The sequence below is a fragment of the Pseudomonas lundensis genome (assembly GCF_001042985.1).
Classification (GTDB): Bacteria; Pseudomonadota; Gammaproteobacteria; order Pseudomonadales; family Pseudomonadaceae; genus Aquipseudomonas; species Aquipseudomonas lundensis.
The window spans coordinates 1-57671 of record NZ_JYKY01000004.1 but is presented as its reverse complement, the minus strand read 5'-3'; the positions used below and the strand labels follow the sequence as shown (position 1 = coordinate 57671).

At 60.0% G+C, this 57671-nt stretch carries 50 protein-coding genes and 2 pseudogenes (1 of these 52 running past the window's edge); 29 read left to right on the top strand and 23 right to left on the bottom strand.

Annotated elements, in window-relative coordinates; genetic code table 11:
• Nucleotides 1-508, top strand: partial view of an acyltransferase family protein gene (locus TU74_RS04565; RefSeq protein ID WP_048375325.1) — the 3' portion only. 464 nt of this gene lie to the left of the window's left edge; 508 of the gene's 972 nt are visible here — the last part of the coding sequence; its start codon lies beyond the left edge, outside the window; the stop codon is at nucleotides 506-508.
• Nucleotides 509-574: 66 nt separating this feature from the next.
• Here TU74_RS04565 and trmB read toward each other — a convergent pair whose 3' ends face one another.
• From trmB to TU74_RS04545, 4 genes are all read right to left on the bottom strand, one after another.
• Entirely contained in the window at nucleotides 575-1297 is a 723-nt protein-coding gene (gene trmB, locus TU74_RS04560) for a tRNA (guanosine(46)-N7)-methyltransferase TrmB (protein ID WP_047279463.1), read from the bottom strand.
• Between the two features lie 9 nt (nucleotides 1298-1306).
• Nucleotides 1307-2101: a thiazole synthase gene (locus TU74_RS04555; RefSeq protein ID WP_047278387.1), complete on the bottom strand. Its 795-nt coding sequence runs from the start codon at nucleotides 2099-2101 to the stop codon at nucleotides 1307-1309.
• Between the two features lie 62 nt (nucleotides 2102-2163).
• On the bottom strand, nucleotides 2164-2364 hold the full coding sequence (gene thiS / locus TU74_RS04550) for a sulfur carrier protein ThiS (RefSeq protein ID WP_047278389.1): 201 nt from the start codon (nucleotides 2362-2364) through the stop codon (nucleotides 2164-2166).
• 81 nt (nucleotides 2365-2445) lie between these two features.
• A complete protein-coding gene (locus TU74_RS04545) occupies nucleotides 2446-2817 on the bottom strand; it encodes a DUF423 domain-containing protein (RefSeq protein WP_047296123.1) in 372 nt (123 codons plus the stop codon).
• Nucleotides 2818-2861: 44 nt separating this feature from the next.
• Here TU74_RS04545 and mtgA point away from each other — a divergent pair, with 44 nt between their 5' ends.
• A complete protein-coding gene (gene mtgA / locus TU74_RS04540; RefSeq protein ID WP_048375323.1) occupies nucleotides 2862-3617 on the top strand; it encodes a monofunctional biosynthetic peptidoglycan transglycosylase in 756 nt (251 codons plus the stop codon).
• 78 nt (nucleotides 3618-3695) lie between these two features.
• Here mtgA and rpoH read toward each other — a convergent pair whose 3' ends face one another.
• The 4 genes from rpoH to ftsY all read right to left on the bottom strand — a co-directional run bounded on the left by rpoH (nucleotide 3696) and on the right by ftsY (nucleotide 7819).
• Complete coding sequence (gene rpoH, locus TU74_RS04535; protein WP_048375494.1) at nucleotides 3696-4550, bottom strand: RNA polymerase sigma factor RpoH; 855 nt, start codon at nucleotides 4548-4550, stop codon at nucleotides 3696-3698.
• Between the two features lie 112 nt (nucleotides 4551-4662).
• Nucleotides 4663-5685 carry a permease-like cell division protein FtsX gene (gene ftsX, locus TU74_RS04530; RefSeq protein ID WP_047278399.1) on the bottom strand — a complete coding sequence of 341 codons (1023 nt, stop codon included), beginning with the start codon at nucleotides 5683-5685 and terminating at the stop codon, nucleotides 4663-4665.
• On the bottom strand, nucleotides 5682-6353 hold the full coding sequence (gene ftsE / locus TU74_RS04525) for a cell division ATP-binding protein FtsE (RefSeq protein WP_047278401.1): 672 nt from the start codon (nucleotides 6351-6353) through the stop codon (nucleotides 5682-5684). Before ftsE ends, ftsX begins: the two co-directional genes overlap by 4 nt.
• On the bottom strand, nucleotides 6350-7819 hold the full coding sequence (gene ftsY, locus TU74_RS04520; RefSeq protein ID WP_048375321.1) for a signal recognition particle-docking protein FtsY: 1470 nt from the start codon (nucleotides 7817-7819) through the stop codon (nucleotides 6350-6352). The genes ftsE and ftsY overlap by 4 nt, the downstream gene beginning before the upstream one ends.
• 355 nt (nucleotides 7820-8174) lie before the next feature.
• Here ftsY and TU74_RS04515 point away from each other — a divergent pair, with 355 nt between their 5' ends.
• The 10 genes from TU74_RS04515 to TU74_RS04470 all read left to right on the top strand — a co-directional run bounded on the left by TU74_RS04515 (nucleotide 8175) and on the right by TU74_RS04470 (nucleotide 20779).
• Nucleotides 8175-9530 carry a M16 family metallopeptidase gene (locus tag TU74_RS04515; protein ID WP_048375320.1) on the top strand — a complete coding sequence of 452 codons (1356 nt, stop codon included), beginning with the start codon at nucleotides 8175-8177 and terminating at the stop codon, nucleotides 9528-9530.
• Entirely contained in the window at nucleotides 9523-11013 is a 1491-nt protein-coding gene (locus TU74_RS04510) for a M16 family metallopeptidase (RefSeq protein WP_047279468.1), read from the top strand. Before TU74_RS04515 ends, TU74_RS04510 begins: the two co-directional genes overlap by 8 nt.
• On the top strand, nucleotides 11013-11621 hold the full coding sequence (gene rsmD / locus TU74_RS04505; RefSeq protein ID WP_047278409.1) for a 16S rRNA (guanine(966)-N(2))-methyltransferase RsmD: 609 nt from the start codon (nucleotides 11013-11015) through the stop codon (nucleotides 11619-11621). The genes TU74_RS04510 and rsmD overlap by 1 nt, the downstream gene beginning before the upstream one ends.
• A gap of 186 nt (nucleotides 11622-11807) precedes the next feature.
• Nucleotides 11808-13061: a M16 family metallopeptidase gene (locus TU74_RS04500; RefSeq protein WP_048375317.1), complete on the top strand. Its 1254-nt coding sequence runs from the start codon at nucleotides 11808-11810 to the stop codon at nucleotides 13059-13061.
• Nucleotides 13062-13162: 101 nt separating this feature from the next.
• Nucleotides 13163-14509, top strand: a complete 1347-nt coding sequence (locus TU74_RS04495) for a M16 family metallopeptidase (RefSeq protein ID WP_048375315.1) — start codon at nucleotides 13163-13165, stop codon at nucleotides 14507-14509.
• A complete protein-coding gene (locus TU74_RS04490; protein WP_048375314.1) occupies nucleotides 14502-15935 on the top strand; it encodes a M16 family metallopeptidase in 1434 nt (477 codons plus the stop codon). The genes TU74_RS04495 and TU74_RS04490 overlap by 8 nt, the downstream gene beginning before the upstream one ends.
• 93 nt (nucleotides 15936-16028) lie before the next feature.
• On the top strand, nucleotides 16029-17375 hold the full coding sequence (locus TU74_RS04485) for a M16 family metallopeptidase (protein WP_048375312.1): 1347 nt from the start codon (nucleotides 16029-16031) through the stop codon (nucleotides 17373-17375).
• Nucleotides 17368-18912 (top strand): M16 family metallopeptidase, encoded by a 1545-nt coding sequence (locus TU74_RS04480; RefSeq protein WP_048375310.1) that lies wholly within the window; start codon nucleotides 17368-17370, stop codon nucleotides 18910-18912. Before TU74_RS04485 ends, TU74_RS04480 begins: the two co-directional genes overlap by 8 nt.
• An 8-nt stretch (nucleotides 18913-18920) precedes the next feature.
• Entirely contained in the window at nucleotides 18921-19952 is a 1032-nt protein-coding gene (locus TU74_RS04475) for a hydrolase (protein ID WP_047278423.1), read from the top strand.
• Nucleotides 19952-20779: an AraC family transcriptional regulator gene (locus TU74_RS04470; RefSeq protein ID WP_047296137.1), complete on the top strand. Its 828-nt coding sequence runs from the start codon at nucleotides 19952-19954 to the stop codon at nucleotides 20777-20779. Before TU74_RS04475 ends, TU74_RS04470 begins: the two co-directional genes overlap by 1 nt.
• A gap of 48 nt (nucleotides 20780-20827) precedes the next feature.
• Here the strand turns inward: TU74_RS04470 and TU74_RS04465 are convergent, their stop codons facing one another.
• Nucleotides 20828-21682 carry a sulfurtransferase gene (locus TU74_RS04465; protein ID WP_048375309.1) on the bottom strand — a complete coding sequence of 285 codons (855 nt, stop codon included), beginning with the start codon at nucleotides 21680-21682 and terminating at the stop codon, nucleotides 20828-20830.
• A 29-nt stretch (nucleotides 21683-21711) separates the two neighbouring features.
• Nucleotides 21712-22380 carry a TetR/AcrR family transcriptional regulator gene (locus TU74_RS04460; RefSeq protein ID WP_047279477.1) on the bottom strand — a complete coding sequence of 223 codons (669 nt, stop codon included), beginning with the start codon at nucleotides 22378-22380 and terminating at the stop codon, nucleotides 21712-21714.
• A 162-nt stretch (nucleotides 22381-22542) separates the two neighbouring features.
• On the opposite strand from TU74_RS04460, the gene TU74_RS04455 reads away from it, so the two are divergent.
• The 5 genes from TU74_RS04455 (at nucleotide 22543) to TU74_RS04435 (ending at nucleotide 27135) form a co-directional block, all read left to right on the top strand.
• Nucleotides 22543-23973 (top strand): coniferyl aldehyde dehydrogenase, encoded by a 1431-nt coding sequence (locus TU74_RS04455; RefSeq protein ID WP_047296140.1) that lies wholly within the window; start codon nucleotides 22543-22545, stop codon nucleotides 23971-23973.
• A gap of 16 nt (nucleotides 23974-23989) precedes the next feature.
• Nucleotides 23990-24535 (top strand): hypothetical protein, encoded by a 546-nt coding sequence (locus tag TU74_RS04450; RefSeq protein WP_048375308.1) that lies wholly within the window; start codon nucleotides 23990-23992, stop codon nucleotides 24533-24535.
• Between the two features lie 42 nt (nucleotides 24536-24577).
• The gene (locus tag TU74_RS04445; protein ID WP_048375306.1) at nucleotides 24578-26176 is read left to right on the top strand and encodes a GMC family oxidoreductase; all 1599 of its coding nucleotides are present in this window, start codon (nucleotides 24578-24580) and stop codon (nucleotides 26174-26176) included.
• A gap of 124 nt (nucleotides 26177-26300) precedes the next feature.
• Nucleotides 26301-26783: a pantetheine-phosphate adenylyltransferase gene (gene coaD, locus TU74_RS04440; protein WP_047278434.1), complete on the top strand. Its 483-nt coding sequence runs from the start codon at nucleotides 26301-26303 to the stop codon at nucleotides 26781-26783.
• A 100-nt stretch (nucleotides 26784-26883) separates the two neighbouring features.
• Nucleotides 26884-27135: a YfhL family 4Fe-4S dicluster ferredoxin gene (locus TU74_RS04435; protein WP_047278436.1), complete on the top strand. Its 252-nt coding sequence runs from the start codon at nucleotides 26884-26886 to the stop codon at nucleotides 27133-27135.
• Between the two features lie 33 nt (nucleotides 27136-27168).
• On the opposite strand, the gene mutM is transcribed toward TU74_RS04435, so the two are convergent.
• On the bottom strand, nucleotides 27169-27981 hold the full coding sequence (mutM, locus tag TU74_RS04430) for a bifunctional DNA-formamidopyrimidine glycosylase/DNA-(apurinic or apyrimidinic site) lyase (RefSeq protein WP_047278438.1): 813 nt from the start codon (nucleotides 27979-27981) through the stop codon (nucleotides 27169-27171).
• 23 nt (nucleotides 27982-28004) lie between these two features.
• Nucleotides 28005-28817: an HDOD domain-containing protein gene (locus TU74_RS04425; protein ID WP_169836151.1), complete on the bottom strand. Its 813-nt coding sequence runs from the start codon at nucleotides 28815-28817 to the stop codon at nucleotides 28005-28007.
• 201 nt (nucleotides 28818-29018) lie between these two features.
• Between TU74_RS04425 and TU74_RS04420 the strand changes: the two genes are divergently transcribed.
• On the top strand, nucleotides 29019-30215 hold the full coding sequence (locus TU74_RS04420; protein ID WP_047278442.1) for a class I SAM-dependent rRNA methyltransferase: 1197 nt from the start codon (nucleotides 29019-29021) through the stop codon (nucleotides 30213-30215).
• Nucleotides 30216-30265: 50 nt separating this feature from the next.
• On the opposite strand, the gene TU74_RS04415 is transcribed toward TU74_RS04420, so the two are convergent.
• The gene (locus TU74_RS04415) at nucleotides 30266-31957 is read right to left on the bottom strand and encodes a DUF4153 domain-containing protein (protein ID WP_048375304.1); all 1692 of its coding nucleotides are present in this window, start codon (nucleotides 31955-31957) and stop codon (nucleotides 30266-30268) included.
• 427 nt (nucleotides 31958-32384) lie between these two features.
• Here TU74_RS04415 and TU74_RS04410 point away from each other — a divergent pair.
• The 5 genes and pseudogenes from TU74_RS04410 (at nucleotide 32385) to TU74_RS04390 (ending at nucleotide 39385) form a co-directional block, all read left to right on the top strand.
• Nucleotides 32385-33469: pseudogene (locus TU74_RS04410) on the top strand (SagB/ThcOx family dehydrogenase).
• Nucleotides 33466-34434, top strand: a complete 969-nt coding sequence (locus tag TU74_RS04405; protein WP_241485540.1) for a diiron oxygenase — start codon at nucleotides 33466-33468, stop codon at nucleotides 34432-34434. Before TU74_RS04410 ends, TU74_RS04405 begins: the two are co-directional and overlap by 4 nt.
• The gene (locus TU74_RS04400) at nucleotides 34427-35620 is read left to right on the top strand and encodes an MFS transporter (RefSeq protein WP_048375300.1); all 1194 of its coding nucleotides are present in this window, start codon (nucleotides 34427-34429) and stop codon (nucleotides 35618-35620) included. The genes TU74_RS04405 and TU74_RS04400 overlap by 8 nt, the downstream gene beginning before the upstream one ends.
• A gap of 234 nt (nucleotides 35621-35854) precedes the next feature.
• Nucleotides 35855-37702, top strand: coding sequence for a dihydroxy-acid dehydratase (gene ilvD, locus TU74_RS04395; protein ID WP_047279486.1), 1848 nt, complete (start codon nucleotides 35855-35857; stop codon nucleotides 37700-37702).
• Nucleotides 37703-37993: 291 nt separating this feature from the next.
• The gene (locus TU74_RS04390; protein ID WP_047278457.1) at nucleotides 37994-39385 is read left to right on the top strand and encodes an L-cystine transporter; all 1392 of its coding nucleotides are present in this window, start codon (nucleotides 37994-37996) and stop codon (nucleotides 39383-39385) included.
• A 53-nt stretch (nucleotides 39386-39438) separates the two neighbouring features.
• On the opposite strand, the gene TU74_RS04385 is transcribed toward TU74_RS04390, so the two are convergent.
• Complete coding sequence (locus TU74_RS04385; protein WP_047279489.1) at nucleotides 39439-39951, bottom strand: dihydrofolate reductase; 513 nt, start codon at nucleotides 39949-39951, stop codon at nucleotides 39439-39441.
• Between the two features lie 91 nt (nucleotides 39952-40042).
• Here TU74_RS04385 and TU74_RS04380 point away from each other — a divergent pair, with 91 nt between their 5' ends.
• The gene (locus TU74_RS04380; protein WP_048375298.1) at nucleotides 40043-41425 is read left to right on the top strand and encodes a DUF2868 domain-containing protein; all 1383 of its coding nucleotides are present in this window, start codon (nucleotides 40043-40045) and stop codon (nucleotides 41423-41425) included.
• Entirely contained in the window at nucleotides 41418-42782 is a 1365-nt protein-coding gene (locus TU74_RS04375) for a DUF3482 domain-containing protein (protein WP_048375297.1), read from the top strand. The genes TU74_RS04380 and TU74_RS04375 overlap by 8 nt, the downstream gene beginning before the upstream one ends.
• Nucleotides 42783-42808: 26 nt before the next feature.
• Here TU74_RS04375 and TU74_RS04370 read toward each other — a convergent pair whose 3' ends face one another.
• The 6 genes from TU74_RS04370 to TU74_RS04345 form a co-directional block, all read right to left on the bottom strand.
• Nucleotides 42809-43942: a TIGR03364 family FAD-dependent oxidoreductase gene (locus TU74_RS04370; RefSeq protein WP_048375296.1), complete on the bottom strand. Its 1134-nt coding sequence runs from the start codon at nucleotides 43940-43942 to the stop codon at nucleotides 42809-42811.
• A gap of 22 nt (nucleotides 43943-43964) precedes the next feature.
• Nucleotides 43965-44987 (bottom strand): putative 2-aminoethylphosphonate ABC transporter substrate-binding protein, encoded by a 1023-nt coding sequence (locus TU74_RS04365; protein WP_047279493.1) that lies wholly within the window; start codon nucleotides 44985-44987, stop codon nucleotides 43965-43967.
• Nucleotides 44988-45019: 32 nt separating this feature from the next.
• Nucleotides 45020-46744, bottom strand: coding sequence for a putative 2-aminoethylphosphonate ABC transporter permease subunit (locus tag TU74_RS04360; RefSeq protein WP_048375294.1), 1725 nt, complete (start codon nucleotides 46742-46744; stop codon nucleotides 45020-45022).
• 1 nt (nucleotide 46745) lies between these two features.
• Nucleotides 46746-47822, bottom strand: a complete 1077-nt coding sequence (locus tag TU74_RS04355; protein ID WP_048375291.1) for a putative 2-aminoethylphosphonate ABC transporter ATP-binding protein — start codon at nucleotides 47820-47822, stop codon at nucleotides 46746-46748.
• 114 nt (nucleotides 47823-47936) lie between these two features.
• Nucleotides 47937-48800, bottom strand: a complete 864-nt coding sequence (locus TU74_RS04350) for a LysR family transcriptional regulator (RefSeq protein WP_048375289.1) — start codon at nucleotides 48798-48800, stop codon at nucleotides 47937-47939.
• 16 nt (nucleotides 48801-48816) lie between these two features.
• Nucleotides 48817-51084, bottom strand: a complete 2268-nt coding sequence (locus tag TU74_RS04345; RefSeq protein ID WP_048375287.1) for a heavy metal translocating P-type ATPase — start codon at nucleotides 51082-51084, stop codon at nucleotides 48817-48819.
• Between the two features lie 86 nt (nucleotides 51085-51170).
• Between TU74_RS04345 and cadR the strand changes: the two genes are divergently transcribed.
• Nucleotides 51171-51620 (top strand): Cd(II)/Pb(II)-responsive transcriptional regulator, encoded by a 450-nt coding sequence (gene cadR / locus TU74_RS04340; RefSeq protein ID WP_048375285.1) that lies wholly within the window; start codon nucleotides 51171-51173, stop codon nucleotides 51618-51620.
• A 54-nt stretch (nucleotides 51621-51674) separates the two neighbouring features.
• Here cadR and TU74_RS04335 read toward each other — a convergent pair.
• Nucleotides 51675-51989, bottom strand: a pseudogene (locus TU74_RS04335) (thymidylate synthase); the annotation flags it as partial.
• A 303-nt stretch (nucleotides 51990-52292) separates the two neighbouring features.
• Here TU74_RS04335 and TU74_RS04330 point away from each other — a divergent pair.
• Both TU74_RS04330 and TU74_RS04325 read left to right on the top strand, forming a co-directional pair.
• Nucleotides 52293-53351, top strand: coding sequence for a hypothetical protein (locus TU74_RS04330; RefSeq protein WP_020189854.1), 1059 nt, complete (start codon nucleotides 52293-52295; stop codon nucleotides 53349-53351).
• Between the two features lie 250 nt (nucleotides 53352-53601).
• Nucleotides 53602-54666, top strand: a complete 1065-nt coding sequence (locus TU74_RS04325; protein ID WP_020189853.1) for a beta family protein — start codon at nucleotides 53602-53604, stop codon at nucleotides 54664-54666.
• Here TU74_RS04325 and TU74_RS04320 read toward each other — a convergent pair.
• Nucleotides 54663-55208 (bottom strand): sce7726 family protein, encoded by a 546-nt coding sequence (locus tag TU74_RS04320; protein ID WP_020189852.1) that lies wholly within the window; start codon nucleotides 55206-55208, stop codon nucleotides 54663-54665. The two genes, TU74_RS04325 and TU74_RS04320, sit on opposite strands and share 4 nt — an antisense overlap.
• 458 nt (nucleotides 55209-55666) lie before the next feature.
• Between TU74_RS04320 and TU74_RS04315 the strand changes: the two genes are divergently transcribed.
• Nucleotides 55667-56647: an Abi family protein gene (locus TU74_RS04315; protein ID WP_020189851.1), complete on the top strand. Its 981-nt coding sequence runs from the start codon at nucleotides 55667-55669 to the stop codon at nucleotides 56645-56647.
• Between the two features lie 636 nt (nucleotides 56648-57283).
• On the opposite strand, the gene TU74_RS04310 is transcribed toward TU74_RS04315, so the two are convergent.
• On the bottom strand, nucleotides 57284-57520 hold the full coding sequence (locus TU74_RS04310; protein ID WP_048375280.1) for a hypothetical protein: 237 nt from the start codon (nucleotides 57518-57520) through the stop codon (nucleotides 57284-57286).
• Nucleotides 57521-57671: the final 151 nt, after the last annotated feature.

The window sequence follows — 57671 nt, the reverse complement described above, 5'->3', positions numbered from 1 at the left end:
GCAATATGCGCGTGTTTATTACGTTCTGCCCGACCCCTTGCTGCAGCACTTCAATCAAAACGACTACGCCGCCCGTAACTTCCTGTTCATGGGTTTCCCGTTCATGTGCATGGGGTTTGTGTTGGCCAGGCATCAGGTCCCGCAAAAGGTGACGCGCCCATGGGTGTGGGGCTGGCTGGTGGCGGGCACAGCCCTGATGCTGACCGAGTCGTACATCAATTACTCGCTGCGGGCCAAGCCGCAGGTGTATTTCGACTTTATGTTTTCGTTGCCCGTTCTCACGCCTGCACTGTTTTTGCTGGCGTGCGTGTATGTTCGGGCGTCCAGCCGCAACACGGCGGCCAAGGTGTCTTCGGCGGTGTATTACATCCATCCGATGTTTATTTTGGGGGCACTGGCGGCGGGGATGGCGTACGGCAACCTGCTGGCGCTGGTGGTCATCGCCCTGGCGCTGGCGGCCGCGCCGGTGCTGATCCTGCTGAGCAAACGCGTCAGGTTCGTGCTGTGATGCACCGCGACGGACGTCGCCTAAAGAAACCGGCCCCCGAGCGGAGGCCAGTCATTGAAAAATGGCTCAGGCCAGTTTTTCGAACTTCAAGTCCCACACGCCATGCCCAAGACGTTCGCCGCGGCGTTCGAACTTGGTGACCGGGCGCTCAGCAGGGCGCGGCACGCAACGGCCGTCTTCGGCCAGGTTGCGGTAACCCGGTGCCACGTTCATGACTTCAAGCATGTACTCGGCATAGGGTTCCCAGTCGGTGGCCATGTGCAAGACACCGCCGACCTTGAGCTTGGAGCGCACCAGTTCCGCGAAAGACGCCTGCACGATGCGGCGCTTGTGGTGGCGGCTCTTGTGCCACGGGTCCGGGAAGAACAGCAGCAGACGGTCCAGGCTGTTGTCCGCGACGCAGCGGGTCAGGACTTCGATGGCGTCGCAATCGTAGACACGCAGATTGGTCAGGCCCTGGGTCAGCACGCCATTGAGCAATGCGCCCACGCCCGGACGGTGAACTTCGACCCCGATGAAATCCTGCTCCGGCGACGCTGCTGCCATCTCCAGCAGGGAATGCCCCATGCCAAAGCCGATTTCCAGCGTGCGCGGTGCAGAGCGGCCAAAGACCTGATCGAAATCGACCGGCGCATCGGCCAGCGGCAAAACGTACAGCGGCGCACCTTGATCGAGGCCGCGTTGCTGGCCTTCGGTCATACGCCCGGCGCGCATGACAAAGCTCTTGATGCGACGGTGCTGGCGATCTTCGCCTTCTTCCGGGGTTGGGGTATCGAGTGGTTCAGTCATCAGGGGCTCTTACTTGATCAGACCATCCAGCGGCGAGGAGGCGCTGGCATAGAGTTTTTTCGGCATACGCCCGGCCAGATAGGCCAGACGACCTGCCTCAATGGCGTATTTCATGGCTTGGGCCATGAGGATCGGGTGCTGGGCATTGGCGATGGCCGAGTTCATCAGCACCGCTTCGCAGCCCATTTCCATGGCGATTGTCGCGTCGGAGGCCGTGCCCACGCCCGCGTCCACCAGCACCGGAATGTTGGCTTCTTCAAGGATGACCCGCAGGTTGTACGGGTTGCAGATGCCCAGACCGCTGCCGATCAGGCCGGCCAACGGCATCACGGCCACGCAGCCCATGGCTTCGAGCTCACGGGCGATGATCGGGTCATCACTGGTGTAAACCATCACGTCGAAACCTTCCTTGACCAGCACTTCGGCGGCCTTGAGGGTTTCGATCACGTTGGGGAACAGGGTTTTCTGGTCGGCCAGCACTTCAAGCTTGACCAGGTTATGGCCATCGAGCAGCTCACGGGCCAGACGGCAAGTGCGCACCGCTTCAATGGCGTCAAAGCAACCGGCCGTGTTCGGCAGGATGGTGTAACGGTCTGGCGGCAATACATCGAGCAGGTTCGGCTCGCCGGGGTTCTGACCGATGTTGGTGCGACGCACGGCGACTGTGACGATTTCAGCACCCGAGGCCTCAATGGCCAGACGGGTTTCTTCAAGGTCGCGGTATTTGCCCGTGCCCACCAGCAAACGGGATTGGTAGGTACGGCCGGCCAGGATAAACGGCTTGTCGCTACGAACATTGCTCATCGGTAAACCTCTTGAATATGAATTCTCAGTGGCGCTGCGGGGGTAAACGTTCGGTCCGAAACCTAGCCGCCACCGATGGCGTGAACCACTTCGACCTGATCGCCCTCTTTGAGCACCGTGTCTGCGTGTTGGCTGCGCGGGACGATGTCCAGATTCAGCTCAACCGCCACCCGACGGCCCGCCAACTCCCGAAGCGCCAAAAGGCCTGCGACGGTCTCGCCGTCCGGCAGTTCACAAGGTTCACCGTTCAACTGAATGCGCATGCTCGACGCTGCCTTCATTTTTAGGGGGCCAGCATTCTAGCCCGATCCGTCAGGTCGACCCAAGCCATTCATCTTGCGCCCTCAGCTCAGGCGCCAGGCGGCCAGTCCCAGGCACAACCAGCCCGCCAAAAAAGCCACGCCGCCAATCGGGGTGATCATCCCCAGCTTGGCGATACCGCTCATCGTCAGCAGGTACAAGCTGCCGGAGAACAGCACGATCCCCACGGCGAAACACAAGCCTGCCCACGTCACCAGGCGGCTTTGCAGCTGGGTGGCAAGCAACGCCACGCCCAGCAGAGCCAGGGTGTGAACCAGTTGATAGGTGACGCCTGTATGAAAAACAGCCAGATACTGTTCGCTCAAACGGCTTTTCAAGCCGTGGGCTGCAAAGGCGCCAAGCGCCACACCGGTAAAGCCAAAAAACGCAGCCAGCATCAGAAAAACGCGCAGCATGGGGGCACTCCCGTAAGGTCATCGAATGGCGCAGGGTCTGTATAATGGCCCGCTCAACGGGTTCGGCCAAGCCATCTATGCTGCGTTTACTGGTTCATCGATTGTTCAAAGCCCTGCTGTGGTTCGCTGCCGGCAGTGCAGTGCTGGTGCTGATTATCCGCTGGGTGCCACCGCCAGGCACCGCGCTGATGGTGGAGCGCAAGGTTGAATCGTGGTTCGACGGCCAGCCCATCGACCTGCAACGCAGCTGGCGGCCATGGGACGAGATCTCCAATGATTTGAAAGTCGCCGTCATTGCCGGCGAGGATCAGAAATTTGCCGAGCATTGGGGCTTTGACCTGAGTGCCATTCGCGCCGCGTTCGTGCACAACGAGCGGGGCGGCACATTGCGCGGGGCCAGCACCCTCAGTCAGCAAGTCGCTAAAAACCTGTTTTTGTGGTCGGGCCGCAGCTGGCTGCGCAAAGGGCTGGAAGCCTGGTTCACGGGGCTGATTGAAGTGTTGTGGCCCAAGCAACGCATTCTGGAGGTCTACCTCAACAGCGCCGAGTGGGATGACGGCGTGTTTGGCGCCGAAGCGGCCGCGCAACATCATTTTGGCGTGAGTGCTGCCCGGTTGAGCCGTCAGCAGGCCAGCCAATTGGCCACGGTATTGCCGAACCCGCGCAACTGGAGCGCCGGTCGCCCGTCTGCGTATGTGAGCACGCGTGCGGCCTGGATACGCCAGCAAATGCGTCAATTGGGCGGGGACAGTTATCTGGACACCCTGAACAACTCACGCCAGGCGCCGTGGCCCTTGTAGCCCCTGACTCTCGGCACTTCAGCGTGATGCACATACAAAAACGCCCCGACTCAGCGGGGCGTTTTTTTGTCGGCCGATTTAGGCGGCAATCGACAGTTTGAGCTTGTTCATCGCGCTTTTTTCCAGCTGACGAATACGCTCGGCAGACACGTTGTACTTCTGTGCCAGGTCATGCAGCGTGGCTTTCTCTTCAGCCAACCAGCGCTGATAGAGAATGTCGCGGCTGCGTTCATCCAGCACTTCCAGCGCTTCGTGCAGGTTGCTGGTGGAGTTATCGGTCCAGTCAGCATCTTCCAGTTGACGCGCAGGGTCGTAGCGGTGGTCTTCCAGATAGTTGGCTGGCGACTGGAACGCACTGTCATCGTCCGCTTCAGCAGCCGGGTCGAACGCCATGTCATGGCCGGTCAACCGGCTTTCCATCTCACGTACTTCGCGCGGTTCAACGCCAAGGCTCTCAGCCACGCGATGTACTTCGTCGTTGTTCAGCCAGGCCAGCCGTTTTTTCTGGCTGCGCAGGTTGAAGAACAGTTTGCGCTGCGCCTTGGTGGTCGCCACTTTCACGATCCGCCAGTTGCGCAGGATGAACTCGTGAATTTCAGCCTTGATCCAGTGCACAGCGAACGACACCAGACGCACACCCATTTCAGGGTTGAAGCGTTTGACCGCTTTCATCAGGCCAACATTGCCTTCCTGGATCAGGTCGGCCTGTGCCAGGCCATAGCCCGAATAACTACGAGCGATGTGTACGACAAAACGCAGGTGGGCGAGCACCATCTGCCGAGCCGCCTCAAGATCCTGCTCATAATAGAGACTCTCGGCCAGTTCACGCTCCTGCTCCGGCGTCAGCAGTGGAATGTTGTTCACGGTGTTTACGTAGGCCTCAAGGTTCGCACCAGGGACCAACGCATACGCAGGTTGCAAAGAAGTGGTCATACGAAAAACCTCCGACTCACATAACTCGTGCAGTTCAGCACTGCGAAAATTGACCGGGAACCACAAAAAAAGTTCCCACATAAGCTGAAAAGGTCAACAGGTAAAAATGAAACTACTTGGGTGAAAGCTCACGTAAATGCCGTGCTACCGCAATCCATGCACCGATATACCCTAACAGTACCGCGCCAAGCAAGAGCGACAGACCGTCGGCAACAGGCACGCCCGCGAGGGCAAAATCGCTGCCATAAAGACCGGCCAGCCCGACAACCGCGTCATTGAGCCAGTTCAGACCGAACGCCAGAACGCCCCACGAAAGTACACCGGCACCAAAGCCATAAAGCGCGCCCATGTATAGAAACGGCCTACGCACATAGCTGTCAGTACCGCCGACCAGCTTGGTGACCTCAATCTCGACTCTGCGGTTCTCGATATGCAGCCGAATCGTATTACCGATCACCAGCAACAGGGCCGAGACCAGCAGCACCGTCAAACCGAACACAAAACGATCACCCAATTTGAGGATGGCCGCCAGACGCTCAACCCAGACTAGATCAAGTTGCGCCTGTTGCACTTTCGGCAACTCGGAAAGTCGCTCGCGAAGGGCCTCAAGGGTGGCTTTATCTACCTCATTCGGCGTCACCAGGACCACGCCCGGCAACGGGTTATCCGGCAGCTCCTTGAGCGCTTCGCCCAGCCCTGACTGCTGTTGGAACTCTTCAAGGGCTTGTTCGCGGCTGATGAACTCAGCCTGCGCGACACCGGCCATACCTTTTATCTGATTGCTCAGTTGCTCGCCCTGATCGCCCGTGGCGTCCATCTGCAAGTACACCGAAATCTGTGCTGCGCGCTGCCACGAGCCTCCCAGGCGTTCCACATTGTTAAGCAACAACGACAGGCCCATGGGCAAGCTCAGCGCCACGGCCATCACCAGGCAGGTAAAAAAGCTGCCAATCGGCTGCTTGCCCAAACGCCGCAGGCTGTCGAGCAAACTGGCGCGGTGCGCGTCGATCCAGGCGTGAAACAACATGCCAAACGTCGGGCCGTCGTCTTCATCGTGCTTTTTCTTCGGTGGCTGCGGTTCAGCGGCCTTGGGCGCAACGCGCTCCGATACCTTGGGGCTGCGTGTTGCACTCATTGCCCGGCCTCCCCGTCGCCGATCAATCGCCCGCGCTGCAAGGTCAACATGCGATGACGCATGCGGGCGATCAGTGCCAGGTCGTGGCTGGCAATCAGTACGCTGGTGCCCAACCGGTTGATGTCTTCAAATACGCCCATGATTTCCGCCGCCAGACGCGGGTCGAGGTTGCCGGTGGGTTCATCGGCCAGGAGCAATGCTGGGCGATGCACGATGGCGCGGGCAATACCCACGCGTTGTTGCTGGCCCGTGGACAGGTCGCCGGGGTACAGGTCGGTTTTATCCGAGAGCGATACCCGCTCCAGCGCCGAATCAACGCGCTTGACGATTTCGGCCTTGGACAGCCCTTGAATCTGCAACGGCAAGGCGACGTTATTGAACACGGTGCGATCAAACAGCAACTGGTGGTTCTGGAACACCACGCCGATCTGACGCCGCAAAAACGGGATTTGCGCGTTGCTGATCTGGCTCAGGTCTTGCCCGGCCAGCAGCAACTTGCCGCTGGTGGGGCGTTCCATGGCCAACAACAGGCGCAACAACGTACTTTTGCCCGCGCCAGAATGGCCCGTGACAAAAAGAAATTCGCCACGGCGGACCCGAAAGCTCAGCTCGTGCAGGCCCACATGTCCATTTGGATAGCGTTTACCGACCTGCTCGAAACGAATCATGGACGCTCCCGCTCCGCAAACAGAGCCTGAACAAAGGGTTCGGATTCAAACGTGCGCAAATCATCGATGCCTTCACCGACACCAATAAAGCGGATCGGGATGCCGAATTGCTTGGCCAGGGCGAAGATCACGCCACCTTTGGCCGTACCGTCCAGCTTAGTCAGCGCCAAGCCGGTCAGCGCGACCGTCTGATTGAATTGTTTGGCCTGACTGATGGCGTTTTGGCCAGTACCGGCGTCGAGCACCAGCAGCACTTCGTGCGGCGCGTCTTCGTCGAGCTTGCCAATCACGCGGCGAACCTTTTTCAGTTCTTCCATCAAGTTGTCTTTGGTGTGCAGGCGCCCGGCCGTGTCCGCGATCAGCACGTCAATCCCGCGGGCCTTGGCCGCTTGTACGGCGTCGAAGATCACCGAGGCGGAGTCGGCACCGGTGTGCTGTGCAATCACGGGGATGTGGTTGCGCTCGCCCCACACTTGCAATTGCTCCACCGCCGCAGCGCGGAAAGTATCGCCCGCAGCGAGCATGACTTTCTTGCCTTCGAGTTGCAGTTTTTTCGCCAGTTTGCCGATGGTGGTGGTTTTGCCCGCCCCATTCACGCCGACCACCAGAATCACGAACGGCTTGTTTTGCGATTCGATTTTCAGCGGCTGTTCAACCGGCTTGAGCATCGCTGCCAGCTCGTCCTGCAAGGATTTGTACAACGCGTCGGCATCCGTCAATTGCTTGCGCGCCACTTTTTGCGTCAGGTTCTTGATGATCACCGACGTGGCCTCGACACCCACATCTGCCGTCAACAAGCGGGTTTCGATTTCTTCGAGCAGGTCGTCATCGATGGCCTTTTTGCCCAGGAACAGACTGGCCATGCCCTCGCCAATGCTGGCGCTGGTTTTCGACAGACCTTGCTTGAGACGGGCAAAGAAACCGGTTTTGGCTTCGGGAGCAGGTTCGGCCTTAGGAGCCGGAGCCTCAATCACCGCAGGCGGCGTTTCAACGACCGGGGCAGGCACCGGTCGAGGTGCAACCACCACGGGCTCGGCCACCGGTTCAATGACAGGAGCAGGGGCTGGTTCAATCACGGGCTCGATGTGCTCAAGCACTTCGACCGCAGGTGGCGTGGCGAACACAGGTTCTGCGACCACCTCGATTTCCGGCGCCGGAATCGGCGGCACGATATGCGGCGCTTGCACGTCCTCGACCAACGCCACCGGCTCTTCCGGGACGGGCAAAGGCGGCCATGGCTCAGCGGCGGTCTGCGGCTCGACAGCAGGCTCGATCACCACCACTTCTTCAGGGGTGGGCGCCACGATCACGGGCGCGGCGTCGATCAAGGTCTCGGGCGCTGTCTCGGGGGCCGCAGCCGGCTGTTCAACGACGGCTTCCTGCGGCTTTCTGCGCAGCCATCCGAACAGGCCTTTTTTCTCGCCAGCCTTGGCTGGGTTCTTCTTGTCGTCGTTGGAACCAAACATGGAGGACGGCTATCTCATCGTAGCGAAGCGCCACTGTGGCGCCCCGGCAAATAATATTCGGTGTGAAAAAGACTGTATTTTTGTCAGCTCGTTCGCACACAACTTAGTCGCAGGGTAAAAAACACCTGCGAAACTTCGTCTTTACTCGGAACCGGATCGGGAAAATCGGCAAAAAAGCGAAATTTACCGGGATACATCCACACTTCCAAGCGGGCTCCTATACTGCCCGATCAAACGTCGTCTGATCGTCAAAGGCCTGATAGGCGTGGCCGCCAGTAAAACGGATCAGTATCCTAGCACCTCCTCACCCGCAGACGCTAAGGCCAAGCGGGCAGCCCTACAGGTTTAAAAACGAATGAATGCTCTAGCCCGCCGCGCTGCTGGCCTGTTGCTCAGCACAGTTTGCCTTCCACTTTCGGCCTTGGCAGCCGAGCCGCAACCCACCCATGAGTTCCGTCTGGACAATGGCCTTAAAGTCATCGTCCGCGAAGACCACCGCGCACCGGTCGTGGTGTCGCAGGTCTGGTACAAGGTGGGCTCCAGTTACGAGACACCCGGCAAGACCGGCCTGTCCCATGCCCTTGAACACATGATGTTCAAAGGCAGCAACAAGGTGGGTCCCGGCGAAGCCTCGTTGATCCTGCGCGACCTGGGCGCACAGGAAAACGCCTTCACCAGCGACGACTACACCGCGTATTACCAGGTACTGGCCCGCGACCGTCTGGGCGTGGCCTTTGAGCTGGAAGCCGACCGCATGGCCAGCCTGCGTCTGCCGCCCGAAGAGTTCAAACGCGAGATCGAAGTCATCAAGGAAGAGCGCCGTTTGCGCACCGATGACCAACCGATGAGCAAAGCCTACGAACTGTTCAGCGCCATGGCCTACCCGTCCAGCGGCTACCACACCCCGACCATCGGCTGGATGGTCGACCTGGAGCGCATGAGCGTTGCCGAGCTGCGCGCGTGGTACGAAGAGTGGTATGCACCGAACAACGCCACGCTGGTGGTGGTCGGGGACGTCACCCCGGACGAAGTCAAAGCGTTGGCCCAGCGTTATTTCGGCCCGGTGGTCAAGCGTGAAGTACCGATCGCCAAGGCTCCGCTTGAACTGCCGACCCCCGGCGAGCGCCTGCTCAAGGTTCATGTGCAGACCCAACTCCCGAGTCTGATGATGGGCTTTAACGTGCCGAGCGTGTCCACCGCCAAAGACCCGGTCACGGTCAACGCCCTGCGCCTGATCTCGGCCCTGCTGGACGGCGGCTACAGCGCGCGCATGCCCACTCAACTGGAGCGCGGTGAAGAACTGGTCTCCGGCGCATCGTCAAGCTATGACGCGTTCACCCGGGGCGACAGCCTGTTCCTGCTCAGCGCCATGCCCAACAGCCAGAAGAAGGTCACGATGGCTCAAGCCGAAGCTGGCCTGTGGCGCTTGCTCGACGACCTGAAAAAGACGCCGCCCACGCCTGAAGAATTGGAACGCGTTCGCGCTCAAGTGATCGCCGGTCTGGTCTACGAACGTGACTCGATCACCTCGCAAGCCACGTCCATCGGTCAGCTTGAAACCGTCGGTTTGTCCTGGAAGCTGATGGACACCGAGCTGCAAGACCTGCAAAAAGTGACCCCGGCCGACATCCAGCAAGCCGCCCGCACCTATTTCACTCGCGACCGTCTGAGCGTTGCGCACGTACTGCCCGAGGAGAAAACCCATGAGTGAGCGTAAAGGTCCCCGCTACGCCCTGCTCGGCCTGACCGCCGCTGTTCTGGTCGGCGCACTCGGCTACTATTTCGCCAGCCCGGCTGAGTCCGTAGCCAGCCCGGCACTGGAAAACGCCAAGACCGAGCACACACTGGAGTCGCTGGCAGAACTGGACGGCAAGGCCCCCAGCCACCGCGCCATGAATGTTCAAACCTGGAAAACCGCCGAAGGCTCCAAAGTCCTGTTTGTTGAAGCCCGCCAGTTGCCGATGTTCGACCTGCGCGTGACCTTCGCCGCCGGCAGCAGTCAGGACGACAACACCCCAGGACTGGCCTTGCTGACCAATGCCATGCTCAATGAAGGCGTTGCCGGTAAAGATGTCGGCGCCATCGCCCAGGGTTTTGAGGGCCTGGGAGCCGAGTTCGGCAATGGTGCCTATCGCGACATGGCCGTGGCCTCCCTGCGCAGCCTGAGCGACCCGGCCAAACGCGCGCCTGCGTTAAACCTGTTTGCTGAAGTGATTGGCCAACCGACCTTCCCGGCCGACTCGTTGGCCCGCATCAAAAACCAACTGCTGGCCAGCTTTGAATTCCAGAAGCAAAACCCCGGCAAACTGGCCAGCGATGAGCTGTTCAAGCGCCTGTACGGCAATCACCCGTATGCTCACGCCAGCGACGGCAATGCTCAAACCGTGACGTCAATTACCGTCGACCAGCTCAAAGCCTTCCACAACAAGGCTTATACGGCGGGCAACGCCGTGATCGCGATCGTCGGCGACCTGTCGCGCGAAGAGGCCCAAGCCATGGCCGCCCAAGTATCGGCCGCACTGCCCAAAGGCCCTGCGCTGCCAAAAACCGTGCAGCCGACCGAGCCCAAGCCGGGTGCAACCCACATCGAGTTCCCGTCCAAGCAAACTCATTTGCTGCTGTCGCAATTGGGCATTGACCGCGACGACCCGGACTACGCCGCGTTGTCGCTGGGCAATCAGGTACTCGGCGGTGGCGGTTTCGGTACGCGCCTGATGACGCAAGTGCGCGAGAAACGCGGCCTGACCTACGGCGTGTACTCCAACTTCAGCCCGATGCAGGCTCGCGGTCCGTTCATGATCAACCTGCAAACCCGCGCAGAGCTGAGCGAAGGCACGCTCAAGCTGGTGCAGGACATCCTCGCCGACTACCTCAAAGAAGGTCCGACGCAAAAAGAACTCGACGATGCCAAACGTGAACTGGCCGGCAGCTTCCCGCTGTCCACTGCCAGCAACGCTGCCATCGTCGGCCAACTGGGCGCGATGGGCTTCTACGATTTGCCTTTGGACTATCTCGAAACCTTCATGCAGCAGTCCCAGAACCTGACCACCGAGCAGGTCAAGGCCGCCATGAACAAGCACCTGAGCGCCGACAAAATGGTCGTGGTGACCGCCGGCCCAACCGTGCCGCAAAAACCACTGCCGCCTCCAACCGATAAACCTTCAGAGCAACCTCTTGGGGTTCCGGAGCATTAATGGCAAAGCCCAAAAACACATCGCACTCGGGTGCGGGTCAGTTACGCATCATTGGCGGGGAATGGCGCAGCCGCAAGCTCGACTTCCCCCACGTAGAAGGCCTGCGGCCTACACCCGACCGTGTACGTGAAACCCTGTTCAACTGGCTCGCGCCCTACATCGGCGGCGCCAAGGTCCTGGACGTGTTTGCCGGCAGCGGCGCACTGTTCCTCGAAGCCATGTCCCGTGGCGCCGCCAAGGGCGTGGCACTGGACAGCAATCGCGATGCGATTTCCAACATCCGCGAGAACATGGGCATCCTGCGGTGCACCGTAGGCCAGGTGCAGCAGACGGACGCCCTGCGTTATCTGGATGCCGCCCCCGGCGACACGTTTGACGTGGTCTTCCTCGACCCGCCGTTCCACAAGGACCTGCTCAAGCCTGCCTGCGACCTGCTGGAACAGCGCGGCTGGCTGGCAGACGAGGCCTGGGTCTACACCGAGAGCGAAGTCCGCCCTTCGGAACTGGGCTTACCTGCCAACTGGCGCCTGCACCGCGAACAAAAAGCCGGGGGCGTGAACTACGCCCTGTGGCAGCGTGAAGCGCCTCAGGTGCCTGCTGAACAATAAGCGCCGCTGATCTCTGTGCAGTCGCTGCCGTCCATGGCGGCAACGACTGCATGTCACCTGCAACTGCCCTATCTATGTACCGCCTCGCCTGCCCGGCAACCACGCATTCTGTGTGCTCGACCCGATCGCTCTCCTTACGTGCGCATCTGCACCGATCGGCGTTATCCAAACAACGGAATGTGAACCATGAGCCCTACCACTGAAAAACCGACTTACGCCTACACACTGGACAACGGCCTACACGTCGTTGTGCGCCAGGATCACCGCACCGAGGCTATCTGCGCCTCGTTGTTCCACAAAGTCGGCACCGACCATGAACGCCCGGACCAGCGCGGTCTGGCCTATCTGGCGGGTGGCGCCACCTTCAAAGACAAAGCGTTGGAGAAGACAATCGGCGCCGTTGCCAACGGCTGGCTCGATTACCACCTCAGCACTTACAGCCTCGAAGCGCCGCGAACCGGACTGCAAACGGTTCTGCAATTGCTGGCGGGCAGGATGGCAACCCCCGTACTGACCCAGGAGCGCCTCAACAAAGGCCTCCTGCGCACGCGAGAACTGGAACTGAGCGAGCCGTACTTCACCTCGGATCACTGGATCAGCCCTGAATTCGAACAGCTGATTTTCCCCTCGGCCGGCAAGGTCTACAAATTTGCAAACATCGACCACCTTGAGCGCATGACGGTCGCGGATGTACTGCGCTGGCATGAAGAAGGCTACGCGCCCAACAATTCGATTCTGGTCGTGGCAGGCGATACCACCCTTGAAGAGATTCAACCTTTGGTCCAGCGCATGTTTGGCGGTGTTCCGCGTTTCAATGGCTTTACTCCGATAGAACAGCCTGCCAGCCAGCCCCTTGGCGATGAACGCAGACTCACTCAATACCTCGATACCCCGAGGCCGCGCCTGCAACTGGCCTTCAACACCCCTGGGCTGGCCACCGTTGAAGACACACGCGACCTGCGCGCGTTGCAAGTCATCAGCGCCTTGTTGACCAGAGGCCCGCAGGCCTGGCTACCGGGCAAGTTGTCCGGTGGCGCGCAAACCCTGAGCAGCGCGATCAGCCGCTTTCCGGGCTATCGCCTGAAAGATGATCTGTTCCTGATCAGCGCCACCCTCGGCGAACACACCTCGGCGTCTATCGATCACGTTGAGCTGGAAATAAAGCAACTGCTGGAAACACTCAAAAATCACGCACTGGATACAGACACGCTGTGCTACGGCCGACATCAGGCTCTGGCCTACCTTAACGATCTGGACACCCTGGAAATGCAGGCCTCGGTGATCGGCAACCTGCTTGCCATCGGTCAATCCTGGACGCTGATCGATGACGAAGCCCAACAGATACGCCGCATCACGGCCGAGGACATCCTGCGTGTGGCCAACACGTACTTCACACCGGAACGCTTGAGTGTGGCGCATATCCTGCCGCGCACCCCTTGACCCCCATTGAGTAAGGCGCGCTACCTATATACCGCCTTGCTGCATTCGGGTTGATCCACCCTGTTCTGACCTACAAACAGAACACTCAAGGATCCTCCCGGATGAAACTCCCGCTCTTGGGTCGCTGGCTAATCGCCTTGTGGTTGCCAGCGACCGTTCATGCCCACTCACACCCCGTTACTCACGTTTTCACACTCGACAACGGCCTGAAGGTCGTCGTCCGCGAAGATCACCGCGCCCCCGTGGTGGCGTCCCAGCTTTGGTACAAAGTCGGCGCCAGCTATGAGCAGGAAGGGCAAACAGGTGTGTCCCACGCGCTGGAACATATGGTGTTCAAAGGCAGCAGCAAGTTGCCTGAAGGCCAGGCGGTGAAGGTGTTTGATTCGCTGGGCGTCAGTCACCAGGCCACCACCCGCCCCGATGCCACTTTCTACACGCAGCTACAGGCGAAAAACCGGCTGGCGGTGTCGCTGGAAGTACTTGCCGATCAGATGCGCAGCGCACGCTGGAGTGAAGCCCAGTTACAGACCGAATTACAGGTCATCCAAAAGGAACGCCTGACCACCGTCGACCACAACCTGTGGAGCCTGATCAACGAGCGGCTTAAAACCACGGCCCATGTGGCCAGCACCTATAAAAACCCGATTCTGGGCTGGATGCATGACATCCAGCGCATGCCCGAGCCGCCACTCACCCAGTGGTATCGACAGTGGTACGCGCCAAACAATGCCGTTCTGGTCATCGCCGGCGACGTTACCCTGGCGCAGGTCAAAGCCATGGTCACCGAGCATTTCGCCGCGCTGGTCGCACGCCCGCTGCCCACGGCACGGCCACCGGTCGAACTGCATCGTCTCGGGCGCCGCGAGTTGCACCTTGGCCTCCCCAGCCCCAATGGCAAGCTGGCCCTGGCGTTTAACGTGCCCAGCTTAAAAACCGCAAAAGACCCTCAAACCGCCTTTGGCCTGCTGGTGCTCAACGAGTTGCTGGCCAGCAGCAACAGCTCATCCCTCAAGGTCAGTCTGCTCCATGAACAAGGGTTGCTGGCAGGCGCTTATTCCCATTACGACCTGTTGAACCGCGGCGATGGCCTGCTCAGGTTGTGGGCTGAAATCAGCCCTTCGAGCACGCAGGCGCCCCACGACATCGAGCGCCTGATCTGGGCGCACTTTGATGGGCTAAAAACCACGCCCGTCAGCGCTGAAATCCTGGACCGCGCCAAACGCAGAATCATCACCAAGCGCATCTATGCCCACGATCAAGTCGAGAAACAAGCCAGCGAACTGGGCGAACTGGAAAGCATCGGGCTGCCCTGGTCCACCCTCGACACTCAGGCCCGGAGCGTGCTGGCACTGACCGCATCTGACATTCAGCAACTGGCCCGCACCTACCTCACTGAAAACCGCTACAGCGCCGCTTACCTGCCGGGGCCGGAGAAAAAACATGACTGACCTGTGCCCGACGCCAAAGCGTTCCTCCTTCCTGCGCGCAGCACGTTCAGTGCTGGTCATCAGCCTGAGCCTGAACGCCGCGGCGCACGCCGTAGAACCCGCATCGACGGGGCTGAAGACCCTGGAGACCCTTGATGACAGCCACATTGCCAACCGCCCCCTGAAGGTTCATGCCTGGTCAACCCATGAAGGCACCGGCGTGCTCTTTATCGAAACCCGCGAGATTCCTGTGGTGGACCTAAGCGTGCGCTTCTCGGCAGGCAGCAGCCGGGACGATGACATGCCGGGGCGAGCCGCGCTGACCTTGAAACTGTTGCATCAAGGCATTGAGGGCAAGGACGCGCAGACCATTGCCGACACCTTCGATCAACTGGGCGCGCAACTGACGTCTTCCGTGGACAAGGACGAAGTGCGCGTGAACCTGCGCACCCTGAGCGAACCAAAGACGCGCAGCGCGGCCGTTGAGCTGTTCACGCAACTGGTCAGCGCCCCCGCGTTTTCCCCGGCGGCCACCGAGCGCATCAAGGCAACCGCACTCAACGAACTCACGCTGGCCCGGCAAAACCCCGCTTTGCTCACCCAACAGGCCCTGCATGCACAGCTATACGCCGGTCATCCTTACGCCAGAGCGCAGGCAGGCAACGAGCAGAGCATCGCAAAGCTCGGGGCTGAACACCTGCGGGCCTTCCATCAACAGGCCTACAGCGCCTCCAATGCCTTGCTGGTGATGGTCGGTGACCTCTCGCTGGACGACGCCACAACGCTCAGCATCGCCTTGAGCCAAGCATTGCCTCAAGGGCAGAAACTGGCGCCCATTGCGCTGAGCATGGGCATGGCAACCCGGCCCGGCCATGCGCACGTTGAAGCGCTCTCCGGCCAGACCCACATCATGCTGGCGCAGCCCGGCATACCGGCCAATCACCCCGATTACGTCGCGCTGCAAGTGGCCAGCCTGCTGTTCGGTGGCTCCGGTCATAACCGCCTGATTAATGAGCTACGCCATAAGCGCGGGTTGACCTACAGCGCAGCGTCCTTCATGCCGCTGTGGGAGGCGGGAGGCCCCTGGACCATCAGCGTGCAAACCGATCCCGACCACCAAGAAGCCACGATCAGGCTTGTCAAAACGCTGTTTGAGCAATGGTTGGACGAAGGGCCGACCGAGCAAGAACTGGTCGACGTCAAGCGACGGCTCGCGGGGAACCTGCCGCTGACCAGCGCCAGCAATGCGCAAATGCTGCAACAGTTGCTGCTCATCGGCGCACACGGGTTACCCCGCAACTTCGACGCGCTGGTCATGCAAGCGCAACAGCTGACGCCTGCGCACATCAAAGCGGTCATAAACCGGTATCTCAAGGCCGATCAATGGGTGATAACCAGCCATGGCCCCACGACGACCCAGCGTCCTTTACCTGTCCCGGCGCCCTGAATGCCCGGCGCCGATCATTGCGTACTTATGTAACGCACGTGCAACAGGCGTGTGACGCAACCTGTCCTGACGAACAATCGTCAGGACACCCCCATGAGACCACTTCTCGCCGCACTGGTATTCGGCGTCATGTTGCAACCGCTGTTGGCGTTCGCCAGCCGCCCACCATCGATTCATGAGTTCATGCTCGACAACGGCCTGAAGCTCATTGTTTATGAAGACCACCACGCCCCTCTGGTTCACTCCCACCTGTGGTATCGCATTGGTTCGAACCAGGAAGGCCCCGGCCAGACAGGCCTGTCACACGCCTTGGAACACATGCTGTTCAATGGCAGCAGCAAACTGTGCTCGGGCGAGTCTGACCAGATCCTGCAACACCTGGGCGGCAGCGAAAATGCCACGACCCTGAATGACGCAACCCTCTACTTTCACACCCTGCCTGCGCACGCCCTGGGCGTGAGTTTTGAAATTCTGGCCGACCAGATGAGCACCTCGCACCTGTCCGCCACCCAGTGGGGCGGCGAGCGAGAAGTGATCAAAAACGAACGCAGTGAGTCCTTTGAAAACCATCCCCTGAGACGCGCACTGGAGTTGCCACGACGCCTGGCGCTGCCTGCAAGCGCTGCGGGCAACCCGGTCATCGGGTGGCGGCATGACCTGGATCGTCTGCAAATAGAAGACTTGAAGCATTGGTACGGCCACTGGTACGCGCCCAATAACGCGGTACTGGTGGTCACCGGCGATGTGGATGCACAGCAGGTCAAACAGCTGGCCGAGCGTTACTTCGGGCCCATCGCGCGACGACCATTGCCTTACAGCCCTGCCCCCCTCGAACTACCGACACCGGGTGAACGTCGCATCACCCAATACATCCCTCAGCAGATTCCTGTGCTCTACATGGCCTTCAACGTACCCAGCCTGAAGACGCAAGCAGACCCCACGATCGCCCCGGCACTGGAACTGCTCAGCGAGTTGCTGGCAGGCGCAAACAGCTCGCTGTTCAAGACCCGGCTAGCCCATCAGGAAGGCTTGGTGAGCGGCATAACCGTTCACTACACGGCCGTCAGTCAGGGTGATGAGTTGTTCAGCATCCGGGCCTTGCCTGACCTCGAGAAAGCCAGGTCCATGGAGGCAGTCAAAACCCGGATCCTGGCCCTTATCGACACGCTGAAAACGGCCCCTCCCCGTCAGCAGGACCTGGACCGCGCACGCGTTCAGATCACTGCCCGACGCGTGTTCGATCAGGACGAACTGTCGAACCGGGCGTTGCAGTTGGGCGAGCAGGAGATGGCCGGGCTGGACTGGCGTTCGGAACAGGCAAGGCTCGACACCCTGAAAGCCATCACCCCACAAGACGTTCAACGCGTGGTGCGCACCTTCCTCGCAACCGATCGCCTGACCACCAGCTACGCACTGCCTGAGGAGATGCCTCATGAGTAATCCCGAGACCTTTACTCGCTGCGCACTCACCTGCCTGATTGCACTGCTGGGGATTGCCCTGTGCATGGGTCATTACCTTCACGCTGCCGAAAACCCGGCACCCTCGCTGCCTTTGCAATCGCTGCGCGAACTGACAGAACCCGAAGCCGTCACCACCGCACCGCTCATCCAGTCCTGGAGGCTTAAACAAGGCACCCGCGTGCTGTTTGTCGAAAGTCACCGCTTGCCCATGATTGACCTGAAACTCAGCTTTGCCGCCGGCAGTTATCACGATGGCGATAGCCCAGGGCTGGCCGCCATGACCCAATCGCTGTTCAGCGGGGACTCGGCGCTCAAGCCAGCGAATGACATTGCCCGCGGGTTTGACCGTTACGGCGTGAAAATCACCCACGGTATCGACACCGAACACAGCTATTACACGCTCAGAAGCCTAAGCGACAAAGCTATCCTTGACCCGGTGATGGCCCTGTTTACCGAGACCCTCACCCGCCCCACCTTCAGCGAGGCAAACCTGCAGCGGATCCGGCGGTCGCTGCAGACGGATCTCAAACTCGAACAATCGCTCCCCGAGTCACGGGCGCTGGCCTTGATACGAGCCACCCTGTACAAGGACCACCCGCTGTCGCGCCCGGTCAATGGCACGACGCAAAGCCTTGAACACATCGATGCCCGGCAGGTGCGTGATTTCTATCGTCGCGCTTATACCGCCGCCAACGCACACATCGTGATAGTGGGCGACCTGACGCCGGAACAGGCGCGGGCGTTCAGCCAGCACCTGGCCGATGCGCTGCCACAAGGTCCGGCGCTGGCGGCTGCGCCCACCTTCACCGCGGCGCCAAGCACTGGCCAGCACGTGCATCTGGAGGAAGATGCCAACCGGACGCTGCTGTTGATGATGCAAAACGCCTTGCCCAATCAGCACCCGGACGCCATCGCGATTCGTATCGCCAATGTCGTGTTTTCTCACGTACTCAATGCTCAGTTACGTGAAAAATACAGCGTGACCTACGGGGTGTTTTCCGACATCGAACATGCCAGGGGGGCCACAGGCTGGATGATCCAGTTCAGCACCCCGCCCTCTTACAGTCGCGAAGCCCTGAACCTGGCCAAAACGCTGTTTGCGCAATTTCTCAAGGAAGGCCCGAGCGAAGAACAACTGGACACCATCAAACACTATCTGCGCCAGGCCCTGCCCCAATTGATGGCGACCAACAAGAACCTGCTCAATGAACTGGGGATCATCAACCGCTTCGACCAAGCGTTGGATTTCACGCTCAAAACCGCCGAAATCCAAAAAATGACCCCGCAACAGATCACGGCAGCCATGAAACGGCACCTTGACGCTGACAGCTGGGTCAGCCTGACACTGGGTCCCAGCGTCGAACAACGGCCCCTGACCGACATCGTCACCGGGACACCCGACACCGGGCAGACCTGCACATCGACCAATTGGGCCAGCCCCGGCCAGCACACACTGCTTGGGCACCGCTCCGTGTTGTGGCAACTTAAGCACACCCCAACCCCTGTCACCGATTGAGAACTTAAGTGCGCGCTCCAGTTTCCCCTGCGTTACCTGTTGAATCGTTTAACCCTGCTTCAGGCCTTGGCAACCCACATCTGCAAACGTTATGGGGGCCGTTGTGGCGTACCAAACCTGTGGTTGAACACCAGCGAGAACGGCTGTGGCTCGACGATGGCGACTTTCTGGACCTGGATTGGCATGGCGCGCCATCGGCCTATCAACCGCTGGTGTTACTCCTGCATGGCTTGACCGGCTCTTCGGGGTCGCATTACATCGTGGGCCAACAATGCGCGCTGGCGGCTCAGGGCTGGGCCAGCGTGGCGTTGAACTGGCGTGGGTGCTCCGGGGAACCCAACCTGCTGGCGCGCAGTTACCATTCCGGGGCCAGTGAAGACTTGGCCGCCGCTGTCGCCCACCTGCGTGCACGCTTCCCGCTGGCGCCGCTGTATGCCGTGGGCTACTCGCTGGGCGGCAACGTCTTGCTCAAATACTTGGGCGAATCGGGCAGCGCCAGTGGTCTGCAGGGCGCAGTCGCGGTGTCGGTGCCGTTCCGACTGGACCAATGCGCAGACCGCATCGGACTAGGGTTTTCCAAGGTGTATCAAGCGCATTTCATGCGCGAGATGGTGGCGTACGTCAAAAACAAACAGCGTCAGTTCACCCACGACGCCAAGCAGGAAGGCCTGGCCACGCTGGCCAAACTGGGCACGCTTAAATCCCTGAGCAAAATGCGTACGTTTTGGGAGTTCGATGACCGGGTCACGGCCCCGCTCAACGGCTATCTGAATGTGGACGACTATTACCGCCGTGCGTCCAGCCGTTACTACCTGGGCGCTATCGAGACACCGACGTTGATTATCCAGTCCGAAGATGACCCGTTCGTGTTCAAGCACAGCATTCCCGAAGCCAGCGAGCTGTCACCCTGCACCGAGCTGGAGCTGCACGCCAGGGGTGGCCATGTGGGCTTCGTGGAAGGTTCCTTGAGAACACCGCGTTACTACCTTGAACGCCGCATTCCGCAGTGGCTGGCCAGCCTGAAACATGAGTCGGCGTGATGAACGGCAAGCAAGGTGAGTCGATCCGTTTCTGGCAAACAGCCCCGCTGACAGGGGTCGAGTTACTCACCGCGCGCTACATCGAACACCGTTTCGTGCCCCATGTGCACGATGGCTTTGTGATCGGCATGATCATGGCCGGTGCCCAGCGTTATCGGTATCGCGGGGCTGAACACCTGGCGCCCACCGGGACGCTGGTGCTCATCAACCCCGACGAAGTGCATAACGGGCACAAAGGCCACGACGCCGGCTGGCGCTACCGCGCCTTCTACCCTGACAACGCGCAGATGCACAGCCTGCTGGAGGAACTGAACCTGCCCGGCACGCACTTGCCCACGTTCAACGAGACGCTGCTGCAAGACCCCGAACTGTTCAGCGGGCTGTGCCACTTGCACCAACAGCTCGAAGGCCCGGAATCGGCGCTGCAACAACAAACCGTCTGGCGGCAGATGATGCTTGCGCTGCTCAGCCGCCATGCCCGTTTGCCGCAACCGGCCCCACCGGGGGTGGAGCACCGGGCGGTGAGGCAGGCCAAAGAACTGTTGCAGACACGCCTGGCGCACCCGCCATCGCTGGAAGAACTGGCGGCAGCCGTCAATTTGTCGCCGTTTCACTTTGCGCGGGTCTTTCAGCGCGCCACGGGCATGCCGCCGCACGCCTGGTTGATGCAGCAACGCGTCGCTCACGCGCGGGCTTTATTGCAACAAGGTTGCTTGCCGGTACACGTCGCGACCCAACTGGGATTCGCGGACCAAAGCCACCTCAGCCGACAATTCAAAAAGGTTTACGGTGTGGGGCCTGCGGCCTACCGGGCCGCGTGTACCTGACACCGATCAATCTGCAGTTGCCCGCTCACCCGGCGGCTACCGCGCCTCCTACTCGCCCGTCGCAACGCCGCGCTGCGGGTCATTGATCCATTCGCTCCATGACCCGGCGTAGAGTTTGCCCAGCGGATAACCGGCCAACGCCAGCGCGAACAAGTTATGACACGCCGTCACGCCAGAACCACAGTACGCCACCAGTTCATCCGGCGAGCGATCACCGAGTTTTTCGGCAAAACGCTGCTTGAGTTGCTCAACCGGAAGAAACCGCCCGCTGCTGTCGAGGTTTTCGCCAAAAGCCGCACATTGCGCACCCGGGATATGCCCGGCCACCGGGTCGATCGGTTCAACCTCGCCCCGAAAGCGCGGCAATGCGCGAGCATCGATCAAGGTCAGGGCAGGGTCGTTGAGGCGCTTTTGCAGCGCTTGGGCCTTGATCAGCAACTGATTGTCCGGTGCTCCGTCAAAATGCCCCCGGGGAAGCCTGACCGAATCAAGGTTCAGCGGAAAACCCGCGGCGTGCCAGGCTTTAAGGCCGCCGTCGAGCACAAACACCCCGTCCCGCTTGCCCAGCCACGCCAACAACCACCACGCTCGCGCGGCAAATGCCCCTGGACCGTCGTCATACAGCACCACATCGCTGTCGTTGTTGATGCCCCACCCGCGCAAACGCTCTATCAGCTCATCGGGATCAGGCAACGGATGACGCCCCGTGACGCCTTTGGTCACCGGGCCACTCAAGTCGCGTTCCAGGTCGGCAAACTGCGCGCCCTCGATGTGGCCTTCGGCATAGCTGCGCAGCCCGTAGTCCGGGTCTTCAAGCGCAAAGCGGCAATCCAGAATGACCAGTCCGGGCTGGGAATGGCGTTCGTTCAGGGCTTGAGGGCTGATCAATTGCGCAACGGGCATCGTGAACTCCTGTGACGGATCAAAAGCAGTTAGTGAGAATCCAGGGCGTTTTCCAGCGGAACGTAATATTCCTTGATGAGTTCATCAACCGCCTCCCGGGCCTGATCGGTGACGAACCCGGCTTCCAGTACCAGCAGTTGATAAACACCACGTTTGATCGCCTGCTCGCTGAGCTGGTCGCTGTTCTCACGCGTGGTACACAGAAACCCGACCCATGACGTCAGGATGATCCACGCATTGAGGGTCAACGACTCGATTTGCAGCGGGGTCATGTTGAGAATCCCCGCCTCGACGAAGCTCGCATAAATCAGCTGGGCCTGCTTCAGGCAGTTTTGCGAGAAAAGCCGGTAACGGGAGGCCAGCTCGCTGTCGCTGTGCAGCAAATGCTCAATGTCGCGGTACAAGAACCGGTAGCGCCACATCGCATCGAGCAGTTGCTGCAAGTAGAAATGTTTATCGGCAACCGTCGCCAGACGCCCTTCTGGCGCGCGCAAAAAGCTCAGGACAAGCGTTTCGTATTCGCCAAACAAAACGGCGATGATCGCCTGCTTATTGGGGAAGTGGTAATACAGATTGCCCGGAGAAATCTCCATGTGCGCCGCAATGTGGTTGGTGCTCACACTGCGCTCGCCCAACTGGTTAAACAGCTCCAGGCTGGTGTTGACAATACGCTGGCTGGTTTTTATTCGTGCGGCCATGGTCTTGAGCTTTACTTGAGAACGAATGGCATCTTACGGCCTAACCCCGAATCGATAAACAACACGACAGGCAGGCCCCCTGATTGACAACTTAGAGCATACGCTCTAGAAACGACCTGGCTCTTGTAAACATTACCTATAAAAAACGACCCGGAGCGGATCATGTCTGTAGACAGTGCCTACCATCAAGACACCACAGTCCTACCGACTGATCTTCTCTCCCTGCTCGACAAACAGCGTCAGGCCTACGCTGCGCATCCTTATCCTCCGCTTGCACAACGCCAGCAGTGGCTCAAAAGCCTACGGCGGTTGCTCAGCGATGAACGCGAGGTGTTAATCGACGCCATCAGCCAGGACTTTAGCCACCGCAGCCCTGACGAAACGCTGTTTGCCGAACTGATGCCCAGCCTGCACAACATCGATTACGCCCTTAAACACCTTAAACGCTGGATGAAACCCTCTTCCCGCAGCGTAGGCGTAATGTTCCAGCCCGCCAGCGCCCGCGTCCTGTATCAGCCTCTGGGCGTGATCGGGATCATAGTCCCGTGGAATTACCCGCTGTTTCTAGCGATGGGCCCCTTGATCGGTGCGTTGGCGGCGGGCAACCGGGTGATGCTCAAACTCAGTGAATTCACCCCGGCCACCGGGCGCTTGCTCAAAGACCTGCTGGGGCGGATTTTCCCCGATGACATGGTCACCGTGGTGCTGGGCGATGCCGAGGTCGCAGTGGCTTTTTCTTCTTTGCCAGTGGACCACTTGCTGTTCACCGGATCGACCCATGTGGGCAAGTTGGTGATGCGTGCGGCGGCCGAACACCTGACGCCGGTCACGCTGGAACTGGGGGGCAAATCCCCGGCCATTGTCTCGGCCGACGTACCGCTCAAGGACGCCGCCCAGCGCATCGCCTGGGGCAAAAGCCTGAATGCGGGACAAACCTGTATCGCCCCTGATTACGTGTTGGTGCCTGAAGACCGGGTCGGCGCTTTTATTGATGCGTATCGTCAGGTGATGCACAGCTTTTATCCGACGCTGAGCGATAACCCGGACTACACAGCCATCATCAACGAGCGGCAACTGGCGCGCCTGGAGCATTTGAAAACCGATGCCAGCGCCAAAGGCGCACGCCTGATCCCGCTGTACGAGCAGGGCCAGGGCCGACGCATGCCCCATTGCCTGCTGCTGGAGGTCAACGACGAGATGCAGGTGATGCAGGAGGAAATCTTCGGTCCGCTCCTGCCGATCGTGCCGTATCGCAACCTGGAACAGGCATTGGCCTACATCAACGACAGACCCCGCCCGCTCGCGCTCTATTATTTCGGCTACAACAAGGCCGAACAGCAACGGGTGCTTGAAAACACCCACTCAGGCGGCGTGTGCGTGAATGAAACCTTGCTGCACGTGGCCATCGACGACCTGCCTTTTGGCGGCGTGGGGCCTTCCGGGATGGGCTGCTATCACGGTCACGAAGGGTTTTTGACCTTCAGCCATGCCAAAGCCGTCCTGACCAAGCAACGTGTGAACAGCTCGCAGGCCATCTACCCGCCCTACGGACGCACACTCGGGCGCTGGGTGCAGAAACTCTTTATTCGCTGATCGACGAGGAGTGGGCATGCCTGACGCCCGTATGGAAAACGCACTGTTGTCACGCCGAGGCGTCATGAAAGTCGGCCTGGTGGCCAGTACCTTATTGGCCACCGCCGGCTTAACCGCCAGCCTCAGTGGTTGCTCGTCCAACGACCGCGCCTGTGGCTTTGCGGTCCTGCGCAACCGTGACCTGCCCTTTTTGCAGGCATTGATCCCCGTCATGCTGGCCGGCAGCGTCTCATCATCACTGATGCCCGGTGCAAACGATGCCACCCTGCATAAACTGGACAGCAACCTCAATCGCTTGTCACCCGCGCTATTAACGCTCACTCAGCAACTGTTTGATGTGCTGGCCATGCCCGTCACACGCGGCCCGCTCACCGGTGTCTGGGGCGCTTGGGAAAACGCCAGCCCGGAACGTATTCGGCATTTTCTCGAACGCTGGCAGAACAGCAGCCTGAGCCTGCTGCGCATGGGGCATGCCTCCCTGCTGCAACTGGTGATGATGAGTTGGTACGAACGACCGGAATCCTGGGCACAGTGCGGGTATCCCGGGCCGCCGACTGTCTGACCCGCGTTATCCAAAACAATAAAAACCAATGGATACCTCCTTATGCCTGTCCCCGACCTCTTTCGCGACGGCATGGCCCGTGGCTGGAAAACCCTCAACGGTGCGCAGCTCGACCATGACCTGATCCTGGACGCCGACGTTGCCATCATCGGCAGTGGCGCAGGGGGCGGCACCACGGCCGAGATCCTCAGTGCAGCGGGCTTGAAAGTGCTGTTGATCGAAGAAGGCCCGCTCAAAACCAGCAGTGATTTCAAGATGCTCGAAGACGAGGCCTATGCCAGCCTCTATCAGGAGGGTATCGGCCGCATGAGCAAAGACGGCGCCGTGAGCATTTTGCAAGGCAGGGCTGTGGGCGGGACCACGCTGGTGAATTGGACGTCCAGCTTTCGCACGCCCGCGCCCACCCTTGAACAGTGGGCCCGTGAGCATGCGGTGGTCGGTCATGGCAGCGAACAGATGGCGCCCTGGTTCGAGCGCATGGAACAACGCCTGGGCGTAGCCCCCTGGCGGGTCCCGCCCAATGCCAATAATCAGGTGCTGCAAACCGGCTGCGAGCAGTTGGGTTACAGCTGGCACGTCATCCCGCGCAACGTGCGCGGGTGCTGGAACCTCGGTTATTGCGGCATGGGCTGCCCGACCAACGCCAAACAGTCGATGCTGGTAACGACCATCCCCGCCACCCTCGAAAACGGGGGGCAATTGCTGTATCTGGCACGCGCCCACCGCCTGTTGATTAAGGGCGATCAGGTCACAGGGCTGGAATGCCAAGCCATGGACCCGCGCTGCGTCGCCCCCACCGGCCGGCTGATCACGGTCAGGGCGCGGCATTACGTGCTCTCGGGCGGTGGGATCAATACCCCGGGCCTGTTGCTGAGGTCAGACGCCCCCGATCCCCATAAAACGCTGGGCAAGCGGACATTTCTGCACGTGGTCAACTTTTCTGCCGCACAGTTTCCTACCGCCATTAACGGGTTTTACGGTGCCCCGCAGTCGATTTACTCAGACCATTTTCAGTGGAAAGACGGCGTGACCGGGCCGATGGGCTACAAACTCGAAGTACCGCCCTTGCACCCGGCGCTGGCCGCCACCCTGTTTGCCCGCTATGGCGAAACCGGTGCGCAACACATGGCGCAATTGCCCAACACCCAGATGATGCTGGCCCTGATGCGCGACGGTTTTCACCCCGACAGCCCCGGCGGCAGCGTTGAATTGCGCAGCGACGGCTCTGCGGTGCTGGATTACCGCCTCACGGCATACGGCTGGGAGGGGTTGAGGCGGGCCTTTCACAGCATGGCCGAGGTTCAATTTGCCGCAGGCGCCAGCGCCGTGATGCCACTGCACAGCGATGCGCGTATGTGCACAAACCTGCGAGAAACCCGTGAACTGATCGACAGTTTGAGCCTTGAGCTGTATCGGACACGTCTGGCCAGCGCCCACGTCATGGGCGGCTGCGCGATGGGTGAGAATCCGCACTTCGCCGTCACTGACAGCCTTGGGCGACATCATCAACTGAGCAATGTGTCGGTACATGACGGCTCATTATTCCCCACCAGCATTGGCGCCAACCCGCAACTGTCGGTGTATGGGCTCACGGCAAAACTGGCGACACTGCTGGCCGAACGCCTGGTAAAAGCCGGATGAAAACTGAAAATAATCAGCAAATCGGCGGCGTCTATAGTGCTTTCTACTGCGAATGGCGACTTGGCCGACCGGGATTGCTGCGATACCATCCGACTCCCCAACGGATTCCCGCCAGGACGACGCGATGAACCGAGTGTTGTACCCAGGTACATTCGACCCTATTACCAAGGGCCATGGCGACCTGGTTGAACGCGCTTCGCGCCTGTTCGACCACGTCATCATTGCTGTCGCTGCCAGCCCCAAGAAAAACCCGCTGTTCCCCCTGGAACAACGCGTTGAGCTGGCGCGCGAAGTCACCAAACACCTGCCCAATGTCGAAGTGGTCGGTTTCTCGACCCTGCTTGCGCATTTCGCCAAAGAGCAGAACGCCAATGTATTTTTGCGCGGCCTGCGAGCGGTGTCGGACTTCGAATATGAGTTTCAGTTGGCGAACATGAATCGCCAACTGGCACCGGATGTTGAGAGTCTGTTCCTGACGCCGTCAGAGCGTTATTCGTTCATATCGTCGACGTTAGTGCGAGAAATCGCAGCGTTGGGCGGTGATATCAGCAAGTTCGTGCACCCGGCCGTGGCCGATGCCCTGACTGAGCGCTTTCGCAAGAAGTGACCGCTGAAGCGGCGCCCGCGTGCACTGCGGGCGCCAATGCGGCACAATTGCCCGCATTCGATTTCAGTTGCCCGGGCCGACCGCCCCGGCAGGAGTACCCATGTCCCTGATCATCACCGACGATTGCATCAATTGCGACGTCTGCGAACCCGAGTGTCCGAACGCCGCGATCTCCCAAGGCGAAGAGATCTACGTCATTGACCCGAACCTGTGCACCCAGTGCGTCGGTCACTACGACGAGCCGCAGTGCCAGCAGGTCTGCCCGGTCGACTGCATCCCGCTGGATGAAGCCCACCCGGAAACCGAAGAACAGCTGATGGAAAAATACCGTCAGATCACTGGCAAGGCGTAAAACAACACGGTGCCGTCAGCCGCGCGACCCGACTCAGGTCTGGCAGCGCGGGCAGAACACGCTTGAGCGCTGGCCCAGCTTGACCTCGCGCAATTCGCTGCCGCACACCTTGCACTGCTCGTAGGCGCGCCCGTACACAAACAGTTCTTGCTGGAAGTAGCCGGGCTGGCCATCGCCACCGATGAAGTCCCGCAGGGTGGTGCCCCCGCGCTCAATGGCTGCCGCCAATATGCGTTTGATCTCTATCGCCAGCTTCAGATAGCGAGCCCGCGAAATGCTTTTGGCTTCGCGGCGCGGGTCAATGCCCGCCGCAAACAGCGCTTCAGTCGCATAGATATTGCCCACGCCCACCACGACGGCGTTGTCCATAATGAACGGCTTGACCGCCATGGCGCGTTTGCGCGACAGCTGGAACAGGCGCTCGCCGTCAAACAGGTCGGTCAGTGGCTCAGGCCCCAGACGCAACAGCAATGCGTGGTTGAGCGGGTCGTGGGTCCAGAGCATCGCGCCAAAGCGGCGCGGGTCGGTGTAGCGCAGGGCAAGCCCGGACTCCAGCTCGATGTCCACGTGCTCATGCTTGGCCGCCAGTGACCCCGCCTCAACCAGACGCAAATTACCCGACATGCCCAAATGGCTGATCAATGTCCCGACTTCGGCGTTAATCAGCAGGTACTTGGCGCGACGTTCGACCCCGACGATTTTCTGCCCGGACAAACGCACATCCAGGTCTTCGGGAATCGGCCAACGCAGGCGCCGCTCACGCACGATCACCCGGCTGACCCGTTGCCCTTCAAGGTGCGGGGCAATGCCGCGGCGAGTGGTTTCGACTTCAGGTAATTCAGGCATTCGACACTCCGGCAGGGGACAACCTAGTGGGCACCCAGCTCGCGGATGCTTTCCTTGAGGTTCTCAAAGTCATATTCGGACAGACCGATGTAATCCAGCACCAGATGGCTGATGCTGTTCCATTCGTGGTCTTCGCGCTGATTGCCCAAGACCTTGTGCGAGGCACAAATATGCTCGGCCATCTTGAGGATCGCCAGCAGGTTTTTCAGTTGGCTGTGGCGCGACGAGTCGTCGCTGAAGATCGCCAGCGCGTTGTGGTGATTGGCAATGGCGTGGGTCAGGTGTTCCGGCAAGCGCCAGGACTTGGCCGTGTAGTAGCCGACCACCGCATGGTTGGTGTTGAAGTGGGTGTTTTCGGTGTCGACCACGCGACTGTTCGGGCCGGCATTGGCGTAGGCCTGTTCCAGCACTGACATGTAGTTGGGGAAGCGCTTGAGCATCAACGGGATGCCGCAATCGTGAAACAGCCCTAACGCGTAGGCTTCATCGACCGCCTGCGAACCGGTGCGCTTGGCCAGTGTCATGCTGGTCATGGCCACGTCCTGGGCACTGTCCCAGAACCGGTTGAGGGTCACGATGGTTTCGTCGCACATCTCGCCTTTGATCGACTGCGCATTGATCAAATTGATCACCGTCCGGCAGCCCAGCAACGTCACGGCCCGCTTGATGGACGCAATCTTGTTGGTCAGGCCGTAATGCGGCGAGTTGACGATTTTCAGCAAGGCGCCCGACAAACCGGGGTCTTGGGCGATCAGGCGGGAAATGGCCTCCAGGTCCGGATCGGGCATGTACTGCTCCATCTGCAAATCCACCATGATTTGCGGTTGAGGCGGCACGCTAATGCCTTGCAGCGTTTGGCTGATCTGTTCGGATGAAAGCTCTGGGGGCATGACGACACACTCTGGAATAGCCCGCGATTCTAACGGAATTTACCGCAGCTTTGCGCAGGCAATCCGACACAATGCGGTGAATCAGCCAAGCCCCGCGTGCGCGTCTAGGGCTATAATCGCGCCCTTTTCAATACCCGGAGCGACGTCATGTCCCTGCCAAGCCTGCGCCTTAAAGCCAATGCCGATCGACGCCTGCGCGCCGGCCACTTGTGGGTCTACAGCAACGAAATCGATGTAGCCACCACGCCGTTGCACGGTTTCAAGGCTGGCGACCAAGCGGTGCTGGAGACTGCTGGCGGCAAACCGCTGGGCATCGTTGCCATGAGCCCGAACAACCTGATCTGCGCGCGTTTGCTGTCGCGCGACGTCAAAGTGCCACTGGACAAGTCGTTCTTGGTTCACCGCCTCAACGTGGCGCTTTCGCTGCGTGATCGCCTGTTCGACAAACCGTTTTACCGCCTGGTGTACGGCGATTCGGATTTACTGCCGGGCCTGGTGGTGGATCGTTTCGGCGACATTCTGGTGGTGCAACTGGCTTCCGCGACCATGGAGCAGCACAAGGCCGACGTGATCGCGGCGCTGGTTCAGGTGGTCAAGCCGAGCGGCATCCTGTTCAAGAACGACTCGGCCGCGCGTGATGCCGAAGGCCTTGAGCGTTACGTCGAAACCGTGTTTGGCCTGGTGCCGGAGTGGGTTGCGCTGGAAGAAAACGGCGTGAAGTTTGAAGCCCCGGTCATCGCCGGACAAAAAACCGGCTGGTTCTACGACCACCGCATGAACCGTGCCCGTCTGGCGCCGTATGCCAAGGGCAAGCGCGTTCTGGACCTGTACAGCTACATCGGCGGCTGGGGCATCCAGGCTGCTGCCTTTGGCGCCAGCGAAGTCATGTGCGTGGATGCATCGTCGTTCGCACTGGACGGCGTCGAGCGCAACGCGGCACTCAACGGTTTCGCGGACCGCGTGACCTGCCTGGAAGGCGACGTGTTTGAAGCGCTTAAAGAGCTGAAAGCCAACGAAGAGCGTTTCGACGTGATCGTGGCCGACCCGCCGGCGTTCATCAAACGCAAAAAAGACCTGAAAAACGGCGAAGGCGCCTACCGCCGCCTGAACGAGCAAGCCATGCGCCTGCTCACCAAAGACGGCATTCTGGTCAGCGCATCGTGCTCGATGCACTTGCCCGAAGACGACCTGCAAAACATCCTGCTGACCAGCGCCCGTCACCTGGACCGCAATATCCAGTTGCTGGAACGCGGCAGCCAGGGCCCGGATCACCCGGTACACCCGGCGATCCAGGAAACGCGCTACATCAAGAGCATCACCTGCCGTTTGCTGCCAAACAGCTAAAAGGGCACGTTCCACAGCCGCTACCGACGGTAGCGGCTGTGGCTTCAGGCTTATGGCTGCGGTTCTCGATCCAGCTTGGGGCTCAGTTCTGTGGTGCCAATCTGCAACGACTGATAGCGCGGCTTGACCACCTTCACCTTCCCCTGACGAATCGCCTCAATCAACTCGGGAGAGTTGTCGCTTTCCTCGTAGGTGCCCGCCCGTTTCCATTGGCCTTGGGCGTCGCGCGCAAAAAAGTACACAGGGCCCGACCACTTCTGCTTCGGCAACTGCAGCACTTCCATCTGCCCGTCGTTATTCAGATCCACCGCCCACAACGCGCACCCCGGTGCCCAGCAGGGCTGGCCTCCGATGCCCCGATCAGCGAACTGCTCACTGCCTTCGACTTTAGGGCCGATCCATTCCAGCATCCGCTCATTTGGCCCGCTAACCCGGTCCCCCATGTCCGCCTCTTTGAGACGCTTCAACAGCACGTCACGCTGTGGCGCCGACAACACCTGCCCCTGCTCCACCTGCGCCAACAAGGCCTCAAAAGCCTGTTTGCCGGGAGGTCCCAAGCGGTAACGCAAGGTGTCTGCATCAAAGGTGTCGACCGACGCTTTGCCGCTCAAAACCCGGTTGACCTGATTCTGAGCACTGAACTGCAGCGGGCTGAACCACGGGGTATGAATCGCCAGTAACAGCAACACGCTCAACAACGCGATCAACGGGTTGCTGACTCGCAAACGCGCCAACCACTGATGCTGTGGCAGCACCACGGCCCAGGCAGCCGCCAGGCTGTGCAACACCATCACGACCACCAGCAGCATCGCCAACAGACGGGTCGGCGTCAGGCCATACTGTTCAATTCTTAACCAGGTCGAATACCCGGCCAGCACCACCAGAACCGGCAGGCACAACAAACACAGGTCGACCATGCGCAGTAGCCACTTGGGGTAGCCAATCTCGTGTTCGCCGTCCTGTACCACGCCGTTGAGCAGGAACAGGATGACGGCCACCAGACACACCATGATTGGCGTCGAATAACCCGTGTCCCAAATCGGCCCCAGCCCCGTGAAGGGCAAGGCGAAGGTAAACACCAGGGCAATCAGCACGCCAAGCGGCAGCAAGAACCGGCACAACGTGAGCAGAATGCCGCGCAGCAAGCCGATTACACGATCATTGTCCCGGCCCATCTTCAGGCCCAGAGCAAACACCATGGCCGAACTGATGTAGATAAATCCGTCGGTGGAAAACAGTGTGTTCAGCGCCACAATGCCGAGCATTTTGAACAGGCCGCCCCACAACAGGATCAACGCCCAGAACACTGCGTTAAGCAGCAGCCCCAGTAGCACGATGAACACCGTGTCCCACGCGTGGCGGAACAAGTCTTCGTAGCGTGGGAAACGCCCTTCGCGGGTCGGCCAGCTGAGGATGAAGGCCGTGCAGATGTACGCAATCACCACCCCGAAACAGGTCCAGCTGCCCGTCAGCCAACTGCTTGAACGCCACTGCTCACCCCCTTCCCAGAACACCCAGGCGCTGATGGCGCTCATCACGCCCGTCAGGCCCAGGACCAGCCAGCCGGTGCCGCGCTGACGCACGTTATCGCCCAACAGCAGCACGTTGATGCCCCCCACCAACACAGCCGTCACCAGTGCGAACTTGAGGCCGTTTTCGGTGATGGAACGGGCCAGCCAGAGCAACACCCCCTGCACGAGGCCAATGGCCAGGCAGGTCTTGATGGAGCGTGTAATGACCATCGTTCAAAATCCCTGTAAGAAAGCACCTCGACACTTTAAGCCTTAATAGCAAAATCGCCTACATAGGACGTTTTTACCGAACTGCCTGAAGATAAAACACGCACTTAACTCTTACTTAAGATTATTCCTACGCAAAAGCGGGCAATAACCCACTTTATATAACATTGTTGTTTTTCCGTAAGCAGCTAGTTTTAACCAAGTCACTTTGAGAACGACGCAGTACGAAGTGACTGCACTTACTCCCTGAAGTCACCCACTTTTATGTAAGGAGCACGATGATGAAAGCCGTTTCTCTAGAAGTTAGCAAAATCGCCAACCTGGCCTGTCTGGCCGTCCCTCCTCAGCGCTAACGCAACGTCGCTGACAATGAAGCCGGGGCCTGCCGACACCCCGGCTTCATTACCTTCCCCTTCAGAGCTGTTGATCCATGCATATAAATCCTTACTTGTTTATATTGGCCCGGTCACCGCATCACATCGTCTGGAATTATTCCAATCACACGCAATTTGAACTCGACTTCCACTACAGCAAGCGATTAACCCAACTTATTACCTGCCCTGAACTTTTCGACCCAACAGCACTGTCGATCAGGACTTTCTGGCGGCCTCGATTATTACAGACGAAGAAATCCCCACACCGCAATGGGGCTGGGATGACCTCTCCCGAATCTTCCATATCGGCACCAAGAACCTGCCGCAGGAGCACATTCCTCAAGACGTCCATGAATGGGCCGTGCAGTACCTGGCACATTGCAACGAAGTCTTGAGCACCCCGGCCCCCGAGCCCAATCGTATCGACCCCCATAACGCCAATCTGGTGGCCCTGCCCGTGTGCAAGCCTGCCGACGCCTTGAAAGGTTCACTCGCCACTGCATTGATCAACCGCAAAACGTCCCGTTCTTTTACCGGGCAAAGCCTTTCATTGCGCCAACTCAGCACCTTGCTTTACCTGTCACTCGGCTATCTGAACGAACGTCGGGGCGAGATCAATCTGTCCATTCCACTGGGCATGGAAGCGCGTCGCAGCAGTCCTTCCGGCGGCGGACTCAACGCCTGCGAGGGTTATGTGTATGTGCAGCACGTGACCGGTCTCAAGGCTGGCGTGTATGCCTATTCAAGTGACCTGCATGCCCTGAGCCTCATCAGCCCGCTCCCGGACGAGCCTTTGGGCAAGCTGCTGTGCGGCCAGCATTTCATCAATACCCTGCCCGTCGGGCTGTTCATCACCTCGCGCTTCGACAAATTGTGGTGGAAGTACGAGCACTCACGGGCCTATCGCATGGCCTACGTTGAGGCCGGGCATATCGCTCAAACGTTCCAGCTTGTGGCCACACAGTTGGGACTGGATACCTGGCTGACCGGTGCCCTGACCGATGACCGTGTAGAAGCGCTGCTGGGCCTGGACGACAGCCCCGAACAACCCTTGTTTTTTGTGGGCTGCGGCAAAGGCGACGGCCAAGTGCAATGCCAGGAGCTGATGGCGCTCATCCAGCACAAGGACCCCGCACCGTGAACAAACCCTGCCCCCAAAAAACGTGTGCCTCTCCTGCGCCCTACACGTTGGCTGGCTGGGACACCAACGCCAGCGTGCGACTGGATCGCACCCCTTACGCCTTGCCTGCGGACCTTGAGTCCCAACTGGGCGATCGCCACTGGTTTGTGCCCGCGTTCATGCCCTACCTCGATCACCCGGACATCGTGCAGGCAGGCACGTCCGTGGTGCGGCGCCTGGAGGCCAATCAACTGGTGTACTTCCTCGACTACACCACGGTGCTGGAACACAAACTGGTTAACCGCGCGGTCGAGACCCTGATCCACAACGAACTCGGCCTTCACGTGCCGCTCGCCATGAAAAACGCCGCCTTGCAGCTGTACACCGACGAGGGCTATCACGCGCTGTTCTCCAACCAGATCGCCGAACAGGTGGCTGAGCTGTACGGCATCAACAACCGCTCCCGCCCCGCCCACCGCATCCAGCGCCTGCAGCATCAAATAGACATCTGCCGACCGGCGGACAGGGCTCTGCACTGGTTTTTGATCGGCTTTGTGTCCGAGACGATCATTGCCAAAGAGCTGCTCGGCGCCATCCATGTCCCGCTGGTGTCCACCGTGCTGGACATGTTCAAAAGCCATCTGGGGGACGAAGCCCGTCACAGCCGGTACTTTAGTGAAGTGTTCGCCCATGTGTGGTCGTTGCTCGATGACGTCCAGCGCGCCAAAGCGACCACCCAGTTACTCACCCTCCTCGGCATCTTTTTCGAAAGCGACACCCGTTGGCTGAAAGAAAGCCTCGCCAGTGTCGACCTCAACCCGACCACCATCGAACAGATCTGCATCCAGTTGCAGCAGCCCGCCGTTCACCAACAACGCGTGCGTGCCGGGGCCAGAGCCACCGTGCTGGCGTTGGCCAATGCCGGTTTTTTCACCCTTGAGCACAACCGGCGACTGTTCTTGAGCGCGGGGTTTATGGATGCCTGAAACACCAGCGACCAGACCGAGGCTGGCGATTTTCCTGTTGCTCAGCATGGTGGTGCTCGGGGTGTTCCCGCTGGACGTCGTATTGCCCTCATTCCCAGCCCTGGCTGACTACTTTCAACGAACACCGGGCGATATCGCACTGTCCATCAGCCTGTTCGCTATTGGCATTTCGCTTTCACAACTGCTCATAGGTCCGCTTTCTGACCGCATAGGGCGCAAATCCTTGCTGCTTGCGGGCATGGCCCTGTCGATTGTCGGCGCGGCGGGTTGCGTGCTGTCCACAGATTACGGCGGATTTCTGCTGTTCCGGTGCCTGCAGGCCGTCGGGTGCGGGTGTTTCGTTTTGTCTCAAGCCTTGATCCAAGACCTGTTCACCGGCAAGCAACGGGACCAGCTGCGCATCCTGATGGTCACCGCCAGCGGGCTGGCGATCTCGCTCTCCCCCCTGGCGGGCACCGTGTTGCAGGACGCCTTCGATTGGCCCGGCAGCTTCTGGGTGTTCATCGCGCTGGGGTTGACCGTCTGGGTCATTGCCTGGAGGCACTTAAGGGACAACCCCGCGCGCAATCCGTCCTCCCACAGCCTGCTGAGGGCCTACGCCCTTGTGTGCCGCAATCCCACGTTCATCAGCTACTGGTTGATATCGGCCATCGCTTTCGCCTGCCATTTTTCATTCATCGTCATGTCGCCCTTGTTGTTTCTGGAGCAACTGCACCTGTCCAGCTACACCTTCTCGCTGATATTGCTGGTGTACGGCGCAGCCTATGTGGGCGGCGGCGTGTTGGCTCATGGACTCAGCAAACGCATTAGCGCGAACCGACAGATCATTGCCGGGCTGTTATTGATCGTTTTGGCGGGGGGCTTGATGGGGCTGCTGCACCGCCACGCAGGCTTGACGGTCTTTAACGTGCTGCTGCCCATGATGGTCTGCACCATGGGCATCACCATCGCCCGGCCAATTGCCACCTCACGGGCGATGGACGTCTTTCCTGATCTGGCAGGCACGGCGTCGTCAGCCGGCAGCGCGCTGATCTTCATCTGCGGCGGGGTTGTCAGTGCCTGGGTCAACCTCAGCCCGGCCAGCCTGCCAGTGACGCTGGCGACCACCTTCATGGCGCTGGGCCTGATTGCGCTGGGCTTGATCCTGGCCACCTGCCGACGCCTGCGCGAACAGCGCCCGGCATAGCCCTTGCTCTGTGGGCCGTGCGTTAGGCCCATTCCCTCCGCACGCCAGCCGTGTAGAATCGACGCATTCATCGCCAATCATCCCCGGCGGGTTTATGAGCTCAGGCCCAGACGCGCGGCGATCCCGCAGCGTTAACGGCAGCTTGCTGACACGTAGTCATTTTCTGTGTTGTCAGTCAGCGATTAGAAGCTCACTTCCCTGTTTGTTACCTGATTAGCCGCCCGGAGTTGCTCCATGCCTGACTATCGTTCGAAAACCTCCACCCATGGCCGCAACATGGCCGGTGCGCGCGCGTTGTGGCGCGCCACGGGGATGAAAGATGCCGACTTCAAGAAGCCGATCATCGCCATTGCCAACTCCTTTACCCAATTCGTGCCGGGCCACGTCCACCTCAAGGACATGGGCCAACTGGTCGCCCGCGAGATTGAGCGCGCAGGCGGCGTTGCCAAAGAATTCAACACCATCGCCGTGGACGACGGCATCGCCATGGGCCATGACGGCATGCTCTATTCGCTGCCGAGCCGCGAGATCATTGCCGACTCCGTGGAGTACATGGTCAACGCCCACTGCGCCGACGCCATCGTGTGCATTTCCAACTGCGACAAAATCACCCCCGGCATGCTGATGGCCTCGTTGCGCCTCAACATCCCGGTGATTTTCGTCTCCGGCGGGCCGATGGAAGCGGGCAAAACCAAGCTCGCCAGCCACGGCCTCGATCTGGTGGATGCCATGGTGATTGCAGCCGACTCCAGCGCTTCTGACGAGAAGGTTGCCGAGTACGAGCGCAGCGCCTGCCCGACCTGCGGTTCATGTTCCGGCATGTTCACCGCCAACTCGATGAACTGCCTGACTGAAGCCCTCGGCCTGGCGCTGCCGGGCAACGGCTCGACACTGGCCACCCACAGCGACCGCGAGCAACTGTTCCTGCAAGCAGGCCGCACCATCGTCGACCTGTGCCGCCAGTACTACGTCGAAAACGACGAATCGGTGCTGCCGCGCAACATCGCCAACTTCAAGGCATTCGAAAATGCCATGACGCTGGACATCGCCATGGGCGGCTCGACCAACACCATCCTGCATTTGCTGGCCGCCGCCCAGGAGGCCGAGATCGACTTCGACCTCAAGGACATCGACCGTCTGTCGCGCCACGTCCCGCAACTGTGCAAAGTGGCGCCGAACATCCAGAAGTACCACATGGAAGACGTGCACCGCGCTGGCGGCATTTTCTCCATCCTCGGCTCGCTGGCCCGTGGCGGCTTGCTGCACACCGACCTGCCGACGGTGCACAGCAAGACCATGGCCGACGCCATCGCCCAGTGGGACATCACCCAGACTGACAACGAAGCCGTGCACACCTTCTTCCGCGCGGGCCCGGCCGGCATCCCGACGCAAACCGCGTTCAGCCAGTCGACCCGCTGGGACACGCTGGACGACGACCGTGAAAACGGCTGCATTCGCAGCGTCGAGCACGCTTACTCGCAGGAAGGCGGGCTGGCCGTGCTGTACGGCAACATCGCGCTGGATGGTTGCGTGGTGAAAACCGCCGGGGTCGATGAGTCGATTCACGTGTTCGAAGGCAACGCCAAAATCTTCGAAAGCCAGGACAGCGCCGTGCGCGGCATCCTCGCGGATGAAGTGCAGGCGGGCGACATCGTGATCATTCGCTACGAAGGCCCGAAAGGCGGGCCGGGCATGCAAGAGATGCTCTACCCCACCTCGTACCTCAAGTCCAAAGGGCTGGGCAAAGCCTGCGCCTTGCTCACCGACGGACGCTTCTCGGGCGGTACGTCGGGCCTGTCCATCGGCCACGCCTCACCGGAAGCTGCGGCGGGCGGCGCGATTGGCCTGGTACAGGACGGCGACAAAGTCCTGATCGACATCCCGAACCGCTCGATCAACTTGTTGGTCAGCGACGAAGAACTAGCGGCGCGCCGGGTCGAGCAGGACAAAAAAGGCTGGAAACCGGTCGAAGTGCGTCCACGCAAAGTCACCACGGCATTGAAGGCATACGCCTTGCTCGCCACCAGCGCCGACAAGGGCGCGGTACGTGACAAAGCCTTGCTGGACAAACTGGTGCCGTAACCCACCTCGCACCCCCCAAAAATCCCGGCCATGTGCCGGGATTTTTAATGAAGGGACAAAAGATATTCCCTACAGACATACCCAATGCAAAAGCTTAAAGGCGCCATCAGCTATGCTTCTCTATAAGCGACACGAGAGGCACAAACAACCTTCGGTCTGTCGACAGGCTTATTCCCAAATCAAAGGTAGTCATTCCAGAACGGTATATTTCTAGCTATATCAACCTGTTAGCATTTCCGGTTCGAAATTGTTACATCCCAAGACTGGTACAAGTCGCCCCTCGGAGCTTTCATGAATTACCCGCTGATCCTCAATCTGCTGGTGTTCCTCGCGTTGCTGTTCGGCTTGTCGCTGACCCGCCACACCGCGTGGAGCCTTGCTAAAAAAGTCCTGCTGGCGCTGGTTGTCGGTGTGATTTTCGGTCTTGGTTTGCACCTTATCTATGGTGCTGAAAACCCTACCCTGAAAACGTCCATCGGCTGGTTCGATCTGGTTGGCAGCGGCTATGTGCAGTTGCTGCAAATGATCGTGATTCCGCTGGTATTTGCGTCGATCCTGAGCGCCGTGGCGCGGCTGCATAACGCGTCGTCGTTGGGCAAGATCAGCTTTTTGACCATCGGCACCCTGCTGTTTACCACCATGATCGCAGCGCTGGTGGGCATCGGCCTGACCAACCTGTTCGGTCTCACGGCTGAAGGTCTGGTGGCGGGCGCTGCGGAGATGAGCCGCCTGCAGATCATTCAAAGCGATTACGCAGGGAAAGTGGCCGACCTGAATGTGCCGCAGTTGCTGCTGTCGTTTATCCCGCAAAACCCGTTTGCCGACCTGGCCCGCGCCAAGCCGACGTCGATCATCAGCGTGGTGATCTTTGCTGCATTCCTGGGCGTTGCCGCGCTGCAACTGTTCAAGGATGAGCCGGAAAAAGGCAGCAAAGTGCTCAATGCCATCGACACCCTGCAAGCCTGGGTGATGCGTCTGGTACGTCTGGTCATGAAACTGACCCCGTACGGCGTGCTGGCCCTGATGACCAAAGTGGTGGCGACGTCCAACCTGCAAGACATCATCAAACTCGGCAGTTTCGTGGTGGTGTCTTACATCGGCCTGGCGCTGATGTTCGTGATTCACGGGCTGATCGTGTCGCTGTCCGGGGTCAACCCGCTACGCTTCTTCCGCAAGGTCTGGCCGGTGCTGACGTTCGCGTTCACCAGCCGTTCAAGCGCAGCCAGTATTCCGTTGAGCATTGAGGCGCAAACCCGTCGCTTGGGGATTCCGTCATCCATTGCCAGCTTTGCGGCATCGTTTGGCGCGACCATCGGTCAAAACGGCTGTGCCGGTCTGTACCCGGCCATGCTGGCCGTGATGGTTGCCCCGACCGTGGGCATCAACCCGCTGGACCCGTTGTGGATTGCAACGCTGGTGGCGATCGTGACGCTGAGCTCAGCCGGTGTGGCTGGCGTAGGCGGTGGCGCAACCTTCGCTGCGCTGATCGTACTGCCCGCGATGGGCCTGCCAGTGTCGCTGGTGGCGCTGTTGATCTCGGTTGAGCCGCTGATCGACATGGGCCGCACGGCCTTGAACGTGAGCGGTGCCATGGTGGCCGGTACGGTGACCAGCCAGATCATGAATGAGACGGATAAAGCCATTCTGGCTGAAGACGATCATGGCGAGCTGGCACACGCGTAACGCTTGCCCCTCACCGACCCCTCTCCCCATGGGAGAGGGGCTTCAATGTTTGCTTAAGCCCTTTCCCACACTTCAAAACTGAACGCCGGTTTTCCGTCTTCAGCCGCATGCGGCTCGTTGGACACCAATGTCCACTGCGCCTGATCAAACTCAGGAAACCACGCATCACCTTCCGGGCTCAGGCCCACACGCGTCAGGTACAACCGGTCGGCATCCGCCAGACCCTGGGTGTACAACTGCGCGCCCCCAATCAACATCACTTCGCTGACACCCTGTTCCACCGCCCAGGCCTGGGCGCGCGCGACGGCGGCATCGAGGGAGGCGAACACCTCGGCACCTTCGAGTTGCAAGCCGGTCTGACGACTGACGACAAGGTTCAACCGGCCCGGCAAGGGGCGGCCCAGCGAGTCCCAGGTTTTACGCCCCATGATGATGGGCTTGCCCAGGGTGGTGGCCTTGAAATATTTGAAATCCGCCGGCAAATGCCACGGCATGCTGTTGTCGACGCCGATCACGCGGTTTTCACCGAGGGCTGCGATCAGGCTGAGGGGGAGTGTTTTTTTCATGGGGGCGAGGATACCAGAGCGACCCGCGCCCGCAGTACCCCGTCCGGCGCCGCAGCGGTTATGCTCTTGGCTCACTTGAATGGATCGGCCTGTGACTCAACTCTCTCCTTTGCAACGCCTTTGGCTGACTGAAACCGTGCGTCTGCGCGAAGCACATGCAGGCCCGCTGGATGATCTGGAAGCCAACCGCCGCGCCCGCACTACCGGCGGCGACTTGCCCGCACGCATTGAAAACCGTGCCCTGTGGCTGGCCGAGCGCGACGGTTTGCTCAGCGCCATGCTGCATTGGCTGCAAGGCGCGCGACTGGCCCTGTTGGTGCTCGCGGTGATGGCTGTCGTCAGTGGTGCCGGGCTGGCCTTTGCGGCGCTGGGCAACGGCCAGACCCCGGTCAACGTGTTTTGGGCGCTGGGCAGTTCGCTCGGGCTCAACCTGATCCTGCTACTGAGCTGGGTGGTCGGCCTGGTGTGTGCCGGTGAGCACGGTGCGGGGCTGGGCCGATTGTGGCTATGGCTCAGTGAAAAACTCGCCCGCGATGCCAAGGCCGCACAGCTTGGCCCCGCGTTAGTGCTGTTGCTGCAACGGCGCAAGCTCAATCGCTGGGCCGTTGGCGCGCTGGTCAATGGCCTGTGGCTGCTGGCCATGCTCAGCGCGCTGGTGATGATGTTGTTGCTCATGGCCACGCGCCGCTACGGGTTTATCTGGGAGACCACGATCCTCGGCGCCGATGTGTTCGTCGCTGCCACACGGGCGCTGGGCGCACTGCCGAACTGGCTGGGTTTCAGCGTGCCCACCGTGGAGATGATCCTCGTCAGCACGGACAGCAGTCTCTACAACAACGAATTGGTTCGTCAGTCCTGGGCGATCTGGCTGGTCGGCGTTGTTCTGATCTATGGCGTGATCCCGCGCCTGCTGCTCTACGTTTTCTGCCGCTGGCGCTGGAAAACCGGACGCGACACCTTGCAGCTGGACCTCACCTTGCCCGGCTACAGCCAACTGCGCGAACCCTTAATGCCCAGCAGCGAGCGCCTGGGTGTCAACGACAGCGCGCCCGAACAGTTGCATCACGTGCAGGCCGGACAGTCGGCACTGCAAACCAATGGCGCACTGATCGTGGGCCTCGAACTCGACGACCAACAGCCATGGCCGCCCGCCTTGCCTGCCTCGGTCAAAGACGCTGGCATCCTCGACAGCCGCGAGTCACGGCAAACCCTGCTGGAGCAAATGACTCGCTTCCCGCCCGCGCGCCTGGCAATTGCCTGTGATCCGCGGCGCTCACCGGACCGCGGCAGCCTGGCGTTGATTGGTGAACTGGCGCGCAGTGCCGCCGCCACGCGGGTCTGGTTGCTGCAAGCTCCGCCCGGTCAGGCGCTGGACGCCGACCGTCTGAGTGACTGGCATGCCGCGCTGGAGCAACTGGGCCTGCCCTTTGCCGCCAGCGCGCCCTTGAACTGGCTGGAGACGGGCCATGACTAAGCCTCTGACGCTGGCCGTGGTCGGCCACACCAATGTCGGCAAGACCTCGCTTTTGCGCACCCTCACCCGGGATGTCGGCTTTGGCGAAGTCTCCCATCGCCCCAGCACCACCCGGCACGTTGAAGGGGCACGTCTGTCAGTGGACGGCGAAGCCTTACTGGAGTTGTACGACACGCCGGGGCTGGAAGATGCCATCGCCCTGCTCGACTACCTGGAGCGCCTCGACCGCCCCGGTGAACGCCTGGACGGCCCGGCCCGGGTGGCGCGCTTCTTGGAAGGCAGCGAGGCCAGACAGCGCTTCGAGCAAGAGGCCAAAGTCCTGCGCCAACTGCTGGCTTCGGACGCCGGGCTCTACGTGATCGATGCTCGCGAACCGGTGTTGGCCAAATACCGTGACGAACTCAGCGTGCTGGCCAGTTGCGGCAAACCGCTGCTGCCGGTGCTCAATTTCGTCAGCAGTGCGCAACAGCGCGAACCCGAGTGGCGCGACGCCCTGGCGCGCCTCGGTTTGCATGCACTGGTGCGTTTCGACAGCGTCGCCCCGCCCGAGGATGGCGAACGGCGCCTGTATGAAAGCCTTGCGCTGCTGCTGGAGCACTCACGGGACGCGCTGCAGCGCCTGGTTACCGATCTGCAAGCCCAGCGCGAGGCCCGCAAGCACAGCGCGCTGCGCCTGATTGCCGAATTGCTGATCGACTGCGCGGCCTGTCGACGCAGCGTGGTCAGCGAAAAAACGGCTGAACAGGAGGCCATTCATCAACTGCGTCAGGCCGTTCGACAGCGCGAACAACGTTGCGTGGAAGCCCTGCTCAAGCTCTACGGATTTCGCGCCAGCGACGCTGCGGCCAGCGATTTGCCGCTGCTGGACGGGCGCTGGGGCGATGACTTGTTCAACCCTGAAACCCTCAAACAACTGGGCGTGCGCGTGGGCGGCGGTATTGCCGCAGGCGCCGCGGCAGGTGCGGGCGTGGACTTGATGGTGGGCGGCCTGACGCTGGGCGCGGCAGCGTTGGCCGGGGCCATTGCCGGTGGCGCCCTGCAAACCGCGCGCAGTTATGGCAGCCGCTTGCTGGGCAAAATCAAAGGCCAGCGCGAACTGACTGTGGACGACAGCGTGCTGCGTCTGCTGGCCTTGCGCCAACGCCAATTGCTGCATGCGCTGAACGCCCGAGGGCATGCCGCCGTCGACAGCATCAAGGTCGCCACGCCACAAGAGACCACCTGGCGCGAAGGCAAGCTGCCAGAAGCGCTGAACAAGGCCCGGGCGCACCCGCAGTGGTCGTCACTCAACCCGCACCCGAAGCTGAGCCAGGCTGAGCGTCAGGAGCAGATCGAAGCGTTGGCCGAACAGATCTGAGCCCAAGCGCCCGCACGTCAGCCGCGTCACGCCTCCTGCAGCATACGGGCGATATTGCCCTCGGCCATGGCGGGCCCGATGCTCATGCCCACCCCGGTGTGCATGAGCGCGGCATGCAGGCCCGGTGCCACGTCCAGCCATGAGAAAGGTCTGGCCCCTTTGGCGCCGTACACCCCTTGCCAGCGTTCCACGACCTGCACGCGACAGCCGAGGGTGTCCTCACACAGTTGCAGCATCCAGTCATCAACCTGTTCGCCGTTGAAAGGCGATGGATCGTCGCCGTATTCGTGAGAATCCCCGACGATCAAATCGCCATAAGGGGTCGGGCTGATCAGCAGGTGAATACCGTGATCGTCCAGATGAGGGCTGTTGCACAGAATCTCCTCCTGCACGGCGGCGGCCTCGGGCAAATCGGCAAACGCCCCGTAATGCACGCAGCTCAGGCCCGTGAGCAAAGCATGTTGCAGGTTCAACGCCACCTGCGGGCGCACACGCAACATTTGCAGGCGACAGATTTTAGGCGCGAGCTGCGCCATGGGCGCTGCCAGCAGGGTTTGGTAATCGTGGCCCGAACAGACAATCACCTGCGCGCCTTTGAAGCGGCCCGCGGTGGTGTGCACCACGCCCGGTTCGACGTCGCGCACCAGGGTTGAGAAATGAAACACGACGCCCAGCGCGTTGCGCAGGTACTCGATCAACGCCGGGATGGCTTCGCGGGAATAAACTTGTTGGTCGTCCAGGCCATGCAACGCGGCGCGGTGATGCTTGAACTGGCCGCCATACAGGGTGCCGAGATCACGGGCGCCGAGCCATTCGGCACGGTAGCCATATTCCTGCGCGCGGCCCTGACAGAATGCATCGAGCAGTTGTTCTTCGGCTTCGGTGCGGGCGAACAGATACGAGCCGTTGCGCTTGAGGTCGAAGCCCGCCTGCCGGGACCAGTCTGCCCACATGCTGCGGCTGGCGCGGGCCAGGTCCAGCATCTCGCCGGGTGGCTGGCCCGTGACCAGCGCTTGACCGAAGTTGCGCACCGACGCGCCCAGTGGCGTGGCCGTGCGCTCGAACACCCGCACCTTGAGGCCGCGCCGGGCTGCCGCGTAGGCGTGAGACAGGCCAAGAATCCCGGCACCGACGATCAAAATCGAGTTGGAATCGGACATAGCGAACTCCTCGGGTGGCCCTTTACTGCGCGGCTTTTTCAGTCTTGCCGTCGTAACGCTTACGCCACTCGGTCAAAATCTGGTCGCGGTTTTTCGAGGCCCAGGCGAAGTCGTTTTTGATCAAACGCTGCTCATAGTCGGCAGGCAGTTCGGTCTGCGGCTTGGCGATCCCCGGCTGGGCCAATACCGCAAAGTTCTCTTTGTACAGTTCCATGGCTTCAGGGCTGGCCGAGAAGTCTGCCAGCTTTTTCGCCGCCTCTTCGTGGGGCGTGCCTTTGATCACCGCCGTGGCCTCGATCTCCCAACCCAGGCCTTCTTTGGGCAAAACGATGTCCAGCGGCGCGCCCTGGCGCTTGAGCTGCACGGCCGGGTATTCAAACGAAATACCGATCGGGAATTCACCCGCAGCCGCCAACTTGCAGGGCTTGGAGCCAGAGTGAACGTATTGCCCGATGTTCTGATGCAGATCGTCCATGTACTGCCAGCCCTGCTTTTCACCGAAGGTTTGCAGCCACGCGCTCACGTCCAGAAACCCCGTCCCGGATGACGCCGGGTTAGGCATCACGATTTTGCCCTTGTATTCGGGCCGGGTCAGGTCTTGCCAGCTCACGGGCTTGGTCAGGCCCTGTTTTTCAGCCTCGATGGTGTTGAAGCAAATCGTCGCGGCCCACACGTCCATCCCCACCCAGGCGGGCGGGTTGGCCGCGTCGCGGTAGTTCGGCCCGATCTTGCCCAGGTCGTGGGGCGCGTAGTGTTGCAACATCCCTTGCTGGTCGAGGATCGCCAGACTGGACGCCGCCAGCCCCCACACCGCATCCGCCTGTGGACGCGCTTTCTCGGCCAGCAGTTTGGCGGTGATGATGCCGGTGGAGTCACGCACCCACTTGATTTCCACGTCCGGGTTGGCCTTTTCGAAGGCTTTTTTGTAGGTGTTGAGCTGTTCGGCTTCGAGGGCCGTGTACACGGTCAACTGGGTGTTGGCAGCAAACGCGTTGACGCTAAAAGCCGTGAGGACAGCAGCGACAAGGGCAAGAGGCTTGAACATGGTGCGGTTCCTTTGAGTGAGTGAAGGACGGATCATTGCGCCGGGGCGCCTTGGCGCCAGGCTTGCGAACGGCGCAGCAAGCCGCGTGAGGCAGCGGCCAGCAGCAGGGAGACACCCGCCGAGGTCAACAGAATCAGGGTCGACATGGCGGCGGCGCCGCCCACGTTGCCCGCGTCATCCATGTTCAGCACGGCCACCGCCGCGAGGAGGGTGTCGGGGCTGTAGAGGAAAATCGCGGCCGACACGGTGGTCATGGCCGATACAAACAGATAACGCACGATGTCCAGCAGCGCCGGCAGGCAGATCGGCACCGTGACCCGCAGGTAATGGCGATACAGCGGGGCCTTGAGCGATAACGCGGCGGCTTCGAACTCGGCATCCAGTTGGCGCAGGGCCGTGGTGGCGGTCATTTGCGCAGTGGTCAAATAGTGAGCAATGGTGCACACCACCAACAGCGTCATGGTTGCGTACAGCACATGCAGCGGGTTGCCGGTCAGGTTGAAAAAGAACACGTAGCCCAACCCCAACACGAGGCCCGGCACGGCCATGGGCACAAAGCTGAGCATGCGCAGGGCCAGGTTAAGCCCCTTCTGGCTGTTGGTTTTCTCCATCAGGTACGCGCCGGTGAAGATCACTGCGCTGCCGATCAACGCCGTCCACAGTGCCATGGTCAGGCTGTTGCGATAGGCCAGCCAGCCGCCCCCGGCCGTGTCGTTGAATTGATAGTGGTTGAGCGACAGCGACAGGTTATAGGGCCAGAACGTGACCAGCGACGAATACACCGCCATGCCGAACACCGTCAGCAAGACCGCGCACATCAGCAGCACGATGGCCAGATAACAGCCGTCGCGCACCTTGCCCGGCGCCGGTGTGAAGACGTGAGCACGGCCGCTCATGGCGTCGCCGTGTTGCCGGCGCAGCCACGCATCGACGCCAAAACTGAACAGCGCAGGTAGCAGCAAGACCATGCCGATCAAGGCACCCCGGCCAAATTGTTGCTGCCCGACCACGGCTTTGTAGGCTTCCAGCGCCAGCACCTGATAGTCGCCCCCCACCACCACGGGCACGCCAAAATCAGTGATGGTCAGGGTGAACACCAGACAGAACGCGGCAAACACGGCCTGGCGTGTGCCGGGCCAGGTGATGCTGCGAAACGCCTTGAAAGGCCCGGCGCCCATGCTGGACGCGGCATCGAACAGGCGAGCATCGGCCAGCGACAGCGCCGAGAGCAAAATCATCAGGGCATGGGGAAAGGTATAAATCGCCTCCCCCAGTACGATGCCCCAAAAGCCATAAATGTTGTCCGGGACCAGACCGCGCAACAGGCCCTGATTGCCGAACAGGTAGACCAGCGCAATACCCGGCAGCATGGACGGGGCCATCAACGGCAACAGCGATAGCCCGCGCCAGAGACGTTTGCCGGGGATCAGAGTGCGTTGCAACGCGTAGGCAAACAGGTAGGCCAGCGGTACGACAATCACCGCCACGCTCAGCGAAACCTTCAGGCTGTTGCCGAGCAACCAATGAAAGTTGTCACTGACCAACAGTGCCCGTGCCGCCACCCAGCCGCCGCCCTGCCCGTCTTCTGCGCTGAAGCCGCGCCAGAAGATCGCCAGCAACGGCATCAACACCGCGACGACCAACAGCAGCAATAACAGCCATTTGCCGCCGACCACGAAAATCCGGTCGCCCAGTTCGGCACGTGACAAGCGGTGAGTCAATTTGCCGGGCAGTGGCAACGCCATGTCCGCGGCCATCTCAGGCAAACACCTGCAAACTGGCGGGCGGTAAGGCGACCACAATGTCTTGATTACCGAGGCGCGGCAGGTCATGGCTGCTCACTTCGGCCATCAGCGCATGACCCGGCAAATGGTTGAGCTCAAAGCGCATGCGGCAACGGTTGCCGAGAAAGGTGATCTCCTGCACACGGGCGGGAAACAGGTTTTCCTGATGCAGCACCGGATTAACAGTGATTGCTTCGGGCCGGCAGAACAACCGACCTGAGGCGCCATGGTCGGTGTCATCCGCCAGCCGCACGTTCAGGCCGCCAACCTGTGCATGGCTGTCGCTGCTGCGCTGGAACGGCAGCCAATTGCCCTGCCCGACAAACTCGGCCACAAACGGCGTAGCAGGCCGGTTGTAAATCGCCTGGGGGGTGTCGTATTGCTCGACCTTGCCATGGTTCATCACCGCAATACGGTCGGCCATCAGCATGGCTTCGTCCTGATTGTGAGTGACCATCAGCGTGGTGATGCCGAGCTGGCGCTGCAATTGACGCAGCTCGGTACACAAATGCTCGCGCACCCTGGCATCCAGGGCCGACATGGGTTCATCGAGCAACAGCAGCGAAGGCGACGGCGCCAGTGCCCGGGCCAGTGCGACACGTTGTTGCTGACCGCCCGAGAGCTGGCCGGGGAATTTCTTCTCGCTGCCGGTCAGGCCCACCAGCGCCAGCATTTCGCAGACCCGTTTGCGCACTACGTCGCGATTGCTGCCCGCCAGCCCGTAGGCGATGTTGGCTTCGACGCTGAGATTGGGAAACAAGGCGTAGGACTGAAACAGAATCCCGTAATCCCGTGCTTGAGGGGCGAGGTCGGAGACATCGCGGCTGCCCAGGTACAACACGCCGCTGTCCTGGCGTTCGAGCCCGGCAATGCAACGCAGCAGCGTGGTCTTGCCGCAGCCGGACGGCCCGAGCAGACACACCAGCTCGCCTGCGGCCACATCCAGCGACACATCATCCAGCGCGGTGAACGCGCCGAAGCGTTTGCTCACATTGCGCACCTGCATCGGCACGCTGGGTTGGGACAAAACGGTTGCGTTGGAGCGGTTCATGGATGCACCTCATCAAGCAGATGAGCGTCATCCTAGAGAGGCAATGCGTACAAGATGTGGCAGCAAGGCAAAAGCTGCCGATAGTGGTATTGGTGGATTTGGGTGAGGGACTTTTCAGCAGCCCGACATTTCCTGCGCCAACCCCAGGAAGGCCGCTGGCAAACGCGCCGCCTTTCGCTCTTTAAGGCAGTACAGGTATTCGTGAATCACGGGCGCGTTTTCCAGCGTCAGCACCCGCAACTGGGGATCGTGCGGCACTTCCTGACGGGCGATGATGCTGATGCCTATGTTGCGCAAAACGGCTTCACGAATGGACTCGCGACTGCCGATCTCCAGCAGCGGGCCAAAGCCCACACCGGCGTTGGCCAGCAGGTCTTCAGTCAGACGACGGGTGGTCGAACCCTGTTCGCGCATCAACAGGCAATGCCCGGCCAATGCACTGAGCGGCACATGATCCAAAGCGGCCAGCGGGTGATTGCGATGCACCGCCAGTACCAGCGGGTCTGAGCCCAGCACGCGGCGTATCAGACGCGGGTCTTCCAGTAGTTGCGAGGACACCGCAATGTCGACGCGATACTCCTCCAGCGCCTCCAGGACTTGCTGCGAATTGCCGATGTCCACCGACACGTCGATCTGCGGCAAACGCTCGCGAAAGGCTTTGACCAGATCGAGGATGTAATACGGCGCGGTCGCGGCGATACGCAATGCGCCCGTGCCCTGGCCGCTGTTGCGCAGGAAGAATTCGATGTCCGCTTCTTGCTGGAGTAACGCCTTGACCATCGGCATCAAGCGCACGCCGTCTTCGGTCAAGGTCAGACGGCGTCCTCCACGGTAGAACAGCTCCACGGCGTACTGGCTTTCAAGCTGGCGAATCTGCGTGGTCACCGTCGGCTGGCTGAGCCCGAGCTTTTTCGCAGCCTGCGTCATGCTGCCCAATTGGGCCACCCGGTAAAACGCTTTCAGCTCGGCACTCAGCACTGCGGCCTCTCTTGATCTATTTGCGCAACAGGCGCAACCCGTTGAACACCACCAACAGGCTTACGCCCATGTCGGCAAACACGGCCATCCACATGGTGGCCAGACCGAGGAAGGTTACCGCAAGAAAGATCGCTTTGATGACCAGCGCCAACGCGATGTTCTGCTTAAGGATGCTGGACGTTTGACGTGACAGGCTAATGAATGCCGGAATTTTGCGCAGATCATCGTCCATCAGGGCGACATCGGCCGTTTCTATCGCCGTATCGGTGCCTGCCGCCGCCATGGCGAAACCGATTTCGGCCCGTGCCAGGGCCGGGGCGTCGTTGATCCCGTCACCGACCATGCCGACGTGATGGCCTTTGGCATACAGCGCTTCAATGGCCTTCAGTTTGTCCTCCGGCAGCAGGTTGCCTTGCGCTTCGTCGATGCCCACTTGCGCGGCAATGGCCTTGGCCGTGTGCGGGTTGTCACCGGTCAGCATGAGGGTTTTGATGCCCAGCGCGTGCAACTCGGCAATCGCTTCGCGGCTGGAAGCCTTGACCGTGTCGGCAACGGCAAACAGCGCCATGGGGCCTGCGCTGTCGCACAACAGGATCACCGTCTTGCCCTGCTGCTCCAGGGCGAACAGTTTTTCTTCCAGCTCAAGGGAGCACAGGCCCAGTTCTTCCACCAGGCGATGGTTGCCCAAGTGATAAAGCGTGCCGTCGATTTCGCCCCGCACGCCACGCCCGGCCAGTGCGGTGAAGTTATCCACAGCGCGCCATGCCTGTTTTTTATCCACAGCGGCATTGGCCACTGCCAGCGACACCGGGTGATCGGAACGCGAGGCCAGGCTGGCGGCCAGCAATACGGCACTGTCAGCCACCAGCGGGTCCAGCGGCAGGTAATCGGTTTGCACCGGCTTGCCGTGGGTGATGGTGCCGGTTTTATCCAGCGCCAGGTAGTCGAGTGTGTGACCGCTTTCGAGGTAAACCCCGCCTTTGACCAGGATGCCTTTGCGCGCCGCAGCCGCTAGCCCGCTGACGATGGTCACGGGGGTCGATATCACCAGCGCGCACGGGCACGCCACCACCAACAACACCAGCGCGCGGTAAACCCAGTCAAACCACGAGCCGCCCATGAGTAACGGCGGAACTACGGCCACGGCCAGCGCGAACAGGAACACCACGGGTGTGTAGATTTTGGCGAAGCTGTCGACGAAACGCTGGGTCGGGGCCCGGGCACCTTGGGCTTGTTCCACGGCATGGATGATGCGCGCCAGCGTGGAGTGGTTGGCCGCCGCTGTGACGCGGTACTCCAATGATCCCGCCTGATTGATGGTGCCGGCGAAGACTTTATCGCCCACTGTCTTCTCAATCGGCAGGCTTTCGCCGGTGATAGGCGCCTGATCGATGGTTGAACGGCCTGACACCACTTCGCCATCCAGGCCAATGCGCTCACCAGGGCGCACGCGCACGATGGCCTCCAGGGCGATGTCTTTGACGTCCAGCTCAAGCCAGCCGCCGTCTGCCTGCTGCACGGTGGCTTTGTCAGGCGCCATTTGCATCAGGCCACCGATGGCATTGCGGGCGCGGTCGAGGGATTTGGCTTCGATCAGCTCGGCCACGGTAAACAGGAACATCACCATCGCCGCTTCAGGCCATTGGCCAATCAAGATGGCACCGGTCACAGCGATGCTCATGAGCGCGTTGATGTTGAGGTTGAGGTTTTTCAGGGCGATCCAGCCCTTTTTGTAGGTGGTCAGACCGCCGCTGAAGATCGACACCAGCGCCACCAGCGCAATCACCCAGGTCGGCGCGGCATTCGTGAAGTGCAACACTTCTGCGGCCAGTGCTCCCACGCCGGACACTGCAAGCGGCCACGCGTGTTTTTTCTCGACAGGCGCAGGCGGACTATCGCTGCCCGATTCCAACGGATCGGCCTGCATGCCGAGAGACTTGATCGCCTCGACTATAGGGTCGGTAGACGGCAGGTCGTGGGTCACGCCGAGCACGCGGTTGATCAGGTTGAATTCCAGTTGCTGCACACCCGCCAGCTTGCCCAATTTGTTCTGAATGAGCGTTTGTTCGGTCGGGCAGTCCATCGCTTCAATGCGGAAGCTGCTCAGCCGGGCGCTTGCCGTGGGCGCAGCGCTGAGTTTAATCACGCTCGGACCTTCAGTCGCCGAACAGCAACTGTGGGCATGGGCCTCAGGCGCATGCGTGGCGCCGTGATCGTGATCGTGATCGTGATCGTGATCGTGATCAGCGTGCGGTTTGTGCGGGGTGTGGATGGAATCGCTCATCAGGGTGCGTCCAGAAAAGGTGCTTGTTGCCAAGTAAAGACCCTGTAGCCACTATAGGGTCAAGCAACCTTTCGGAGAGAGGCGTAATGAAAATCGGGGAACTGGCGAAATTGACCGACTGTCAGGTCGAAACTATCCGTTATTACGAGCGCGAAGGGCTGCTGCCGGAGCCGGCGCGCAGTGAGGGTAATTATCGGTTGTACACCCAGACACACGTTGAGCGACTCACGTTTATCCGCAATTGCCGCAGCCTGGACATGACCCTTGAAGAGATCCGCAGCTTGCTGAACCTGCGCGACAGCCCGCAGGGTCAATGCGAAAGCGTCAACGCGCTGATTGACGAGCACATTCATCACGTCAAGACACGTATTGACGGGTTGCTCGCCTTGCAGACACAACTGCTCGACCTGCGCCAACGTTGCAGCGAAGGGCCTGAGGGTGAACCTTGCGGGATTTTGCAGCAGCTGGAAGTCAGTGGCGCCGTGAGTGCGCCGGAAGGCGAGCTCAGCCATGTGGGCAGAAGCCACGGGCACTGAAACAACCCCCGCGTGACTGCCACCGGTTGCGGCCGCCACGTGGGGCAGAACGGATTAAACCGCCATCGGCGCGGTCATGGGCGCATGGTGCTGATAGCCTTCGAGGCTGAAGTCGCTCGGCTCGATCAGCTCCAGCCATTCAGGCTGGTACACGCCCGTCTTGGCAAACTCGGGCACGCGTTCCGAAATCACCAGTTTGGGCATCGGGAACGGCTCGCGGGTCAGTTGTTCGTTGAGCATGTCCAGGTGGTTTTCATACACGTGGGCATCGCCAATGAAGTAGGTGAACCAGCGCGGCGTATAGCCGGTCAGGCGGCCGATCAGGCTCAGTAAGGCGGCGCCTTCCGTCAGGTTGAACGGCGTGCCCATTAGCTTCACCCCCCACCTTTACCGCACATTACGCTGACTTGTAATGCCTTCCAAGCAACTTTGTATATGTGCATTATAGCGTTTGCACATTACCTGTGCAACCCCCGACACTGGATAAACCATCAGTTTTTTAAAGTCCCGCCCGCAGCCCCCTTTCTCCTGAAGGCCCGAAATACGTGGCCTGTAGCCAAGAAATTGACTCATTCTGGCAATGTGCTATCCATGGTGTCGGGGGAATCAATCGCCCTAGGAACAACTTCAGCACTTCCGCAGCCGCTATGACGCAAACAGCAGGGAGAATTGATGCGCCTAGATCAGATGCCATACCACTCAAGGCCCACCCTGGCCGTGCTTCCATTCCGACAATTCGGGATCGGATGGACGTGGCAACTGCGGGCACTCAAGCTTTTTCCCGAGTCCCAACTGTCCTGGAAGCGTTACTTCTACGATAACGGCAGTGGCCATGCGAGGGCGGCTGTTTTCACCTCCTACGAGGAGGCCATGGAAGCTGCAGACGAATTCAACAGCCGCACCAATGAACTGGTGGCTCAGGCGGTACCGGATCCTGTGCTTCAAAACTCAACCACCCTGAAAGTCGAGAAAGCACTGACGGCGGCGCGCCGCATCCAGGGAGAAGAGGAGCTCATGGAGCGCGAGGCAATCAAGCGGAACGCCCATCTGCCCCGGCTCTCCGCGCAAGAGCTGAAATTGCACAATACGATGGAGAGCTTGCGGCAACCGCTCCACGAGGAACTTAAGCGTGCGCCTTATCTAGAAATAGTTGCCTTGCCGAGATTCAACACGTGCCTTCGCCGTGTCGATGATCAGACATGGGAGCAGATCGGAGCCCTGCCTCCCAAACGCTCGCAGATCTGTCTGCGCGAAGTGACAGCCAAAGGGTTTGGTCTTTCGGGAGCCGACCACTGGGGAAGAACCAAAGCGCAGATACGCGCACTTTTACTCCCCCGAGCGAACCAGCTGCTGCAATTAGCAAGCGTCAAGCAAATGCTCGCAGAGGCGAGGATGCGCGGCCAGAGGGTACTGGTCTGTGGTGGCTTCGTGTTCTGGTATGAGGACGACGGGGTGCCACGGTGGGTGCTGAAAAACACGGGTGGCGAGTCCAGCAGCGAAGAGGGGAACACTTTGTGGCACGAGGGCACGATCCTATCCAAGAACCATGGCCGCATCGTCGTGCTCCCCTATATCAAGGAGAACGGAGAAAAGGTTCAAGGGCACACGAAGAATGCACCGCACGATGGTAAGGCGCTGCCCCGGCACCCTGACCAGTATGTCACCCTCCCTTTTGAGATCCTGGATGGTGACCTCATGATCGGACTGTTTGGTGAACTCCATTATGAGTAACCCACAGACTAATCGGACATACGCGCACCCCATATCCGAAAAACAACGCATTAAGGCTTCTATTGAGTGGCCAAGTGCTATCGTACCAATCTCGACCTGCCGTCTCACTGGGAGCATGACGTCGGCCAGTGGCAGTGGGCAAAACCGACATGTTCCGTATGTCGACGCTCGCTGATTGCCGGGGCCTGTGACTCGCCATGCCTTCAGCATTACGGCGAAACCGGTTTTCACACCATGCAAGGAGTGCAAGATGCAGTACGTGGCTTGTTTACGAGTTGGTCAGAATGACGTTAAGGCGCTGATAAATCTGGAAGACCACAGGCGGGAAGTCGTGGCTCCGCTGTTGGACATGCGAGGTGACGACGACAGACACCTTCAAACATTCCTAGCGAGTTGGACTGAGCATCCTTTTTTCCTAGACGCTTCAAGAATAACGAAGGACGTTGGTGAAGAATTCATTACTACCAATGACCTGCACAATCCTCATGGCGCGTTTGAGAACAAACGGCGCTTCTTCTCCGATGTGGCAGGCATCAACCAGAACGTTATACCGGTGGTCTCCTGGGTTGATGACGACCCTCAACGAGCAGTCATCCAAAGTGCTCTCGCTCTTCAGGGCGATTTCCCACATATAGCCATCAGGGTTACCTGTCCGGAAAACCCCACCGCGACTTCGTGGAACAGATTGCTATCAATCCTGGATGCTCTTGACAGCCCGGACACTGCGACGGTGATTTTGGACTTCGGCGCCACAACTCCGGCCAATACTGCCTCAGGGTCGGATTTCAATGTATCCCTGCGCCAACTCAACAGCTATCAGATACGGAATCTGGTTCTGATGAGCACCTCCTTTCCTATCGATAAGCCAGCCTCAAATACCTCCCGTTCCTCCGCCTGTTACGACGTTGCATGGCAAGGAAGGGTCGACACCACCGGCATAGAGTCAGATATCGTCTACGGGGATTATGCGGCCACCAACCCAACCGCCTCAATGGAATACATACGAGGCATGCCTGTACTTCCTTTCGCCTGCTATTACACCCCAACGGAATGGTGGCAGCGACGCAAAGGCTCGGATAAGGAATTTGTGCGATACATTGAAATCGCCCAAGAGATCAGAGGCTTACCGGGTTATCACGGCGACGACTTCTGCTGGGCCACTCGTGAGTACAGCAGAATTGTCGCCACATCTACCGGCTACGGGAACAACGGAACATGGAATGGATACAGGATCAATCAGCATATCTGCGCCATGATCCAGTCCATCGTAGATACTGACGGCTTCGATGACCTCGACGCCGATGACTTACTCTAACGATAACGTTGTTTCAGGCTGACCAATACATGTGACCTGATCACATTCATGGGAAGGGCGTCGCTGAGCTGGCGGCGCACTTCTTTTATGAGGTCGCGACTTTTCGTTGGCACCCCATGCTGGTTAGCGAGTGCATCCAACTCACTACGCCACAAAAATCCCGTAAGGTGGAATTTATCCTGGAGCTTGTTGGGCTTCGCCTTTCGAATCATCGCCATGCCGGAATAGTCATCGACGACGAGTACGCCAACATGCGGCAGACATGACTCAAGAGCCTTCACCAAGTGCTTTGAATGGCAGCATAGCCAGACTTCGTCAAAGCACGCCATATAGGCCTGCTGCTGGCCCTCCCAGCGAGTCAACGTGTCAGCATGGGACTTGATTTCGAAAGCGGTCAGCTTGCCGTTGGCATGAACGAGATCGGCGCGTCTGGCCTTATCGATGAAGCACAGCTCCTCGATGAAGACGTCACTCTCTTCATGGGACATCGCTTTCGCGACCCACTGCTTGAGGATTGGGCGGATTTCGGTAGGATTCAACATGCGCGGATTATAGACAGACAGTTGAGGCTTCTCACGCTAAAAAAGCGCCCAGTCGTCGATCACCAAGGGCTCGCATGTGTGTGATACCTGTCCGGCAAGGGGTGGAGATGATGACGCAAGGCCAGGCGTGAGCCTGGTCATTCCTGGTTTGATCAGCTTGCCTCTGGCCGATCTCCCTGGCCGACCTCAGACCCTAACGGTGGTCGATTCGCAAGGCAGGCGACGTCCGCGCATTCGCGGTGAGCGGACGATGGTGTGTCGCACTAATGGAGTCCTCCGGGCTTAGGGTCTCGACTTGAGAGGCCCCGTTTCACAGCCGCCCAACCCACATCACCAGCGATGATATGATATTGAAGCGCCATTTAAACCCATAGCCAAGTCATCCTATCGGCCAACCACCGGCGCTCAACGCAATGCACGCCGGCTAAGCTCGCGCTGAAACCGCAGTGGAAGCAACCATGTACAACCCGACGCCGTTCAACCTACTCAGCTCGCTGGATTCCATTTCAGCTGCCAGGCTGTCCTCCTACAGACGTTTTTTCATCCCGGCGTCCGACTCAGAACTGTACGGCCTGTATTGCTGGAACGAGGTTCTATCCACGAATTTCATGCGCTTAACAGGCATCGTCGAAGTAGCGTTGAGAAATCGCTTCCACCTCGCTCTTAGCCAGTATGCGATGGCCCAGCATTCTTCCAGAATCATCGGCAGCGCTGATGCCAACAATTGGTACGAAGTATTGAGATTGAGCGGCAAAAGCTGGGAGAAGGTGCAGGCCGTCACTCACGACAGGTACTGGAACAAGGCTCAAAAGCGACACACCTACACCCCGAAACTCCACCCGGTCAGCCCCAATCAAGTGATTGCGAATATGACGTTCGGCTTCTGGGCACCACTGCTGGATCTCAACCTGTCTTGGGACACGATCATCCCGACGATCTTTCCTCACCATCGCTACGCGAGTAACGCTGGTCACTGGAACAACAAGACGAACGTAGGCACCGTCTACGCCCGCCTTGAGACCGTCAGGTCGCTGCGCAACCGGGTCGCCCATTTCGAGCCGCTGTGGAAAATCCCGGACATCAAAGAAGAGAAGAAAGAAGCCAAGGGGGTAACGGTCAATGTCGAGTATCCGGCGCCCACTACTGAGGTCGAAGTGCTGGCCAGACTGAACATGCTCTATCGCCGAATCACCCAGACGCTCCATTGGCTTTCGAGCGACAGAGCCAGTGACCATGTTCAGTCAGAATTTCATCAAAAGACCTTGTACCTGATGACCCAGGAGGCCTTGGACGGCTTCAAGCGCGGGTACACCCACTCGGACGTCAAGCTCAGCAGCATGACCAAATCCTGGGGCATGAAACTGGTACTCAAGGGTGGCAAACCAATCCAGATCTCGCACCAGCAAAAAGTGATTGGAAATTTCTATCCCACTCACTGAGGCCTCACAGGCGTGTGGCCGTCCTGCTTACTCACCGCCCCCCCCAGAACAACCGCACACAGAACAACCGCCAGGATCGAATCTGGGTGCTTGAACCGAGAATGGGGCGGCAGGGAGAAATGCACTGCAGGCGGTGGTTTGAAGCCAAAAGAGTGGAGCTTCACGCGTCAGCGCTGACGCAGCGGTAGCCTTGGCTTTTCTTGATAGCTGAGAAAGGAAAAGGCCACCCTTTAGGGGTGGCCTTTTCACGTACTTCATTGCCCTTGGATCTTCAGTGGTGCTCTTAACCTGCTGACGATTAAGCCCAAGCGCCTACACCCTCATAGTACACAACGTGTGAGTTGGGTGTCTATCCCTAGTGAGGGTTTTTGGCCTGGCAGCTTCCAAAAATGCATGGTAGTCGCCCAGGTCTCTGCAGCGCTAGGTTGGCCGGGTAGACGTGGCTCGACTAGGTCGCTGCCGCACCCATCGACGTAGGATATCTCGGTAGCGGGGCAGCCCTTCCTGCTGAACGCCCCTAGTCTTACCTGCGCTGGTTTCACGCTTGGCTAGGCCCCAATTAGAGATTGGAGGGGCAGCCAAATACGTCGTCGCCCTAGAAGACACCCCGCCCCACACTCAAAGTGTGACCAACCTTTACCGGGTCTCAAATGAACGAATCTTCGCCAGCGCACGGCTGATTGGAGCGTTTTCCACGCCTGCCGGCACAAAGATATCGTCCTCAGGCTGAATTGCCGAAATCTCCTGGTCGTTTTCATCGATCTCCCAGGCATGAATGACAATTACGCCAGAAGTTATTAGATGGCTAACAAGCTTCCCTTTCGTGTTCACCGTAGCAATATGACACTTCTTGTGCACTTCGTAATCTTTCAAAAATCTTTCAATATTCTCAGAAGAGGGCGGTCTCAAGGAGCAAGTGCAACACCTCATGTAAGGTGTTGCCATGTCTACCCAATACAACCACCTGAGTACCGAGGAGCGCGTCACCATTATGGTGATGCTCTTTCAACGACAGACGCTGCGA

Excerpts from the sequence above, each read along its gene's own strand:
- TU74_RS04470 (WP_047296137.1), top strand. The coding sequence starts at position 19,952 with ATGAACGGCAAGCAAGGTGAGTCGATCCGTTTCTGGCAAACAGCCCCG.
- TU74_RS04435 (WP_047278436.1), top strand. The coding sequence starts at position 26,884 with ATGTCCCTGATCATCACCGACGATTGCATCAATTGCGACGTCTGCGAA.
- TU74_RS04390 (WP_047278457.1), top strand. The coding sequence starts at position 37,994 with ATGAATTACCCGCTGATCCTCAATCTGCTGGTGTTCCTCGCGTTGCTG.
- TU74_RS04360 (WP_048375294.1), bottom strand. The coding sequence starts at position 46,744 with ATGGCCGCGGACATGGCGTTGCCACTGCCCGGCAAATTGACTCACCGC.
- ftsX (WP_047278399.1), bottom strand. The coding sequence starts at position 5,685 with ATGAGTGCAACACGCAGCCCCAAGGTATCGGAGCGCGTTGCGCCCAAG.
- TU74_RS04365 (WP_047279493.1), bottom strand. The coding sequence starts at position 44,987 with ATGTTCAAGCCTCTTGCCCTTGTCGCTGCTGTCCTCACGGCTTTTAGC.
- TU74_RS04495 (WP_048375315.1), top strand. The coding sequence starts at position 13,163 with ATGAAACTCCCGCTCTTGGGTCGCTGGCTAATCGCCTTGTGGTTGCCA.
- TU74_RS04515 (WP_048375320.1), top strand. The coding sequence starts at position 8,175 with ATGAATGCTCTAGCCCGCCGCGCTGCTGGCCTGTTGCTCAGCACAGTT.
- coaD (WP_047278434.1), top strand. The coding sequence starts at position 26,301 with ATGAACCGAGTGTTGTACCCAGGTACATTCGACCCTATTACCAAGGGC.
- TU74_RS04415 (WP_048375304.1), bottom strand. The coding sequence starts at position 31,957 with ATGGTCATTACACGCTCCATCAAGACCTGCCTGGCCATTGGCCTCGTG.
- mutM (WP_047278438.1), bottom strand. The coding sequence starts at position 27,981 with ATGCCTGAATTACCTGAAGTCGAAACCACTCGCCGCGGCATTGCCCCG.
- TU74_RS04485 (WP_048375312.1), top strand. The coding sequence starts at position 16,029 with ATGAGACCACTTCTCGCCGCACTGGTATTCGGCGTCATGTTGCAACCG.
- TU74_RS04545 (WP_047296123.1), bottom strand. The coding sequence starts at position 2,817 with ATGCTGCGCGTTTTTCTGATGCTGGCTGCGTTTTTTGGCTTTACCGGT.
- TU74_RS04355 (WP_048375291.1), bottom strand. The coding sequence starts at position 47,822 with ATGAACCGCTCCAACGCAACCGTTTTGTCCCAACCCAGCGTGCCGATG.
- TU74_RS04490 (WP_048375314.1), top strand. The coding sequence starts at position 14,502 with ATGACTGACCTGTGCCCGACGCCAAAGCGTTCCTCCTTCCTGCGCGCA.
- TU74_RS04500 (WP_048375317.1), top strand. The coding sequence starts at position 11,808 with ATGAGCCCTACCACTGAAAAACCGACTTACGCCTACACACTGGACAAC.
- TU74_RS04445 (WP_048375306.1), top strand. The coding sequence starts at position 24,578 with ATGCCTGTCCCCGACCTCTTTCGCGACGGCATGGCCCGTGGCTGGAAA.
- TU74_RS04450 (WP_048375308.1), top strand. The coding sequence starts at position 23,990 with ATGCCTGACGCCCGTATGGAAAACGCACTGTTGTCACGCCGAGGCGTC.
- TU74_RS04345 (WP_048375287.1), bottom strand. The coding sequence starts at position 51,084 with ATGAGCGATTCCATCCACACCCCGCACAAACCGCACGCTGATCACGAT.
- thiS (WP_047278389.1), bottom strand. The coding sequence starts at position 2,364 with ATGCGCATTCAGTTGAACGGTGAACCTTGTGAACTGCCGGACGGCGAG.
- TU74_RS04400 (WP_048375300.1), top strand. The coding sequence starts at position 34,427 with ATGCCTGAAACACCAGCGACCAGACCGAGGCTGGCGATTTTCCTGTTG.
- TU74_RS04375 (WP_048375297.1), top strand. The coding sequence starts at position 41,418 with ATGACTAAGCCTCTGACGCTGGCCGTGGTCGGCCACACCAATGTCGGC.
- TU74_RS04465 (WP_048375309.1), bottom strand. The coding sequence starts at position 21,682 with ATGCCCGTTGCGCAATTGATCAGCCCTCAAGCCCTGAACGAACGCCAT.
- ilvD (WP_047279486.1), top strand. The coding sequence starts at position 35,855 with ATGCCTGACTATCGTTCGAAAACCTCCACCCATGGCCGCAACATGGCC.
- TU74_RS04330 (WP_020189854.1), top strand. The coding sequence starts at position 52,293 with ATGCGCCTAGATCAGATGCCATACCACTCAAGGCCCACCCTGGCCGTG.
- TU74_RS04480 (WP_048375310.1), top strand. The coding sequence starts at position 17,368 with ATGAGTAATCCCGAGACCTTTACTCGCTGCGCACTCACCTGCCTGATT.
- TU74_RS04385 (WP_047279489.1), bottom strand. The coding sequence starts at position 39,951 with ATGAAAAAAACACTCCCCCTCAGCCTGATCGCAGCCCTCGGTGAAAAC.
- trmB (WP_047279463.1), bottom strand. The coding sequence starts at position 1,297 with ATGACTGAACCACTCGATACCCCAACCCCGGAAGAAGGCGAAGATCGC.
- ftsY (WP_048375321.1), bottom strand. The coding sequence starts at position 7,819 with ATGTTTGGTTCCAACGACGACAAGAAGAACCCAGCCAAGGCTGGCGAG.
- rsmD (WP_047278409.1), top strand. The coding sequence starts at position 11,013 with ATGGCAAAGCCCAAAAACACATCGCACTCGGGTGCGGGTCAGTTACGC.
- TU74_RS04555 (WP_047278387.1), bottom strand. The coding sequence starts at position 2,101 with ATGAGCAATGTTCGTAGCGACAAGCCGTTTATCCTGGCCGGCCGTACC.
- TU74_RS04510 (WP_047279468.1), top strand. The coding sequence starts at position 9,523 with ATGAGTGAGCGTAAAGGTCCCCGCTACGCCCTGCTCGGCCTGACCGCC.
- TU74_RS04320 (WP_020189852.1), bottom strand. The coding sequence starts at position 55,208 with ATGTTGAATCCTACCGAAATCCGCCCAATCCTCAAGCAGTGGGTCGCG.
- mtgA (WP_048375323.1), top strand. The coding sequence starts at position 2,862 with ATGGCCCGCTCAACGGGTTCGGCCAAGCCATCTATGCTGCGTTTACTG.
- cadR (WP_048375285.1), top strand. The coding sequence starts at position 51,171 with ATGAAAATCGGGGAACTGGCGAAATTGACCGACTGTCAGGTCGAAACT.
- TU74_RS04315 (WP_020189851.1), top strand. The coding sequence starts at position 55,667 with ATGTACAACCCGACGCCGTTCAACCTACTCAGCTCGCTGGATTCCATT.
- TU74_RS04325 (WP_020189853.1), top strand. The coding sequence starts at position 53,602 with ATGCAGTACGTGGCTTGTTTACGAGTTGGTCAGAATGACGTTAAGGCG.
- TU74_RS04370 (WP_048375296.1), bottom strand. The coding sequence starts at position 43,942 with ATGTCCGATTCCAACTCGATTTTGATCGTCGGTGCCGGGATTCTTGGC.
- TU74_RS04455 (WP_047296140.1), top strand. The coding sequence starts at position 22,543 with ATGTCTGTAGACAGTGCCTACCATCAAGACACCACAGTCCTACCGACT.
- TU74_RS04420 (WP_047278442.1), top strand. The coding sequence starts at position 29,019 with ATGTCCCTGCCAAGCCTGCGCCTTAAAGCCAATGCCGATCGACGCCTG.
- TU74_RS04460 (WP_047279477.1), bottom strand. The coding sequence starts at position 22,380 with ATGGCCGCACGAATAAAAACCAGCCAGCGTATTGTCAACACCAGCCTG.
- rpoH (WP_048375494.1), bottom strand. The coding sequence starts at position 4,550 with ATGACCACTTCTTTGCAACCTGCGTATGCGTTGGTCCCTGGTGCGAAC.
- ftsE (WP_047278401.1), bottom strand. The coding sequence starts at position 6,353 with ATGATTCGTTTCGAGCAGGTCGGTAAACGCTATCCAAATGGACATGTG.